This is a genomic window from Lentzea indica, from assembly GCF_012184385.1.
Classification (GTDB): Bacteria; Actinomycetota; Actinomycetes; order Mycobacteriales; family Pseudonocardiaceae; genus Lentzea; species Lentzea indica.
Map to the genome: position 1 here is coordinate 1 of NZ_VSRL01000052.1, position 44,143 is coordinate 44,143.

General features: G+C 67.6%; 29 protein-coding genes. 17 read left to right on the plus strand and 12 right to left on the minus strand.

What is annotated here, in order from left to right:
- The 4 genes from FXN61_RS16780 to FXN61_RS16795 form a co-directional block, all read left to right on the plus strand.
- The coding region (locus tag FXN61_RS16780) for an iron chelate uptake ABC transporter family permease subunit (protein ID WP_167974978.1) at window positions 1-220 on the plus strand (220 nt) is incomplete at its 5' end.
- Window positions 217-1,266: a FecCD family ABC transporter permease gene (locus FXN61_RS16785; protein WP_223165471.1), complete on the plus strand. Its 1,050-nt coding sequence runs from the start codon at window positions 217-219 to the stop codon at window positions 1,264-1,266. The genes FXN61_RS16780 and FXN61_RS16785, both read left to right, overlap by 4 nt.
- Window positions 1,267-1,277: 11 nt before the next feature.
- Entirely contained in the window at window positions 1,278-2,132 is an 855-nt protein-coding gene (gene sigJ, locus FXN61_RS16790; protein ID WP_312877792.1) for an RNA polymerase sigma factor SigJ, read from the plus strand.
- 83 nt (window positions 2,133-2,215) lie between these two features.
- Window positions 2,216-2,572: a DoxX family protein gene (locus FXN61_RS16795; protein WP_167974980.1), complete on the plus strand. Its 357-nt coding sequence runs from the start codon at window positions 2,216-2,218 to the stop codon at window positions 2,570-2,572.
- Between the two features lie 82 nt (window positions 2,573-2,654).
- Here FXN61_RS16795 and FXN61_RS16800 read toward each other — a convergent pair whose 3' ends face one another.
- From FXN61_RS16800 to FXN61_RS16835, 8 genes are all read right to left on the minus strand, one after another.
- Window positions 2,655-3,146 carry an NUDIX hydrolase gene (locus FXN61_RS16800; RefSeq protein WP_167974982.1) on the minus strand — a complete coding sequence of 164 codons (492 nt, stop codon included), beginning with the start codon at window positions 3,144-3,146 and terminating at the stop codon, window positions 2,655-2,657.
- A 331-nt stretch (window positions 3,147-3,477) separates the two neighbouring features.
- Window positions 3,478-3,741 carry a hypothetical protein gene (locus FXN61_RS16805; protein WP_167974984.1) on the minus strand — a complete coding sequence of 88 codons (264 nt, stop codon included), beginning with the start codon at window positions 3,739-3,741 and terminating at the stop codon, window positions 3,478-3,480.
- A 219-nt stretch (window positions 3,742-3,960) separates the two neighbouring features.
- Window positions 3,961-4,368 (minus strand): hypothetical protein, encoded by a 408-nt coding sequence (locus FXN61_RS16810; protein ID WP_167974988.1) that lies wholly within the window; start codon window positions 4,366-4,368, stop codon window positions 3,961-3,963.
- A 776-nt stretch (window positions 4,369-5,144) separates the two neighbouring features.
- Window positions 5,145-5,933: a polymorphic toxin-type HINT domain-containing protein gene (locus FXN61_RS16815; RefSeq protein ID WP_281360494.1), complete on the minus strand. Its 789-nt coding sequence runs from the start codon at window positions 5,931-5,933 to the stop codon at window positions 5,145-5,147.
- The gene (locus FXN61_RS16820) at window positions 5,896-6,078 is read right to left on the minus strand and encodes a hypothetical protein (protein WP_167974991.1); all 183 of its coding nucleotides are present in this window, start codon (window positions 6,076-6,078) and stop codon (window positions 5,896-5,898) included. Before FXN61_RS16820 ends, FXN61_RS16815 begins: the two co-directional genes overlap by 38 nt.
- Before the next feature lie 249 nt (window positions 6,079-6,327).
- Window positions 6,328-6,618, minus strand: a complete 291-nt coding sequence (locus FXN61_RS16825) for a DUF6881 domain-containing protein (RefSeq protein WP_167974994.1) — start codon at window positions 6,616-6,618, stop codon at window positions 6,328-6,330.
- Between the two features lies 1 nt (window position 6,619).
- Window positions 6,620-13,300 carry an HYD1 signature containing ADP-ribosyltransferase family protein gene (locus FXN61_RS16830; RefSeq protein ID WP_167974996.1) on the minus strand — a complete coding sequence of 2,227 codons (6,681 nt, stop codon included), beginning with the start codon at window positions 13,298-13,300 and terminating at the stop codon, window positions 6,620-6,622.
- A 34-nt stretch (window positions 13,301-13,334) separates the two neighbouring features.
- Complete coding sequence (locus FXN61_RS16835; protein ID WP_167974998.1) at window positions 13,335-18,254, minus strand: LamG-like jellyroll fold domain-containing protein; 4,920 nt, start codon at window positions 18,252-18,254, stop codon at window positions 13,335-13,337.
- A 328-nt stretch (window positions 18,255-18,582) separates the two neighbouring features.
- On the opposite strand from FXN61_RS16835, the gene FXN61_RS16840 reads away from it, so the two are divergent.
- The 9 genes from FXN61_RS16840 (at window position 18,583) to FXN61_RS16875 (ending at window position 36,447) form a co-directional block, all read left to right on the plus strand.
- Window positions 18,583-19,416 carry an ABC transporter ATP-binding protein gene (locus FXN61_RS16840; protein ID WP_167975000.1) on the plus strand — a complete coding sequence of 278 codons (834 nt, stop codon included), beginning with the start codon at window positions 18,583-18,585 and terminating at the stop codon, window positions 19,414-19,416.
- A gap of 94 nt (window positions 19,417-19,510) precedes the next feature.
- A complete protein-coding gene (locus FXN61_RS16845; protein ID WP_223165473.1) occupies window positions 19,511-20,539 on the plus strand; it encodes an iron-siderophore ABC transporter substrate-binding protein in 1,029 nt (342 codons plus the stop codon).
- 37 nt (window positions 20,540-20,576) lie between these two features.
- Window positions 20,577-22,373, plus strand: a complete 1,797-nt coding sequence (locus FXN61_RS16850; RefSeq protein ID WP_167975004.1) for an ABC transporter ATP-binding protein — start codon at window positions 20,577-20,579, stop codon at window positions 22,371-22,373.
- A 29-nt stretch (window positions 22,374-22,402) separates the two neighbouring features.
- Window positions 22,403-28,390, plus strand: a complete 5,988-nt coding sequence (locus tag FXN61_RS16855) for a non-ribosomal peptide synthetase (RefSeq protein WP_223165474.1) — start codon at window positions 22,403-22,405, stop codon at window positions 28,388-28,390.
- Window positions 28,293-29,138 carry a non-ribosomal peptide synthetase gene (locus FXN61_RS50740; RefSeq protein ID WP_223165475.1) on the plus strand — a complete coding sequence of 282 codons (846 nt, stop codon included), beginning with the start codon at window positions 28,293-28,295 and terminating at the stop codon, window positions 29,136-29,138. Before FXN61_RS16855 ends, FXN61_RS50740 begins: the two co-directional genes overlap by 98 nt.
- Before the next feature lie 296 nt (window positions 29,139-29,434).
- The gene (locus FXN61_RS16860; RefSeq protein ID WP_167975006.1) at window positions 29,435-33,358 is read left to right on the plus strand and encodes a non-ribosomal peptide synthetase; all 3,924 of its coding nucleotides are present in this window, start codon (window positions 29,435-29,437) and stop codon (window positions 33,356-33,358) included.
- Window positions 33,345-35,036, plus strand: coding sequence for an ABC transporter ATP-binding protein (locus FXN61_RS16865; protein ID WP_223165476.1), 1,692 nt, complete (start codon window positions 33,345-33,347; stop codon window positions 35,034-35,036). The genes FXN61_RS16860 and FXN61_RS16865 overlap by 14 nt, the downstream gene beginning before the upstream one ends.
- On the plus strand, window positions 35,033-36,031 hold the full coding sequence (locus FXN61_RS16870) for an alpha/beta hydrolase-fold protein (protein ID WP_167975008.1): 999 nt from the start codon (window positions 35,033-35,035) through the stop codon (window positions 36,029-36,031). Before FXN61_RS16865 ends, FXN61_RS16870 begins: the two co-directional genes overlap by 4 nt.
- A gap of 23 nt (window positions 36,032-36,054) precedes the next feature.
- Window positions 36,055-36,447, plus strand: coding sequence for a VOC family protein (locus tag FXN61_RS16875; protein ID WP_167975010.1), 393 nt, complete (start codon window positions 36,055-36,057; stop codon window positions 36,445-36,447).
- Here the strand turns inward: FXN61_RS16875 and FXN61_RS16880 are convergent.
- The 3 genes from FXN61_RS16880 to FXN61_RS16890 form a co-directional block, all read right to left on the minus strand.
- Window positions 36,386-38,080, minus strand: coding sequence for an IS200/IS605 family accessory protein TnpB-related protein (locus FXN61_RS16880; protein WP_223165477.1), 1,695 nt, complete (start codon window positions 38,078-38,080; stop codon window positions 36,386-36,388). The two genes, FXN61_RS16875 and FXN61_RS16880, sit on opposite strands and share 62 nt — an antisense overlap.
- On the minus strand, window positions 38,073-38,648 hold the full coding sequence (locus tag FXN61_RS16885; RefSeq protein WP_167975012.1) for an IS607 family transposase: 576 nt from the start codon (window positions 38,646-38,648) through the stop codon (window positions 38,073-38,075). The genes FXN61_RS16880 and FXN61_RS16885 overlap by 8 nt, the downstream gene beginning before the upstream one ends.
- 67 nt (window positions 38,649-38,715) lie before the next feature.
- Entirely contained in the window at window positions 38,716-39,048 is a 333-nt protein-coding gene (locus FXN61_RS16890) for a YciI family protein (protein ID WP_167975014.1), read from the minus strand.
- 169 nt (window positions 39,049-39,217) lie between these two features.
- On the opposite strand from FXN61_RS16890, the gene FXN61_RS16895 reads away from it, so the two are divergent.
- The 4 genes from FXN61_RS16895 to FXN61_RS16910 are packed head-to-tail and all read left to right on the plus strand — an operon-like array spanning window position 39,218 to window position 43,616.
- Window positions 39,218-40,291: a hypothetical protein gene (locus FXN61_RS16895; RefSeq protein ID WP_167975016.1), complete on the plus strand. Its 1,074-nt coding sequence runs from the start codon at window positions 39,218-39,220 to the stop codon at window positions 40,289-40,291.
- A gap of 1 nt (window position 40,292) precedes the next feature.
- The gene (locus tag FXN61_RS16900) at window positions 40,293-41,435 is read left to right on the plus strand and encodes a toxic anion resistance protein (RefSeq protein ID WP_167975018.1); all 1,143 of its coding nucleotides are present in this window, start codon (window positions 40,293-40,295) and stop codon (window positions 41,433-41,435) included.
- Window positions 41,432-43,045, plus strand: coding sequence for a VWA domain-containing protein (locus tag FXN61_RS16905; RefSeq protein ID WP_167975020.1), 1,614 nt, complete (start codon window positions 41,432-41,434; stop codon window positions 43,043-43,045). The genes FXN61_RS16900 and FXN61_RS16905 overlap by 4 nt, the downstream gene beginning before the upstream one ends.
- On the plus strand, window positions 43,032-43,616 hold the full coding sequence (locus FXN61_RS16910; protein WP_312877793.1) for a hypothetical protein: 585 nt from the start codon (window positions 43,032-43,034) through the stop codon (window positions 43,614-43,616). Before FXN61_RS16905 ends, FXN61_RS16910 begins: the two co-directional genes overlap by 14 nt.
- A 31-nt stretch (window positions 43,617-43,647) precedes the next feature.
- On the opposite strand, the gene FXN61_RS16915 is transcribed toward FXN61_RS16910, so the two are convergent.
- Window positions 43,648-44,143 (minus strand): universal stress protein (locus FXN61_RS16915; RefSeq protein ID WP_167975022.1); only part of this gene is annotated, 496 nt, incomplete at its 5' end.

A 44,143-nucleotide genomic window follows, 5' to 3' on the forward strand; every position in this document is an offset into this window, starting at 1 on the left:
TCTGATGGTCGCGCACGTCGCGCGCTGGCTGACCGGCCCGGACTTCCGCTGGCTGGTGCCGTACGCCGGACTCCTCGGCGCGGCCGTGCTGCTCCTCTGCGACATCGCGGGACGGCTCGTCGTGCGGCCGGCCGAGCTGCAGGCGGGCATCGTCATCGCACTCATCGGCGCACCGTTCTTCGCGGTGCTGGTCTGGCTCGGGAAGTTCAGGCAGGCATGACCACACAGATGCATCCCGGTGTCCGCGTCGGCGGCTGGTCCTGGGTCTGGCGGCCGTGGATCGTGCTCGTGACCGTGGTTCTGACCGCGATCACGTTCCTGGTGTTCTGCGTGTCGATCTCGGTCGGCGACTTCACGATCGAGCTGCCCGCCGTGATCAGGACGCTCTTCGGGCAGGGCGAGCGGGTCGACGAGTTCGTGATCATGGACCTGCGGATGCCGCGAGCACTCGTCGGCCTGATCGTGGGCTCCGCGCTGGGAATCTCCGGCGCACTCACCCAGTCGATCGCGCGCAACCCGTTGGCCAGCCCGGACGTTCTCGGCATCACCGGCGGTGCCAGCGCCACCGCCGTCTTCCTCGTCACGGCCAGCGGTGGCGCGGCGGTCACCAGCTCGATCGGACTTCCCGCCGCCGCGCTCACCGGTGGGCTCCTGACCGGTCTCCTCGTCTACTTCCTGGCGTGGCGAAGGGGCATCGACGGCTTCCGGCTGATCCTCATCGGCGTCTCGGTCAACGCGGTCATGCAGGCGCTCACGACGTGGCTGCTGGTGCTGGCGGACATCCGTGACGTCGCCCGAGCGCAGTCCTGGCTCGTCGGGTCGCTCGACGCGCGGTCGTGGACCGAGGTGTGGAACTCGTTGTGGATCACCCTCGCGCTGGTCGTGGTCGTGCTGGTGACCGCCTTCCAACTGCGCCCGATGCACTTCGGTGACGACGTCGCCGCCGGTCTCGGTGTCCGGTACACGGCCGTGCGAGCCGTACTGCTGTTGTGCGCTGTCCTGCTCGCCGGCGTGGCGGTCTCCGCTGCCGGTCCGGTGCCGTTCGTCGCCCTGGTCGCACCGCAGATCACCATGCGGCTGCTGCGTTCTCCCGTTCCGCCGCTGATCGCGTCAGGGCTGTTCGGCGCGCTGCTGCTGATCGGCTCGGACCTCATCGCACGGATCGTGCTGCCCAACGACATGCCCGTCGGCATCGTCACGGCGATCATCGGCGGGCCGTTCCTCGTCTACCTCCTGGTGCGCGCGAACGTGAAGCGCGCGGCCTGAGGCTGGTTCAGGTGACCGTGTCAGGCGACCAGCACGAGCCGCCCTTCGCACAGCACCGCGGGTTGTTGCACGCCGTCGCGTATCGGGTGCTCGGCAGCGTCACGGAAGCCGAAGACGTGGTGCAGGAGGCCTGGCTGCGGTGGAGTCGCGTCGACCCGGCCACCGTCGTGGACGCCGAAGCCTTCCTGGTCCGAGTGACCATCCGGCTGGCGATCGACCAGCTGCGCAGCGCCCGTGTGCGGCGTGAGTCCTACATCGGACCGTGGCTGCCTGAGCCCGTCCTCACCGGACCGGACCTCGCCGACGCCGATTCTGTCTCCACAGCGCTGCTGCTCGTCCTGGAGACGTTGTCTCCGTTGCAACGCGCGGTGTTCGTGCTGAACGAGGCGTTCGGGTACACGTACGCCGAGATCGCGCGGCTCGTAGAGCGTGAGGAGCCGGCGGTGCGCCAGCTTGCACACCGGGCGAGAAAGGCGGTGGAGAGCCGCCGACGTCGATATGACAGCGACCTCGTGACCCGTCAGCAGGTGACCGAGCGGTTCCTGGCCGCCTGTTCCGGCGGTGACATCGCCGCGCTGATCGACGTTCTGGCACCTGACGTGACGATGGTCAGCGACGGCGGCGGCCTCACCGGCGCGCCGCGCAAGCCCATCCACGGTTCGGACCTCGTGGCCCGGGCCATCGTCGTCCTCTCCCGGCAACAGCCGGTGGGCTCGACGGCCCAGGTGCTCCACCTCAACGGCGGCCCCGGTGTCGCGGTCCGCTTCGGCAGAACACCGGTGCTGGCAATGACATTGCACATGGTGGACGGTCTGGTTCAGACCATCCACGTCGTCAGCAACCCGCAGAAGCTGACTGCGCTGTGACCCAGAACACTCCATGTCACACATCGGAGTCACCGTCTCGTCCGTGAGAGCGACCGGTCGCTTTCACGGATACGGAGACTTCGATGTTCGCCCTCTATCTCACGGTGACGCTGCTCGCCTCAGCCCTCAACGGTTCGGCCGCCGTGGCAAACCTGATCGGCCACGAGTACCCGAAGACGGAGGCGGACCGCAATCGGATCCCCCGATCATGGGTGCGGCCGTTGGGAATGCTCCTGGGTGCAGGAGCGCTCGGCCTGCTGGCCGGGTTCGTCGTGCCGGTCGTGGGAACGCTCGCGGCAGCCGGTCTGGTCCTGTACTTCCTCTGCGCGCTGGGCGCGCATGTTCGGGCGGGCAATTTCCGGCTCGGCGCCTGGGCACTCTTCTTCGGACTCGCTCTGGCCGCGCTCGCCGTCAACCTCGCGTACCACCGGGGCGCATGACAGCCCTGGCGGAGGAGGTCAGCACTGGAGTCACGTCGGCGTCGGCCTACAACGTGTCTGGCAGCACGTGCGTGAATCGCGGTCAGTCGACCAATCTCAGCGGCGTAGTGCTCAGGACGCCCGCAAGGAGATCGTCGAGCAGGTTCGGGAGCTGAGCGGGCAGGAGCTTGTCCGTGCACTGGTGGAGTTCGGCTACCGACCACCAACGACGTTCGATCAGCCCGGCCTTCTCGTTCTCGGTGGGCTTGAGCGCGACTTTCGGTGCCGTATCTGTGGTGCGGCCGAGGAACACATGGTCCTCGCGGTGGTGGTCAAGCCCCTTGTAGTGAAAGCGAGATTCGCGGATCCACAGCCTGCGTCCCAGCGACGAAAGGACGAGCCCGGTCTCCTCCGCGACCTCGCGACGAGCAGCGTCTTCCAGCTGTTCGCCCTGGTCGAGGCCGCCGCCGGGCAGCTCCCACCAGTGATGGCCGCGGTCGAGCGGGTCGCAGGCGTGGATGAGCAGCACGCGGTCGTGGGCGTTGAGCAGCAGCACCCGAGCGCCGATGCGCGGGGTGGTGACGGTGGTGGACATCCGGCGGGCGTCCCTCGCGGTCGGCTGACTCGGCAGCAGCCGGCACGTGTGGTGCCGGAGTTCAGAACAGGGTCGGCTCCGGCTCATTGTGCGCGTCGACCGCCGTGGCAGGGCCCGACGTTAGCAGCGTCCTGTGCGCGGTCAGCGCCAACCTGACGGCGAGTCCTGAGTGATCAGCTCGTCGATCTGGATATCCGCCGACGGCAACGGTTGGGCGATGTCCTCAACGAGGACTACCACGCCGACTCACCTGCACGGAGGACATTCTCGACAAGCACAACGTCCGGGACGGGCGACCGCAGCTGGTCCACCGCAGTCGCCACGCCCCCGATCACTTGGTCTTGCTGGAGCTTCTGAGGTCCTTGAGAATCTGGTGCACAGCATCCTTCGCCTCGTCGTTCACCGGAATCTCGTAGACCGCGATCCGCACTTCCCACCGCCCGGCCACGCCGTGCACCGCGAACTTTCCGCTGTCCGCCGTGCTGGCCGTGCACGACTTGTCCGCCTCGTCCAAAACCCCGCTGGGGCACAGCCCGGCTGTCAGCTTCTCCGCGACTTCCTGGCTGGGGTGGGCGATGAGGGAAACAAGGAGCACATCACGACCATCCCGCACAGAGACCTTGCAGCTGTCAGCAGTTCCACCGTCGACTTGGGACACCTCAAGCCCCTGAGTGATGACCGCGACCGGCTCAGGCTTGACAAGATCGGGACAACCCGAGTTGACCTTGTCCGCAAAGTCCCGCGGGCACATCGACGCCGCATGCGGCGATGACCATGAGCGCGTGCACCGCGGCGGCACTTGCCAATGTGTTTTTCATTTGCCGTGACACTCCCGCAGCAGTTTCCCCGCCCCTTCACCCTTCAACACCGGCAGGATCTTGCGGACCGCCGCTGCCTGAGAATCCAAGGCTTTCACCATCGCGTGCAAAGTTCCCGCCGACCACACCACGTCTTGCACCGGACCAAGACCTGCACCAATGTACAGGCACGACAGCTCGGCCCTCGCGGTGAATCCGTCAACTTCTCCGTTGACCAACGTCAGCACGTATCGATCTCGCTGATCCAGCGCCACCCTGATGACAAGATTCGGCGCGTGGTAAGCGATTTCGCCATCGTGTTCTTCCGGCCCGAGAAATCCTTCCTGATCGACCAGAAAGCGAAACCGCTGCTTGACCTCGCTCCCAAATGCCCGAGCGACGGTTGCCGATCGCTTAGCGCCCACGTGTCACCACCCAGTACCCATCCCGCGCTTCGAAGGTATAGCCCCGATCCCGCAGATACTTCAGCTCACGCTGGTAAACGTTGCCGCCGCGATACAGCGGCGCAGAAGGGTCGGTGACCAGCCGGATCTCGCCGCCACTCTCGACTCAGAAAGGGACACCCTCCGAGTCAGAGGGCGTCCCCCTTCCGCACTTGCAAGTGGCCCCTAACCCCACGATGAGGTCGTACTCGCAGGAATCACGAACGAAGTCGCCAGCACCTGGTCGAAGATTACAACCAAGGCATCTGGCTGATACTTCAAACCTCCACCATCGGCTTCTCCAAGCGCAAATTACCACACTGCCAGCCCTGTCAGACTTGAGCCGATAAGACCAAGGCATTTCTGGACGCCCCTCGCAAGGAACGTGCCAGACAGGAACGACATCCACGAACGAACTGCCGATGAACTTCTGCCACCCCTCGTGACGGCTGACAACCACTCGACTTCCAACCAGGTCGGAACCACTCTCACCGAGCGGCCGGAACTCGATGGCCAAGCCCTCGTCCACCCCGTCCATGGCCCACGACAGGATCAGTCGTGCGCCACTGGACATCGCCAGCTCAACGGCAGTGTCGACCTCGTGAACGCGGTCATGCCTGTGCCCGTCAGGCCAGCTCTCCCCCTCTAGGGCCACGTACCGCACTTCCTGCACGGTTTCACGCGCGACGCTGTTCGCAAGCTCTGCCAACGCGCGCCCACCATCATGACGCGCAACCCACGGAAGAACAACCGACGTGTCAATACCGTCCAAAGTACTGGAAGTCACCGTTGGCATCGAACGTGGCACCATATCCTCGCCCGCCAGCAGAATCAGGCATTATATACCGAGTGCCGCCAGCGAAGTTCCCCGAGGTTACGGAGGAGGAAACAGTTCCCGGATTGGTAAAAATATCGTCCAGAAGGTTCTGCCCGGCTGAGTCCAGCTTCTTCCCCGGAACCACATCGAGGTCCCCGCGATCCATGTGCTTCTGGCACTCCCGACCCGCCCGAGTCTTCTTTCCCTTGTCGGGACGCATTCCGCTCTTGGACATTGCGTCCAGATCCACTCCACACGGCCCTGTGTTGTGGACGAGGACCGATGTGCTGCCTGCCACGACGTAGTAGGTGTGGATGTCGTCGACGGCGAGGTTGTGCACGCGTTTGATTGCGGTGCGCTTCTTGATCGCGGTGATCTGGACCGATGTGCCGGCCGAGGTCCGCAACACTGAACCGGTGCGCAAGTCCTTAGCGTCCGCCCAGCGGTTCTCGTCGGGCAGCCAGAACGGGTGCCGATCCGTCGCGACGATCTTGCCCGCGCCGTCGACCTCGATCTCGACGAGGAACTTGACATCCTCGCCGATGATCGTCGCGGTCACCTCGCGTACACCCGACTCGCCCGTTTCCGGGTCTGTCGCAAGCACCTGATCGCCGAGCCTGACCTCGTCGATGCGCTTGGTCGAGCCGTCCGCCATCAACACCCGTGTGTCACCGGTGAAGCTGTTGCCGGGTTCACAACCGCGCCCAACAACATTGGCGGCCTTCCCCAGCCAGCCAGCACGCGACGACGCGGCAGCAGATCGGCCCCCGCTTCATCTCCTCCGCGGTGGGCAGCCGATGGCCGTAGATGATCGGCTGGTTCGAGCCGTCACCGGTGCCGGACTGCCACTGCCACTGGAAATAACCGGATCCCACCGGCCCGCACAGACCGTTGGGCCCTCAACGGCGCCCTCAGCCCGACCGACGACGACACCGACGACTCACCTGCCACAGCAGCCGTCCGCTGACGTTGCCGTCAGACACCCAAGAAGCCCCGCCGGAATCAGAATCCGGCGGGGCCCCAGAATTTACCTGATTTCGGGATGAGTTCTAATCCAGGAAATCAAGGACGCCGGGCTCCGCACGATCAAGACTGCAGGCGACGAAGGTCACTCGCACCCGCGATCACGAGTCGCCGGAGTCACCTACAACTTGACGCCAGACTCTTTCAAAGTCCGCTCCTTCAATGAGCGACGGAGAAAACTCTTCCTGCTCGGCAATCTCCTCCAGACTCGGAAGCGGACTTTCCCCGAGCATAGTCGTTCCCGAAGATGACTCACCGTCCGCGAAATCCCGACGTCCGTCCCGATAGATCTCCACCTTGCGGGTCTCGTACCCCGCATCGTCGAGCTCGCTGTACAGCTCGATCGGCTCATCAGGCAGGTCGTGGCTCCACAACACCTTAAGGTATCGCATCTCAGTTCGCTCCGTAACCAATTATTCGCCCGTTCAGATCCAACGGCCCTTGATTGGGGATCACATAGACGTTGCCTCTTCCCTTGACGACATTCAATCCCCTGACGTCAATCTCGACATAGTTAGTGAACCGTCGCCCAGAGAATGGATGCCCAAGGAAACATCGCGACAACTGGCCGCATGTCTTGGTTCCGGGAGCGATATCAGAGAGATACTGCCCGTCGCCGTAGCGCGCATCCTTCGGACTCGCCTCCTTGGTTGAGGCATTCAATTTCCTGCTTCCCACGATCCCATTCATACCCGCTTCATCGGTGTAATGAATGAGAGTTGCGGGAGGGCAGCCGCCAGAATTGTGAACGAGAACCGGCTTCTGCCCAGCAAGTACATAGTACGTATGGATGTCGTCTACGGTCAGGTTGTGCACGCGCTTGATCTCGACCCGCTTCGCGATCGCGGTGACCTGCACGCGTGTGCCGGTGGAGGTTTGCAACGTCGAACCAGCACGCAGATCTTTGGCGTCCGACCAGCGGTTCTGGTCCGGCAGCCAGAACGGGTGCTTGTCCGTCGTGACGATCTTGCCCGCGCCGTCGACCTCGATCTCGACGAGGAACTTGACATCCTCGCCGATGATCGTCGCGGTCACCTCGCGTACACCCGACTCGCCCGTTTCCGGGTCTGTCGCAAGCACCTGATCGCCGAGCCTGACCTCGTCGATGCGCTTGGTCGAACCATCCGCCATCAACACCCGTGTGTCACCGGTGAAGCTGTTGCCGGGTTCACAACCGCGCCCAACAACATTGGCGGCCTTCCCCAACCACCCAGCACGCGACGACGCGGCTGCTCCCCGCAACGCCGACCCACCCGCGGCACCGGCGGCGAGCCCGACCGCGTCGATCACCGTGAACACGGCATCCCAGCCGTTCGCCGGCTGGTTGCCCACCGTGTAGGACCACTCGCAGAACCCCGCACCGGGGTTGCTGCTGCGGCAGACGTACGTTGCCCAGTTCGCCACAGCCTGCGCGTACGACTCGCCCGGCCTCATCATGACCGGCGCCCCGAAGATCGGCCCCCGCTTCATCTCCTCGGCGGTGGGGAGCCGATGGCCGTAGATGATCGGCTGGTTCGAGCCGTCACCGGTGCCGGACTGCCACTGCCACTGCTGCTGAAAATCCTGCTGGGAGTAACCGGATCCCTCCGGCCCGCACAGACCGTTGGGCGAGTAACCACACCCGACGTACTTGCCCGCCTCTGTGCTCTCGCGTTTTCCCGTCTTGGAATAGAAGTCGCAGGAGTCGCAGTACAGGCCGGTCGGGTCGCTGAACGTGACCGGGCTGTTGTTCGCGTAGACATACGCGTTCCACTGCCGCGGATCCGCAAGGTCCATCACCGGGTCCACCGATATGAACCGACCCAGCTTCGGGTCGTACTCACGAGCACCGACGTGCGTGAGCCCTGTGTTGTCGAGCGTGCCGCCGACGAAGCCCTTGTCCAGGCGAGCCGGCCACGTTCCGGTGTTGCCGCGGACCTCGCCGAACGGAAGGGTGCGGCGGGTGCTTACGGTCTGGCTCAGGGCGTTGATCGTGTTCTGCGCGGTGCCGTGCTGATCGGACGACATCCACGTCAGACCCGTCGACGTCCGCATCGCGATGGACTGGCCGGCGTGGGTGTAGTACCGGGTGCCGACCTTCGTCCCGGATGACGCCGTGTAGCGCAGCTCCTGACCGGGCAGGTACAACGTCCGACCGTCCGGGTCACGCCGGACCAGCCGGTTGCCGTCCGCGTCGTAGACGTACGACGACTGCCCCGTCTCATCAGCGGTGGTAGCAACGCGTCCTTCGCGATCCCACGTCATCGTCTGTGTGGTACCGCCCTGTGAGGGGCGGGTGAGCGTGTTGCCGGTCTCGTCGTAGGTGTAGAGCGCCTGGCGGCTGCCTGCGTTGTCCGTCGTCACCGTCTTGGCGATGGAGTGCTTGCCCGGCGTGGGGAAGTACTCAGTCGTGCGGTCGCCGGCACTGGTGCCGTGTTCCACCAGCTTCGTGCGGTCGCCGGCGACGTTGTGGCTGTAGGACTGCCAGTACTTCGACGGTCCACCGAGCCCCGCGACGGTCGGGTCTGCCGCACAGTCGCCCGAGCCCGGGGTCCACGCCTCGGTCAGGCGGCGCAGATGATCGGTGCGGAAGCACTGCGCGTCGGAGCTGACCGAGTCCGAGACGCGGGTGACGTTGCCCGCCCAGTCATGGCTGTACGACACGTTCGCGACGTCGGACGGACCGGTCAGCTTTGTCGTCCAGATTTGGGTGAGGCGGCGGGTGAAGTCGTCGTAGTCACGCAGGATGTTGACCGGGTTGGCGCTGACGCCGTTGCGCAGTTCGTACGTCGCCAGCTCACCGAACGGCGTGTAGGTGGTCGAGGTGACGAGACCAGTCAGCGGCGAGGCTCCGTAGCCGGAGAGCTGGTGCTTGGGCAGGCCCAGCGCGTCGTACTCGTACTGCAGCGTTTCGACCTTGAGATCGCCCACCGCCGGGATGCGTGTGGTCAAGAGCTGACCGTCGCCGTTGTAGCTGTACACGTAGTTGTAGGTGCCGCCCAGGCCTGTTTCCCCTGCCGGGATCGTGATGTCCGTTGACGTGGGTAGCAGGTCCTGCGGCCGCATGCGCTTGTGTTCGGTGACGTAGTCGCCGAGTTCGCCGTGACGCACCGACTTCACCTGTGCGCCCTTGATCGAGATGCCGCTGGAGAGCAGGTCGTAGAACCACTCCAGGCGCGCCGCACCGGTCGGGGAGTCGTCGCGAGTGCTCGTCTTTCGACCCAGCGCGTCGTAGGTGTACGCGATGACCTTGCCGCGTGCATCCTTTGTGGACACAAGCTGGTCCGCGTCGTCGTAGGACGACTCGGTCCTGCCCTTGTCCGGGTCGACCGCGACGATCTGACGACCACGAGTGTCGTAGGAGTACTGCCACTTCTTGCCGGACGGGTGCGTGACCTCGGTCAGCTGCCCTTTGCGGTCGTAGGTGTACTTGGTCGCGTCGAAGCCGGTCGCGGCACCCGCGACCACGCCCGAGTGGTACTGGCGCAACTCCGACTTGCGGCCCTGAGCGTCGACCAGCGTCGACGACACGACACCACCGGCAGGCGGCGTGCTGTCCGTGCGGTCGCCCGCGTGATAGGTGGTGGTGCGGAACAGCTCGTCACCGCCGGGGCTGGCGACGGGCACGTTCTTCTTGAGCACCTGGGCGATCTCACGACCCGCACCGTCGTACGTCGTCACCATCGCCGTCGGAATCGTGTCACTCGGCACGAACAGGTCGTTGCCGGAAATGACGTTCGCGCTGTAGGCGTTGTTCGTCCGCTTGGCGCGGCCTGCCGAGTCGTAGTGGGTGTCCGTGATGACTGTGCTCGACGTACTGCCTGTCCCGTCCGGTTGCTGCGTCTGACGCGGCCGCAACAATCCGTCGAACAGCACTCGTGAGGTGACGTACTGGCCGCTGGTCATCACGCTCGTCGCGACGACCGCGGGTCCGTCGGTCCGCTCCAGGTAGGAGAACTTCTTGTAGGCGAGCCGGTTCGTCTTTTCCTGACCGGGCTTCCAGACCGCCGTCGTGCGGCCCAGTCCGTCGTACTCGATGAACGCCTTCTGCTGGTTGGGGTCCGTGGTGGACACCGGTGAGCCCCATGCGGGTTCCACTGTGGTCGTGGTGGCCCAGCCCAGCGTGTTGGTCGTGGTGATCTGGGTGACCGGTCCGCCTGCGGCAGGCGTGTACGCCGTGGACGTGGTTCCCTTGAGATCGGTCAGCTTCGTGACCCTGCCGTAAGCGTCGCGCTCGGTCGACGACTCGGTCAGGTAGGCCGCGGTGCCGTTGACGTAGGACTTGAGGGTCTCGGACTTGGTCGGGTCGCCCTTGGTCGGCGCGACGCCGTGCGCTTGACCGTCGTAGTAGGTCTTGAGGTCTCCGGCGAAGTCGGCATCCTGCAGGCCTGTTCCCGCGTTGGCCTCCGCACAACCGACAACGAAGTCGCGCTTGCGCGACACCTTGCCGATCACCCAATCCGACGTGTTGTGCGCGTAGTCGATCAGGATGCACTTCTCGTCACCGGTGACCGCATCGTCGCCGCGGTCCTCGGTCTGCCTTGCCAGACCGTAGGTCTGGTCGAACTCCGTGACCTGACTGGTCGTGCGGAAACCTCGGCCGCTGTCCAGCGCGATGCGCGTGTGCTTACTGGCGGACTGGACGTACCGGGCGTGGACCGTGACGCCGTTGATCGTGCGGCTGGCTGTCGGCTCCGACTGCCACGGCCCGTTGACGGTCGCAGACACTTCGGCGCCGCCAGGACCGTTGTAGATGATCTCCTCGCGCATCATGCCCGCGAACGCATCCTCGTCGTTCACCGCCGCAACGTCACCCACTGCGATCGCCGACATCTGTACGTTCCGCGTGCCCGAAGGCAGCTTGTCGCCGTGCATGCCTCGGAAGTAGCGCCGCTCGGTCAGCGTCTGCTCATCGGGATCGCCCAGACGCGTCTTGACCGCGCCGTAGCCGCGCCACACCGACCACGTCTTGTCCTCGGCTTTGACGAAGCCGTCGTCATCGGAGTAGTGCCACGCCGGATCTCCGACGTACTCGTACTGGGTGAGCACGCGCACCGAGCCCCCGGTCAGGTCCGACTCGGTCATGCTCTTCACGACGTACTTGTGGAAGTAGTCCCAGATCGGGGCCGTGTTGCCCGGAGGCGTCCAGCGCACCGGGTAGCAACGCAGATTGTTGTCCTGCAACGCGTTCGGGTTCGGCATCCGCGAACCCGGCACGCAGTCCAGGTCGGAGTAGGTGACGTCGATCTGGCCACCGCTCTCGGTGAAGATCGTCTTGAGACGCCACCACTTCATCGCCGCCAGCTGGTCGGAGTGCGTGTCGACGCGGTTGCTGAGCTGGATGCCCAGGAAACGTACGTCCGGCACGGTGGTCTGCTGTCCCACCAGTCCGGCACGCGAGATCTTGTCCAGCCACAGGCCGGCACGGGTGCCATCGCCCGGATCCGGGAACGAGTGGGTCAGCGTCCACTTCTCCACGGCGTTCCCGCCGACCTTGGTCGTCACCGAGGCCAGGCGCTTGGTTCCCCAGAACGTCGGAGAGCTGTAGAGGCATGTGCTCCCCGCACATTCCTGGTCCCACGGCACATCCGGCCAGTGCTGGGCGTCCTTCGTGCCACAGTCGGCGAGGCAGCGGTCCGCCGGCTCGAGGACCACCTGCATCGGCGCGGCCTCAGTGCGATCGGTGCGAGTGCCGTAGTCGATCTGCTTGAGCACCGACGCCCGGTCGTACTCCGCCAGATCGGTCCTGGAGTTGTTGCGCCCGTACTTGTTGGTTTCCTTGTCATAGCTGTACGTCATGGTGTTGCCATGGGTGTCCACGACGTACTCGAGGTTCCATCGCCACGGCTGTGAACAGAACGAGTCCTTGAACAACGCCGCAGCACACGGCTCACCCGCGTGGTTACCCGCGACCGGCACGTTCAGCACCGACTGCGCGCCACGACCGAACCAGTGCTGTGTGCCGTCAGGCGCCGTCACGACCCAGTGCTCACCGTTGCGCGCACCATTGTCCGCACCAGTGCGGAACTCCACGCGCGTGCCGTCGTCATTGCGCAGCCGCCAGCGGTTCGACGGCGCTGCTTCCTTGATCAGCTCACCGCCGTGCCCCGTCATCGACAGCGTCGCGTTCTCGTTGCGCCAGCACAGATCACCGGTCTCGACGGTGTTGCGGGCGCCATCGGCCATGTCACCGGAGCAGCCGACGTACTTGCGCTCGATGAAGTTCACACCGAGGTCGAAACCTTCACCGATCCACGACGGCTGGTTGTTCGACGCCGCCATCCGCCCGTCCACGCTTGCCGACGAGTACCCCAGCGTGAGCGACGGCGCAGGACCGTTCAGCGACGGCGGCATCCGCAACGGGTAGTTCCAGCTGAACCCACCCGTGTTCGACCCTGCCGACCACGTCGCCGACGGCGACAGGCTCGTCGCCTTGAAGCTCCCCGAACCACTGGACGTACCCGCTGTCAGCGCCATGAACGTCGCCGCGGCGGGACTCGCCTGCGTCGCCGTCACCTTGCTCTTGGCTGTGTCGTTGCGCGACCCGACCGGTTTCGCCGCGCACTCCGGCTTGTCCGGTGTGGTCAACGCGCACTCGGGCAGCTCGACGAGCCGCAAGCGGGAAGCCCAGTCAGCACCGTAGGCCCAGCGGAACGACGAGTAGTCGACCTCGACCTTCGCTGAACCACCGGAAACCTTGAACAGCAGGCCTTCCACACCCGCCTTGCGGGTCTTCTCCCGGTCGAACGTCTCAATCTTGATCTTGGGTTTGGTGGCACGCCCCGTGGCAGCGGCGTCGGCCGCCGCCACGGTCAGCGGGGTGTCGGCGACCTTCGCCGCCGACGCTCCGAGATCGACCTCGGCAACCCACGCCTTGGGCCACACCGGTGCGCTGCCGGTGAACGCCTTGCCGGTGCGGACATCCTCGTTCTTCGAGGCACCCGTCATCTTTCCGGCGACCACACGCTCTTTCGCCGGTGCAGGCGGTTTGTAGGGCGCCGCAACCACCGACGGAGGCGTCGCAGTGAGAACAGTGGTCACCAGCGACGCCACCAGCGCGACGACCAGGCCACGTCTAGGAAGGGCTGTGGGCATGACACAACTCCAGAAGTGAGGTGGAAGGCCGTGACTAACTGAAGATGACGCGGGTGGGATCGGCCCAACCGGATCCGATCATCCTGCTTTCCGCGTAGGGGTAGGAGTTCAGGCCGTTGTAGTTGGTGAATGACCAGACCGAGCTGTCCGGGCGGACCGAGATGATCTCCGCCTTGCCGTCGCCGGTGATGTCGGCGAAGAAGGTCCGGTCAGGCGTCCAGCCGGAACCGATCTCCTGCGGCGTGTCGTAGGTGCCGTAGTCAAGGCCGCTGAGATTGCGATATGCCCACACGGTCGTGCGTTCATCAGCGTTCACCGTGATGAACTCGGCTTTGCCATCACCGTCGATGTCGGCGAACCGGATGGCCTCCGGGGCCGCGGTCGTGACCTTTACGATCACCGGCGAGGTCGAGAACGCCGTGGACTGGCCACGCTCGTTCATGCCGAACAGGTTGCGGTACACGCGAACTCGGCCGTCGGTGTCGATCGACACGCGGTCGTCCCTGCCGTCGCCGTCGATGTCCGCGAACTTGATCCGCCTCATCTCACCAGGTGCCGATCCAATGAAGATCGGATCGATGTACGGGAACCCGTTCATGCCGTTGACGTTCTTGAACGCCTTGATCCGGCCGTCGGGCTCGACGCCGATGATCTCGGACTTGCCGTCGCCGTCGATGTCGGCGAACCAGGTCCGGTCGTTCGACCAGCCAGAGCCGATGTGCTGCGAGGCCTGCGGATAGTCGCCACCGACGTTGAGATATGCGCTGACGTTGCCGTCGCTCTGTACCTGGACGATCTCGTCGTAACGGTCGCCGGAGATCGACGAACCCTTGAGTGACGTCCCGGGAAGCGCCTCAGGCGCAAGCACGCCCTGCCACACCTTCAGGTCGTCGATGTTGCCGTTGAAGAACTCCCCCACGCTGCTGCGGCCGACCGACAGCACACCCGTCGAGTTCCAGCCGACCACTCCTGTGACGGTGCTCTTCAGCGCAACCGGGGTGCCCTCGACGCCGGCGCTGAGCTTCAGCGTGCGCGCGTTGGCGTCGTAGGCGGCAATGAGGTGCGTCCACGTGCCCGCGGCCGCGGCGGCCTTGGCCCGCCACCACGTCGTCGGATTGGTCGGGGAATTCGGCATCTCGGCGCTCCACTGGGCACCGTCGTACTTCAGCACGAACGGATCCATAGTGGACGGACCATGCTGCACGACGACCGTGCGGGGTGTTCCCGTGCCGATGACCATGGCCCACACGTCCACCGAGAACGACTGGTCGGTGTTCAAGACGGCCTCGCTCGTGCTCGCGGAACTGCTGGTGCCGTTGAGCTCCAGGCCGTTGCCGTCGGCGGTCTCTGGGCGGGCCGGTCCCCACTTGGCTCCGCCGGCGAGGTTCAGCGTCAGGTCACGGCCGTACGGCGAGGAGTCGATCGCGGTGTCACCGCTGCCATCGTCGAACATCCACCAGCCCACATCGCTGTGGTTCAACCCGGCGTCGCCCAGCTCCAGCGACTCCTTCGGGGTGACCGTGCGGGTCCACGCACGTACCTCGGCCAGCTCGCCCTGCCACGGCTCGACAGCCACGGAGTTGCGCAGCGCCTTGCCGATCCACAGCTGACCGCCGGCGTTGAACCCTCGGCCGGCCGCGAGCAACTCGGTCTGCCGCTGCAACGCGCCGTCGACGTACAGCCGGACCTCCCGGCTGAGATCGTCGAACGTACCGGTCAGATGCGTCCACACACCCTGCACAGCTGGAGCGTCGGAGGTCGCGGTCTTCTGCGCGGCGTTCGCGGCATCGGTCTCCGCCAGCGAGAAGGTCCACTTGCGCGAACCCGAGTCGTAGCCGAGCCGGAACGCCGAGGTCGTGGAACCCTGCTGGCTCACCACCGTGCGGCTCGCCATGTCGTTGGTCAGGCGGACCCACGCCGAAACGGAGAAGCCTCTGCTCGTGTCGACGACGTTGGCGGTCGTCGCACCGTTCGCAGTGGTGCCGTTGAAACCGACGGACAGCTGCCCACCTGCCATGCGGCCGGCGCGAGCGGGATCGAGCCCAGTCAGCGTCAGATCGTGGCCGTTACCGGTGCCGTCAATCGACGGATCATCACCCGCGAACCACTCCGCCTCATTGCGCTTGGCACCCGCCACGGTGAACTGGAACTTCTTGCGGGTCGCGAGACCTGCCTTGTCAACCGCATCGACAACCAGCGTCTTCGGGCCTCCCGACGGAGGCGTCCAGCGCACCGACGTGCCCGCGGCGATCTCCGTCGAGGGTTGATCCGTGAAGCCCCAGCGGTACTTCACGACATCGGTCGACGTGCTGGAGAACGTGAAGGTGTCCGCGATGCCCAGCGAACCACAGCCCTCGGGCGCGCAACCCGTTGTCTTGTAGACGGACGAGCTGAAGGTCGGCGCGTCCGGGGCGGTGACGTCGACGCTGAACTCGCACCAGCCCGACGCCGGCCCCCACCGCTGCCAGTCGCCTGCGGTCATGCGGTAGGAGTAGTTGCCGGTGGTGAGGCCGTGCTCCGCGACCGCCCACGGACTACCGCCGTAGCCGGTGCCCACCACGCCGGGATAGAGGAGCCAGTCGTTCGACGAGGGCAGCTTGGCGACGATGTCGTTCGCGCCGTCAGCGTTGAAATCGGTGATGGTCCGCGCCATCGCACCCGACCAGCCGGCGCCGATGTCATGGCGAAACGAGCTGCCGCTGTACATCTCACGCTTCCCGCTGCCCAGGTACAGCCACATCGTGCCGTCGAACTCGGCGACGATGTCCGGAGCGCCGTCACCGGTCCGGTCGATCACGCCGAAGAAGCTGAACCCCTGCCAGCCGTAGCCCAGCACCACCCGCGGCTGACTCGACGGTGCGCGCGTTCCCTCGCCGGGATGGAGGTGGAGCACGCCATCGGCGTCCCTGGCGATCAGGTCCTGCTTGCCGTCGCGGTCGTAGTCCGCGAGCCCGGCGAAGGTGTAGCTGTTCCAGGTCGAGCCGAGCTGTACCCGCCCCTGGCTCGACACACCCCGCTTCGCCTCACCGGGATACAGCCAGAGCACGCCGGTCGTGTTCTCCCGCGCGACGATGTCCTGCTTGCCATCCTTGTCCCAGTCGGCGACACCCGCGATCGTGAACTCGCCCCAGCCGCTGCCGATCTCCACGCGATCGCCGGACCGCCACCCGGCGGGCGTTTCCACCGTGGGCAACAGGTACAGGTAGCCGTCAAGGTCACGGACCAGCAGATCGGTGCGACCGTCGTTGTCCCAGTCACCAGTGCCGATCAGGTTGTCCGACCACTCGACCACACCCGTGGGCAGCGTGCTCGGCTTGGGAAGCGAGTACTCGGCGGTGGTGCCGTTGCCCCACGGGTAACGATCGACCTGCGAGCTCGGGCCCTGCGTACCGTTGGGACGGATGCGCCGCCACTCGAAGCGGGTGTTCATGGTGTCCCCAGGATCGGGGTCGCTGACTCTGCCGCGGATCGTCGGCGTCGCGGTCGGCACGAAAGGCCTCGCGTCACCGGTCGCGCAGCCCTTGCGGTCGACGGTGAGCTGATCCGGTGTGTTCGGGATCGAGTTGTAGTCGATGGCGAGCACCGCGGAACCGGGGTTGAAACGCTTCCAGTAGTTGACGTTGCTCTCGTCGACGTGCATCACGACTGAGGCGTAGCCCCAGTTGCCCTCGGCCGCGCGCTTGATGACATCGGTGAAGTTGAACTCGACCTCACCCGGCCCCGCACACCCGTGCGTCGACCCGTACTTGCGGTTGGCCGCGCTCGACGCCGCCCAGTCATCACCCCACCAACCGGGCTGGTTGTTCCAGGTAGTGCCACCACCGAACTCGGATGTCACCCGGACAGTGGCGTTGGACCCGGTGTTGCACGTCCATGCCCACCGCTGCTCGACGCGGAACGACGCACCGGTGACGATCTTGCCCTTCACCCCGGAGGTGTCCATCCGGAAGTACGAACGGACCTTGTACGTCGAGCTCAGGCACTTGTTGTCCGACGAGACGTTGTCACAGGTGAGTCCCGTGCCCGCGCTGCCCCGCTCGCCCGAGTTCGCCAGATAGTCCTGGCCCTGGTTGTTGCGGCCCTGCCAGTACGTCGTGCCTGGGTCCTTGCTGGACACCAACGTCCACGCGTTGTCCGCCACCCTGCCCGCCCACGGCGGATCGATCATGACCGGATACCGCGTCCCGGCGTCGCTGAGCATCGCGGCATCCGGAACCACGGTGATCTCACCGTTCTCCACCGCGATCGGCATCGTCGCCGTGCGCTTCGTCCCCGGCTCCGCGGCCGCCGACCTCGCCGACACCTCAGCCGCGCCCTCGCCACCGGAGTCCCACATCAGCGGCGTCGGCGACATGAACACCACCCGCCCGGACGCGTCCTTGGCCTCCAGCCCACCGCCGGCGGGGTGCGTCGTTACCCCTGTCGTCGCGAACCCGAACCTGACCTTGGCGATGTTCGGGTTCTTCGCCGCTTCCCGGTTCTTCACCACCAGGATCTGTGAGAAGCCCTGCACCGACGCCGTGAGCTTCAAGTCCACACCCGGCAGCACCTCGGCATAGGTCGCGTCCGACCCGGACAACACCGGCGCCGGCAGCGGCCCGAACGGCCACGTGATCGAGAGTTCGCGGTCGCCATCACGCAACCGCGCCGCTGGACCCGTGCCACCCGCCGAGAACTCCACCGGCAGCACGGCAGCGACCGGCACCACCTTCGTACCCGTGACGCGCAACGTCGTGTCGATCCGCGACCACGACCCATCAGCCTTGCGCGCCCACCGCGGCTCCACCGACTGCTCCGTGGTGTAACCGCCCCCAGGCTTCGCGAACGTCTGCGAGTTCTCCGAACGCTGCGCAACGATCTCGACCCGGCGATCACAACGCGCCGCCACCTCCACGGCTGCCTGCGCCGTCGGCTGCGTATCAACGCATTCCGGCTCGGCCGCGCTGGCCGGCACCGCCACAAACGTCGCTGCGACTGTGACCGACAAGAACGCGCGCAGGACAAAGCCCTGCGCCACCCCGACGCGTGTCAACTGAAGCCCCCATATGAGCGCATATCGCGTCGTCAAGCGACACGACATCTGGCGATCCCCCGAACCCCTCTGGCGAGAGCCAGCTTCAGCCAACGGCAGACCGCCAACAAGGAGCCATTCGGTCTAGAAGGGCTCTCTGTGACCGAAGTGTGAGCAGCTTTCAGCGCGCGGAAGATCGCTCCTAGTTGCGCGAGCAGGCGAGCGTGAAGCGGACGGCCTGAGGCAAACCTCAGTTAAGTAAGGTTGCCCTATGACCGCGCTGCGCAACGATGCCGCCCGATTGGGGGCCGAGGGCGTCACGGTCGGGTACGCCGACCGGGTCGTGCTCGACAACCTGGACGTCTCCATCCCGACCGGTGTCATCACCACGGTCATCGGGCCCAACGGCTGCGGCAAGTCGACGCTGCTGCGCACGCTGTCCAGGCTGCTCAAACCGCGCCAGGGCACCGTGCTGCTCGACGGTCACGACATCGCGCGGCTCAGGACCAAGGACGTCGCGAAGAAGATGGGGCTGCTCCCGCAGACCCCGATCGCGCCAGACGGACTGACGGTCGCCGACCTGGTCGCCCGCGGCCGGCACCCGCACCAGAGCTGGGTGCGCCAGTGGTCGAGCGATGACGCGGACGTGGTCGCCAAGGCCCTGCGCATGACCGGTGTCGCCGATCTCGCCCATCGTCCGGTCGACTCGCTCTCCGGCGGGCAGCGGCAGCGGGTGTGGATCTCCATGACGCTCGCCCAGGGCACCGACCTGCTGTTGCTGGACGAGCCGACGACCTATCTCGATCTCGCGCACGCGATCGACGTGATCGACCTCGTCGACGACCTGCACGAGGGCGGCTGCACGATCGTGATGGTTCTCCACGACCTGAACCTCGCCGTTCGCTACAGCGACAACCTGATCGTGATGAAGTCGGGGGCCATCGTCGCGCAGGGACATCCGAGCGATGTGATCACGAGCGACCTGTTGCTGGACACGTTCGGCCTGCAGGCGAAGGTCATCGACGACCCCGTCAGCGAACGCCCGTTGATCGTGCCCATCGGCCGGACTCACGTGGTATCGAAGAGTGACCAAGGACTAGGTTAGCCTGCCCTAACCAGATGATAAGGTTCGCCTGTCCTAATTTCCCCCGCCGCGTGGGCAGCGAAGAACGAGGTGCCGAATGGGCCAGCGAACGACCATGACATGGAAGCGTCTGACCGCCGTGGCAGCAGCCGTGGTGGTCGGTGCCGGTGTCCTCGCCGGGTGCGGGTCCTCCACGCCGGCGTCGACCCCTGACGCGAACAACGCCTCCGGTGGCACGTTCCCGACCAAGGTCGAGCACTTCTTCGGCACGACGGAGATCAAGGAAGCGCCCAAGCGCGTCGTCTCCCTCGGCTACACCGACGACCAGACGATGCTCGCGCTGGGCACCGTGCCGGTCGGCATGGTCGACCAGTACCCGAACCCCGAGGGCAAGAAGCCCGACATCAACACCCAGTGGGCCTGGGTGAAGGACAAGTGGGGCTCGACCACGCCCGAGGTCGTCATGAAGAACGGCGACACCGAGCCGAACTACGAGAAGATCGCCCAGCTGCGCCCCGACCTGATCGTGGCCGTGTACTCCGAGGCCGACCAGGCCTGGTACGACAAGCTGAGCAAGATCGCTCCGACGGTCGGCAGGACCAAGGAGGAGAAGGAGCCGTTCAGCGCGAAGTGGCAGGACAACGCGCTGCAGGTCGCCAAGGCGCTCGGCAAGGGTGACGAGGGCGCCAAGATGATCAAGGCTGTCGACGACAAGATGGCAGAGGCGAAGAAGGCGAACCCGGCGTGGGCGAACGAGACCGCGGTCGTCACGTCCTGGTACAAGGACGCCGTCGCGCCGTTCACCACCACTGACGTGCGTGGCCAGCTGACGACGGGCATCGGCTTCAAGGGCAACACGAAGATCGACGAGATCGCGGGTGGCAAGTTCTACACGACGCTGTCCCCAGAGCGCATCGACCTGATGAACGTCGACCGCATCTTCGTCATCGCCGACGAGGCGGACCAGAAGTCGCTGAAGAACTTCCAGCTCTTCGCGAACCTGCCCGCCGTCAAGGCCGGCAAGGTCCACTGGATCCTCGACAGCGAGGGTCCCGCCGTTGGTGCCGCGATGTCGCAGGCCACCCTGGCGTCGCTGCCGTACGCGATCGACGAGCTGGTGAAGTCGGCCAAGTCGGTCGCCTGATCTGACGCAGCACAACCCCGGCGAAAGGTCTCTTCTCGTGACCACGAGTGTCTCTGGCGCGCCCGTGAACATCTTGCGCACGGCGACCGGACGGGAGGCCCTTCGCTGGGTGCGGGACCACTGCCGCAACGCTCCCGGCCTGCCGATCGCCACCGTGGTGGCGACGGTGGCCGGGGCGGTGCTGCAGATCATCCCGGTGTTCCTGCTGGGCACCGTGGTGGACGGAGTCGTCCAGGGACGCGACGCGTCGATCCTCTGGACGATCGGCATCGCCACGGTCGTTGCCGCGCTGGCCGGTGCGGCCATGACCGCGTTGTCGACCTACCTCATCGGCCGGGTCGGCGCGGAAATGCTGGCACGGCTGAGGGAAGGCGCGGTCCGCGCGGTGCTCGGGATGCCGAGCGCGCGGATCGAGCAGGTCGGCCGTGGTGACGTGCTGTCCCGCGTCGGCGACGACGTAGCTGTTATCTCCAAAGGTTTCCGCACGGCGATCCCGACGATCTTCTCGGCGGTCGTGCTGGTCGTCATCGCCACCGCCGGCATGTTCGGGCTCGACTGGAGGCTGGGCCTCGCCGGTGCCTGCGCGCTGCCCGCCTACGCGCTGGCGTTGCGCTGGTACCTGCCCCGTTCGCAACCGCTCTACCGCGCCCGCTCCGAGGCACAGGCCGACCGCGCGCAGGCGTTGATCAGCGGCCTGGACGGCATCGCCACAGTCCGCGCCTACCGTCTCGAGAACGCGTTCCGGGACAGGGTGACCGCCGAGTCGTGGCGGGTGCGCGACATCGGCATCGACGTTTTCCGGTTCTTCGGCCGGTTCATCGGCAGGGAGAACCGCGCCGAGTTCATCGGTCTCGGGCTGATCATCGTGGTCGGCTACGTCCTGGTGACCAACGGGCAGTCCTCGTTGGGCCAGGTTTCCGTTGCGGCGCTGTTGTTCCACAAGTTGTTCGTGCCGCTCGGCCTGATCATGGCCTTTTTCGACGAGGCGCAGAAGTCCGGCGCCGGGCTCACGCGACTCGTCGGTGTGCTCACGGAGTCCGACGGCGACGAGCTCGTCCGCAGCGCGGTCGCGGTCGACCAGAACGCCGAGCCGCTTCCGGTGTCGGTGCGCGGGCTTTCCTTCCGCTATCCCGAATCCGAGCACGACGTGCTGCGGGACATCGACCTGGAGATCCCCGCCGGCACCTCGCTCGCTCTCGTCGGCGCCACCGGTGCGGGCAAGACGACGCTGGCGGCTTTGGTCGCCGGCACTGGCACTCCGCTGACCGGTTCCGTGCACATCGGGTCCGCGGACCTCGCCGAACTCGACGAGGCGGGTGCCCGCGCGTTGGTCAGCATCCTGACCCAGGAGGCGCACGTCTTCGCCGGTCCGCTCGCCGAGGACCTCCGGCTCGCCGCACCCGATGCCACCGACGACGAGCTGATGGACGCGTTGCGCACGGTCGGCGCGGACACGTGGGTCGAGGCGTTGCCTCAGGGCCTCCAGACGGACGTCGGCGAGGGTGGCGAACGCCTCGACGTGACCAAGATCGCCCAGATCGCACTGGCCAGGCTCGTGCTCGGCCGCTCCCCCGTCGTGGTGCTCGACGAGTCGACGGCCGAAGCGGGCAGCCAGGGTGCCGCCGCGCTCGAACGGGCCGCCCTGGCCGCATGCCGTGGCCGCACAACGCTTCTGGTCGCGCACAGGCTGACCCAGGCCATCGCGGCGGATCGGATCGCCCTACTCGACGAGGGCCGTGTCCTGGAGCACGGCACGCACGAAGAACTTGTCGCGCGTGACGGGCGTTACGCGGCACTTTGGGCCGCTTGGCGATTCGGAACCGCAAATACTTAGGTTAGGCTACCTTCACCGATCGTGAAGGGATGGCTGAGTCGTCGATGGAACAGATGGCCGACCGTGACGTACTTCTTTCGACCGCCCGGATCGCCTCCATTCGGCGCCGCGCCGGTGAGTACCCGCAGCGGACCATCGCCGTCGCGAGTGCCGTCGCGCTGACCCACTGGGCCGACCCTGGTCTTGACGTCGACGGACTCGAGCTCACGCCTGCAACGCTTTTCGGCGATCTGCTCGTCTGGGCCGACAAGGGCCAGCGGTGGGACGTCACCGAACGGCCGGACGGCTGGCTGATCCCGTTGCCGGCCGGTGTCGATCCGGTCGAGGCACAACGGGCGCTGGACGACCTCGCCGAGTTCCCGAACCGCGCCGTCGGCACGCTGACCTCCCAGACCATCGAGGAGCGGCTGGCGGATCTGGCCCGGTGGAACGACAACGAGTTCCCGCGCGAACGGCCCTGCATCGTCGAGCTGTTCCGCGAACAGGCCCGGCAGCGCCCGGACGCCATCGCGATCAACGACGGTGACCGCGCTTTCACCTACGGCGAGGCGCTCGCCCGTTCCAACCAGTTGGCCCACCACCTGATCGAACGCGGGCTGCGGACCGAACAGGTCGTCGGCATCTCGCTGGACCGCTCGGCCGAGATGGTGATCAGCCTGCTCGCCGTGCTGCAGGCCGGAGGCGCGTTCGTGCCGCTGGACCCGCAGTGGCCGGCCTCCCGCCGCGAGTCCGTGATCACCGACGCCCAGGTCGTCTTGCTCCTCGGCACCGGCCAGCAGGGCGAGCCCGAGGCCATCGCCGTCGACCTCGACGACTGGGGATTCGCCGGCCACCCCGCTGAGCCGACGGACATCTCGATCCTCGGCGCCCAGCTGGCTTACGTGATGTTCACGTCCGGCTCGACCGGCCGCCCCAAGGGCGCGATGATCCGGCACGAGGCGATCAGCGAACGCCTGCTGTGGCAGGTGAACCAGATCCTCCACTTCGGACACGACGACGCGTCGCTGTTCAAGGCGCCGCTGTCGTTCGACATCTCCATCAACGAGATCTTCCTGCCGTTGGTGTGCGGCGGACGGACCGTCGTCGTGCGGTCCGGCGGCGAGCGCGACCCGCACCACCTGCTGCACACGATCGCCCGTCACCGCGTGACGTTCGTGTACCTGGTGTCGTCGATGCTGGACGTGTTGCTGAACATCGCCGGCGACGGTGAGCTGGCCAGCCTGCGGCACGTGTGGTGCGGCGGCGAGGTGCTGACTCCCGAGCTGTACGACCGGTTCCGCACCCAGCTCGACATCCCGATGTACCACGGCTACGGCCCGGCCGAGGCCACGATCGGTGTCTCGCACGTGATCTACCGCGGTGAGGCGGAACGGCTGTCGACGTCGATCGGCAAGGCCAACCCGAACACGGACCTCTACGTGCTCGACGACCAGCTGCGGCCGTGCCCGCACGGTGTCGGAGGCGAGCTGTACATCGGCGGCTTCCTGCTGGGCCGCGGCTACGTGAACGCGCCGGGCCTGACCGCGTCCCGGTTCGTGGCGAACCCGTTCGCCACCGACGGTTCGCGCCTCTACCGGACCGGTGACCTGGCGCGGTTCGCGCCGGACGGGTCACTCGACTTCCTCGGCCGCGTCGACAACCAGGTCAAGATCCGCGGCATGCGGCTGGAACTGGAGGACGTCGAGGTCGCGCTGGCCGAGCACCCGCGGGTCCGCCACACCTGTGTCGTGGTCAGGAAGAACTCCGCCGGCGGCAACTACCTCGTCGGGTACGTCGTTCCGTCCGACGAGAACCTGACCGCGGACGCCGTGAAGCAGTGGGCGACCGAGCACCTGGTCGAGTACATGGTGCCGGCGCACATCGTGGTGATGAGCGAGTTCCCGTTGACCCCCAACGGAAAGCTGGACCGCCGCGCCCTGCCGGAACCGACGGTCGAGACCGGGCCGGTCACCGCGGCGGCCAACGACGACGAGGCGGCGATCTGCGCCGCCGTCGCGTCGGTGCTGCGGGTCGAGCAGGTCGGTGCCGACCAGGACTTCTTCGAACTGGGCGGCGACAGCATCCTCGCGATCTCACTGCTGAGCGCGTTGCGGGCCGAGGGCGTCTTCGTCACGGCCACCCAGATCTTCGTCAACCGCACTCCCCGCGCGCTGGCCGCCGTCGCGTCTCGTGACGGCGCCTCGGCGGTCGACCACGACGACGTCGCGACCGGGCCGGTGGCGGGCCTGCCGATCGTGCAGTGGCTCGGTGAGACCACGGACGCCATCGACGGGTTCGTGCAGTCGGTCGTGCTCAACACCCCCGCGGAGCTCACCGCCGAGCAGCTCATCCAGATCCTCGACGCCGTGGTCGAGCGGCACGACATGTTGCGCGCCAAGCTCGTCAGGGGCGAGCGCTGGTCGTTCGACATCCCCGAGGACGGCCATGCGTTGTGGGACGCGAGCAACGCTCCGATCGAGGAATGCGTTGCAGCGGCGACCGAGGGGCTGAACCCGGACGCGGGCATCATGCTGCGAGCGGTGTGGCGGTCGGAGGCGCGGCAGCTGGTCATCGTGATCCACCACGTGGTGATCGACGGTGTGTCGTGGCGCATCCTGTTCGACGACCTCGCCCAGGCGTGGCAGCAGGTCTCTTCCGGTGCGGCGGTGGAACTCCGCCCGGCTGGCACGTCGTTGCGCCGCTGGACCCAGCTGCTGGAGAAGGCGGACTTCGAGTCGGACCGCGAGTACTACCAGCGCCCGCTGCCGGGTGTGGACCAGCTGCTCGGCCGGCGTGAGCTGACCGACGAGGACGTCGTCGCGGGCGAACAGGTCCGCACGGTCACCGTGGGAGCGCAGGCGACCGCGGCACTGCTGGGCGACGTGCCCGCGTTGTTCCACGCCAAGGTCAACGACGTGCTGCTGACCGGTCTCGCCGTCGCGCTGGCCAAATGGCGCCGCGACAACGGCCAGGACCAGACGTTCGCGCACGTCGAGCTGGAGGGCCACGGCCGCGAGGGCCGGTTCGTGCCGCTCGACCCGGACCTGTCGCGCACGGTCGGCTGGTTCACGACGCTGTTCCCGGTGACCGTCGATCCTGGCCAGATCGACGACCTGGCGGCCGCGCTCAAGCGGGTCAAGGAAGATCTCGCGCAGGTACCGAGCAACGGCGTTTCGTACGGCGCGCTGAAGTACCTGGGACGCAACGAGTTCGACGTCCCGCGGCCGCAGGTGCTGTTCAACTACCTGGGCCGGTTCAGCGGTGGCACCACCGGCGACTGGCAGCTCGCGGAGAACGCGGGTCAGCTCGGCGAGAAGCGCGACCCGGCGATGCGGCTGCCGCGGGCGCTGGAGTTCAACGCCTCCGCCGAGCCGGGCGCTGACGGCGAACTGGAGCTGGTCACGGTCATCTCGTGGCCGTCGGGTGTCTTCACCGACGACGACACGGCCAAGATCGGCGAGTACTTCGTTACAGCGCTGGAGGGTCTGGCGGCGCTGACGCAGGGCGGGCACTCCCCCAGCGACTTCGACCTGCTGCCGCTCACCCAGGCCGACGTCGACTCGCTCGACAGCCCGGCGTTGCGGGACGTCCTCCCGCTGACTCCGTTGCAGGAAGGCCTGTACTTCCACTCGGTCTTCGACGACGAGTCCGCGCACCGGTACGTCGAGCAGCAGCTGCTGACGCTGACCGGATCCGTCGACGCCCGCAAGCTCGAAGCAGCAGCGACCCGAGTGCTCGAGCTGTTCCCGAACCTCGCCGCGCGGTTCCTCGGCCTGCCGGACGGACGGGTCGTCTCGGTGCTGGAGTCCGGGGTCCGCCCCGAATTCTCCACTGTGGACGGTCAAGGCATGACCGACGAGGAGATCCAGGCCTACGCCGAGCAGGACCGCGTCGCCGGGTTCGACCTCGCTCGCGGCCCTCTCATGCGCTACACGCTGATCCGCACGGCTCCTCAGCGGTACGTCCTGGTCCAGACCGTGCACCACATCATCGCCGACGGCTGGTCGGTGCCGCCGATGCTGCGCGCGTTGCTGGCCGAGTACGACGCTCCGGGCTCGGTGCACACGCGCGGCAGCTACGCCGACTACGTGCGCTGGCTCGTGCACGCCGACGCGGCGGAGAGCGACCGCGTCTGGGCGGAGGAACTCGCAGGGCTGCCAGGCCCGTCGCTGGTCGTGGAGGGGCACGAGCCGTCGGAACGATTCGCCGACACGGCGATCGACGCACCCGCGGGCTTCGACGAGACGCTGCGGGCGGCCGGGGTTTCGCTCAGCGTCGCCGTGCACAGCGCGTGGGGCGTGACGCTCGGCGGCATCCTCGAAAGCCAGGACGTCGTGTTCGGCTCCACGGTGTCCGGCCGGGACGCGGACGTGGCCGGTATCGACGAGATGGTCGGTCTGTTCATCAACACGATTCCGGTGCGCGCCAAGTGGTCCGGCGACACGAGCGCTTCTGATCTGCTTGCTTCGATGCAGCGGCACCAGACCGCCGTGCTGCCGCACCAGCACGTCTCGCTCACCCGGATCGGACGGCAGGCACCGCACGGCTCGTCGTTCGACACGCTGGTCGTCTTCGACATCGCGCTGGACGTGGCCGCGCTCGGCTCGGCAAGCGGGTTCGAGATCACCGACGTGGTGAACGAAGGCGCGCCGCACTACCCGTTGACCATCGAGGTCCAGCGGCACCACGACGGCACGCTGCGGTTCAACCTGATCTACGACACCCTCGTGGTGCGGGAGGCCGGTGCGCAACGGATCGTGCGCGCGTTCGCCGACACGCTCACGGCTTTGCTCACCGGGGACTCGATTCCCGCTCCCGTTCTCACGGACACCCGCGCCGGCGCGGACATCGTTCCGGTGACGCTGGCGCAGCTCTTCGACCGGGCGGCCGAGCGCGACCCTGCCGCCACCGCCGTCACGTTCTGCTGCCTCGACGGCACGTCCGAGTCGATGACCTACGGCGAGCTGGTCGAGGCCAAGAACCGGCTGGCGACGACGTTGCAGGCTTGTGGTGTCGGCCCGCACACGCGGGTCGCCGTCGCCGTCCCGCGGTCGCTGGAGCAGGTCACCGCGCTGATCGCGGTCGTGTCGGCTGGTGCCGCGTACGTGCCGCTGGACCTGGCCTACCCGGACGACCGGCTGGAGTTCGTGCTCGCGGACGCCGCACCCCAGGTGGCGTTGGTGGAGCCGGGTCAGCAGGAACGTTTCGAGGCCATGCTCGCCCGCGCCGGTGTCTCGGCGACCGTGCTGTGCATCGACGACGTGGTGCCTGGTTCGTTCGTGGAGCCCGTGGTCGACTGGCGGCACCCGGCGTACATGATCTACACGTCCGGCTCGACCGGGCGGCCCAAGGGCGTCGTGGTGTCGCACGAGAACGTGGTCTCGCTGCTGGTCAACACCGCGCCGGAGATGCAGTTCGGACCTGCCGACGTGTGGACGCAGTTCCACACCTACTCGTTCGACGTCGCGGTGTGGGAGTTGTGGGGCGCGCTGACCCACGGCGGTCAGCTGGTCGTGCCCGAGCACAGCCTGACCCGCTCGCCGGTGGACTTCCGCAAGCTCGTCCTCGACCGCGACGTGACGATCCTGTGCCAGACACCGTCGGCGTTCTACCAGTTCATCGACGCCGACCTGCACGCTCCGGAGCCGCTCACCGCGCTACGGCGGGTGATCTTCGCCGGTGAGGCGCTCGACCTGGGTCGTTTGCGCGGCTGGGTCGCGCGGTACGGCACGGGCAGGCCCGAGCTGGTCAACATGTACGGCATCACCGAGACCACCGTCCACACCACCTACCGGCTGCTCGACGACATCGATTTTGGTCTTGGCAAGGAGGTCAGCCCGATCGGTGGCCCGATCGCCGGTCTTCAGACCTACCTGCTCGACGATCAGCTCCGGCCGGTGCCACCGGGTCAGGTCGGCACGATCTACGTCGCGGCCGCAGGTGACGCTCGGGTACAACGGACGGCCGGGCCTGGCCGCGAGCCGTTTCGTCGCGGACCCGTTCGCGGGCGACGGCTCAAGGATGTACCACTCCGGTGACCTCGCTCGGCGAAACCTCGACGGCGAGCTCGAGTTCCTCGGCCGCGCCGACCTCCAGGTGCAGCTCAAGGGTTTCCGCATCGAGCTCGGCGAGGTCGAGTCCGCGATCCTCGAGATCGGCGGGGTCGTCGACGTGGCGGTGACGGTGGCAGACAGCGCCGACCACCTCGTCGCGCACGTCGTCGGCACGCCGTCGGCGGACATCGCGGCCGCGCTCGGGGCCAAGCTGCCGGTGCACATGGTGCCGCAGCGGGTGATCCTGCTGGACGCGTTGCCGCTGACCATCAACGGCAAGCTCGACCGCAGGGCGTTGCAGGAACGCGCCCGCCAGGAGGACGACGCTCTAGCAGCGGTCGTCGTTGCTCCGGCGCTGGCGTCGCTGGTGGAGGTCTTCGCGGCCGCGCTGCCGGGGTCCACTGTGGACGCCGACACCGACTTCTTCGCCGCCGGTGGCGACAGCATCATCGCGATCGTGTCGTCAACCGGGCTCGGGCGCTCGGCGTGCGGTTCGCGCCGCGCGATCTGTTCCTGCACAAGACACCGCGGGCTCTCGCGGAGAAGTTCGGCGGTCGGGTGGCCCCGGTCGCCGTCGCGGCACCGGTGGAGCGGCAGGACGGACCGATCGCGCCGACGCCGATCGTGCTGCGGCAGCGGGAACTGGGCGGCGAGCTCAAGCTGTTCGCTCAGGCGCGGCAGCTGGACTGTGCCAGCCTGGCTGACGCACAACGCGCTGCGAACGCCGTGGTGAAGGCGCACGCGGCCCTGCGGATGCGGTTGACGGTCACGCACGGGGTCTGGTCGCTCGGAATCGATCCCGATTGGCAGGCCCCCTGGGGGGATCGGGTCCCCACTCCGTATCGTCTCAGGCAGGTCTGACAATTCTGGCGATCCGCGGCTCGGCGCGAACGAGGCCGCTCGCCGACTCGGCCCCGAAGCCGACGCCTTGCCGGCCGGTGAGGTTCCCCGTCGTCCTCGCGACCGCCGACGACCCCCGAGGTCGCCGCCAACGAGGCCGCCGCACGGCTGGACCCCGAGGCCGGCGTCATGGCGGCGTTCGCCTGGCTGGAGTCCACGAAGACGCTCATCGTCGTCGTGCACCACCTCGCGGTCGACTCGGTCTCGTGGCTGATCCTCCTCGACGACCTCGCCGCCGCCATGCGCGGCGAAGAACTCGCGCCGACCACCACCCCGTTCTCTGCCTACGCCGACGCCCTCACCCTGGATGCCCAGTCGGGCGGCGACCTGCGCCGGTGGATCGAGGTGCTCGACACCCCGGTCCTCACCCCGCAGATCCGCGAACTCCGCGAGGTCACGGTCAACCTGTCGGCCGACATCACCGATCGCGTCGTGCACACCGCGCCGACCGCGCTCGGCGTCGGCCTCACCGAGCTGCTGTGCGGTGCGCTGCGGACGGCGTTGACCGAGATCCAAGGCACGCCAACGGATCTGGTGATCGAGCTCGAACGCCACGGCCGCGTCCCGGTGCTCGATCACCACGACTACACCCGCACGGTCGGCTGGTTCACCTCCATCGCGCCGATGAAGCTCAGCCCGCACACCGACCCGGTCGAGGCCGCCCGCGAACTCGTGCAGCGCCAGCCGGACGAGGTCGCGCACGTCGGCTACGGCCAGCTGCGGTACCTGAACCCGCAGACCGCTCCGGTGCTGGCAGCGCTGCCCCGGCCGCAGGTCCTGTTCAACTACCTGGGCCAGGGCAGCGAGTCCCAGGCACTCCACATCGACACCGGCGCGCAGCCCAGCCCGTACGCGGTCGAGGTCAACGCGTGGCTGGACACCGCGACCGGCAGTCTGCGGGCGACGTTCGCGTTGACCGAGGACGTGTCCGACGAGATCGCCGCCCGCTGGCTGCTCGCGCTGGAACGGATCGCGGACGCCTCGGTGACCGCGCGCCGGACCGCGCCGGTCTCGCCGCTGCAGCGGGGTCTGTACTTCCAGGCCGAGCTCGCGGGCGACGCCGGGCACTACGTGGCGCAAAGCTGCTTCACGTTCGACCGGCGCCTCGACCCTCAGGCGCTGGAGAAGGCGATGGCGCACGTCATCGCCAAGCATCCGGTCGTCGGTGCGGGCTTCGAGTCGGACGACGACGGCTCTCCGGTCCAGGTGCTCACGCCGGGCGGCCGGGTTCCGGTCAGCGTCGTCGACGTCCTCAACCGCGAAGCCGTTGACGCGCTGCGGAACGAGGACCGCGCGACGGGCTTCGACCTGAGCGCGCCGCCGTTGGTGCGGATGGTGGTCCTGCGCCTGCCGGACGACCGGGACGCGTTGCTCTTCAGCCACCACCTGCTGCTGTGGGACGGCTGGTCGCGCGAGATCGTGCTGCGCGACTTCTTCGACGCCTACCGGGCGATCCTGGCCGGCTCACCGCTCGACTCCACACCGGCCACGCCGAGCTTCGAGGAGTACGCCCGCGCGCTGGCCGCCAAGAACTCCGCAACAGCAGAACGGTTCTGGGCCGAGTACCTCGCGGACCTGCCGGGGCCGACACTGCTGGCTGAACAGTCCACTTCGGACACACTGCCGGTGAAGATCGTGCGGACGCTGTCCGTTGGGCAGTCCGACCGGGTGCGTGACGCGGCACGCGCACACGGCGTCACGCTCAACTCCGTGGTCACCGGCGCGCTCGGGTTGCTGCTGGGCAGCGAGACCGGCCGCGGTGACGCGGTGTTCGGCGTGACCGTCTCCGGCCGTGAGGAAGAAGGCACGGATGGAATCGTCGGTGTACTGCTGAACACCGTGCCGATGCGGGTGTCCGCGCGGCCGCACGACAGCGTCGCGGCGTTCCTCGCCTCGGTGCAGGCGTCCAGGGTCGACGCGATGGAGCACGAGCACATCGGGCTCGGCGAGATCCAGCGCGCCAGCGGCCAGGACCAGCTGTTCGACAGCCTGTTCGTGCTGCAGAACTTCCTCGACGACGACACCTTCACCGAGTTCAACGCGGTCAACGGGATCACGGCGCACGAGTTCGAGGACTCCACGCACTACCCGTTCACCTGGGTGGTGACGCCGGGCAAGCAGCTCACGGTCAAGCTGGAGTACCGGCCCGAGGTCACCGAACCCGTTGTCGCAGAACGGTTGTTCGGCGAGTACCTGCGGATTCTCGACGACCTCGCCGTGTCCGACGGCCAGGTGGGTGCTGTCGGTGCCACCGGCCCGACGCCGGAGCTCAACGCGCCCAACGACTTCGGCACCAAGACGATCGTCGACCTGTTCGACGAGGCGGCCGACCGCAACCCGGACCGGATCGCGTTGGTCGCACACGGCCGGTCGATGACGTTCGCGGAGTTGCGTGACCGCAGCCGTCATCTGGCCGGTGTGCTCTCCGACCGTGGGATCGGTGTGGAGACGTCGGTCGCCATCGCGGTGCCGCGCTCGTTGGACTGGGTCGTCGCGCTGTTCGGAGTTCTGCGGTGTGGTGCGGCGTACGTGCCGTTGGAGCTGGACCACCCGGACGAGCGGATCGCCGCGATCGTCGACGACGCGCAGCCGTCGTTGATCATCACGACCAGCGCCGTGGCACCCCGGATCCGAGGCGAGGTGTTCAAGCTCGACGAGCCGTGGCCGGACGCCGAACCCGTGATCACGTTCGCACCGGACGACCCGCATCGGCTCAAGCACGCGGCCTACACGATCTACACGTCGGGCTCGACCGGTAAGCCCAAGGGTGTGGTGACCGAGTACGCCGGCCTGACCAACATGCTGGTCAACCACCAGCGGCGGATCTTCGAGCCCGTGCTGGCCGAGCACGGGCACCGGACGTTCCGGATCGCGCACACCGTGTCGTTCGCCTTCGACATGTCGTGGGAGGAGCTGCTCTGGCTCGCCGACGGCCACGAGGTGCACATCTGCGACGAGGAGCTGCGCAGGGACGCGACCGGGCTGGTCGAGTACTGCCTCAAGCACGAGATCGACGTCATCAACGTAACGCCGACCTACGCGCAGCAGCTGGTGGCAGAGGGACTGCTGGGCGCTGAGCACAAGCCGGCGCTCGTGCTGCTGGGTGGCGAAGCCGTGACGCCGACGCTGTGGCAGCTGCTCGCGGACACCCCGGGCACGATCGGCTACAACCTTTACGGGCCAACGGAGTACACGATCAACACGCTGGGCGTCGGCACGTTCGACTGCGTCGACCCGGTGGTCGGCGTGGCGATCGACAACACCGACGTGTACGTGCTCGACCCGTGGCTGCGGCCCGTGCCGGACGGTGTCGCGGGCGAGCTTTACGTGTCGGGCGTGGGGATCGCGCGGGGTTACCTCGGGCAGCCGGCGCAGTCCGCCGAGCGGTTCGTGGCGTGCCCGTGGGTGCCGGGTGAGCGGATGTACCGGACCGGCGACCTCGTGATCCGGCGGCCCGACGGGAACCTGCTGTACCTGGGCCGCACGGACAAGCAGGTCAAGATCCGCGGTCACCGCGTGGAGCTGGGCGAGGTCGAGGCACGGTTCGCCGCGCATCCGGGCGTCCGGTTCGTCGCCGCTGTCGCGCAGGCCGACCCCCAGGTCGACGGCGCCTACCGGCTCGCGGCGTACCTCGTTCTGGAGGACGGCGCGGACATCCCGTCGATCGCGGCCGAGGTCGGTGCCGGGATGCCGGACTACCTGCGGCCGTCGCACTACGCGCAGGTGGACGCGATCCCGTTGACGGTCAACGGAAAGGCCGACACCTCCGCCTTGCCCGAGGCCCGTCCGCTCGGCACCCTGATGACCAAGAGGGACGACCGGGAGCTGACCGAGACCGAGCTCGTGGTCAGGGAGATGTTCGCCGAGGCGCTCGACCTCGACGAGGACGAGGTGGGGATGACGAGCGGCTTCACCGACCTGGGCGGGCACTCGATGCTCGCGGTGCGGCTCATCGGCCTGCTCCGCCGCGAGTTCGGTCCTGTCGTCACGATCCGCGACCTTCTGGCTCTGTCCACCCCCGAAGCGATTGCGCGCCACGTTGACGAACACTGAAGTCCGCACCGGCCGGGAGATCCTCCGGATCGCGTTGCGCCGCAACGTCGGCGCCATGGCGTCCGGCACCGTGCTGATGGGCTCGTACCAGGCGGCCGAGACCGCTGTGCCGATCCTGCTCGGCGTGATCGTCGAGTTCGCGCTGCGCGGCGGTCAGCTCAGCTCCCTGGGGCTGGCGCTGCTGGCGCTCGGGCTCGTCATGGCCACGGTGTCGTACTCGTGGCGGTTCGGCATGCGCATCCTGCAGAAGGCGAACACGACGGAGGCGCACCGGTGGCGGGTCGCGGTCGCGGACCACGGCCTGCAGCCGGTCGCGCGTGACGTCGACCTGAAGTCCGGCGAGGTGCTCACCATCGCCACCGAGGACGCCGACCAGACCGCGGACATCATCGAGGTGGTGCCGCTGCTGGTCAGCTCCCTGGTGTCGGTGGTGATCACGGGTGTCGTGCTGGCGGTGATCAGCGTGCCGCTCGGCGTGCTGGTCTTCGTCGGCACCGTGGCGATCCTGAGCGTGCTGAGCGTGATGTCGCGGCGGATCGGGGCGAACACGCAGGTGCAGCAGGCGAAGGTGGCGCGGGCCGGTGCGAAGGTGTCGGACCTGATCGCAGGTCTGCGGCCGTTGCACGGGTTCGGCGGCAGCTACGCGGCGTTCCAGGCGTATCGCCGGGTGAGCACCGAGGCGAAGAAGCAGTCGATCATCGTGGCGCGGGTCAACGGTGTCTACGCGGGTGCCGCGCTGGCGTTGAACTCGTTGCTGGCCGCAGCGGTGACGTTGTGGGCGGGGTTCTTGACGTTCCAGGGCCAGATCTCGGTCGGTGAGCTCGTCATGGCCGTGGGTCTGGCGCAGTTCCTGATCGAGCCGCTGAAGATGTTCTCGGAGATGCCGAAGTACGTCATGATGGCGCGGGCCTCCGCCGAACGGATGGCGTTGATCCTGGCGGCACCGGCGCGGATGACGCCCGGTGTCGAGGAGCCGGGACCGGAGAGCGGCCTTGAGGTCTCGACGGTCACGCACGGAACGTTGCGGGACCTGACGTTCTCGGTGCGGCCGGGTGAGTTCGTGGCGATCGCGGCCTACCAGCCGCAGGCGGCGGCCGAGCTGGCGTCGGTACTGTCCGTTGACGTGCCACCGGCTTCGTACTCGGGCATCGTGCGAGTGGGCAAGCGGGAGATCGCGTCGCTGACGATCGAGAGCGTGCGGGCCTGTCTGCTGGTGAACCCGTCGCACCACGAGGTGTTCGCCGGAACGTTGCGCGAGAACGTCGATCCACGCGGTTCCAGCGAACTGGTGGAAGAGGCTGTTTCCGCCGCGATGCTGACCGACGTGGTGGCACTGCACTCAGAAGGCCTCGACTACGCCGTACGCGATCGTGGCGCGAACCTTTCCGGCGGGCAACGTCAACGGTTGTCGCTTGCCCGCGCTTTGGCCGCGAACCCGGAAATCCTGGTGCTGCACGACCCGACGACGGCCGTCGACGCGGTGACCGAACAGCTCATCGCCCGTAACGTCACGGCGTTGCGCCGCGGCCGCACCACGATCGTGATCACCAGCAGCCCGGCGCTGCTCGACGTGGCCGACCGGGTGATCGTGCTCGACGGCGGCACCGTGACCGGCGAGGGCACGCACCGCGAGCTGCTCGGCCGTGACTCCTCCTACCAGCTGGCGGTGGCCCGATGACCGGTCCTGTGGCGACTCCTTCCGGCGACGGCTTCCTGACGACGTTCCTGTGGCGTGGGCCGGGGTCCGTCCGGTTCGAGCACTGGTCGCAGCCCGTCGAGCTGCAACGCCGCCAGGACAGCGACCTCTGGTACGCCGAGGTCGTCATGCCGGCGCGGTTTCGCGTGACGTATCACTTCTTTGACGGCGACGAGCACGCCGATCCGTTCAACCCGGCGAGTGCCGGTCCGAACCGGTCGATCTTCGCCACCCCGGACCTGGAACCGCAGCCGCACTGGCCGGTCGTCGGGCCGGACGAGGTGCTGGACGTGCCGTCGCTGCGCATCCGCTGGAACGGCACGTTGGGGCGCAAGACGGTGCGCGTCCACCAGGGCGGCGAGCCCGTTGTCCTGCTGCTCGACGGTGACGACTGGATGTACGTGCACCCGGCCGTGGCCGCGTTCGAGTCGGCGGTGAAGAACGGCGAGATGCCCGCCGCCACCCTGGTTTTCCTGCCGACGCCCCGTGATCGGGACGCCGAGTACAGCGATCCCGCACTGTGGCAGGCGATCCGGGACGAGCTGCTGCCGTTGCTCGCGTCGAACGGCGTGACCGTGGACCCCTCCCGGTTCGTGGTCGCAGGCCAGAGCCTCGGCGGGCTCAGCGCGTTCCAGGCCGCACTGGACTTCCCCTCGCTGGTGTCGCGGGTGGCGTGCCAGTCAGGATCGTTCTGGTGGACTCGTGATCTGCCGGATCACGGGCTCACGCTCGACGGCCCTGCCGGTGGTGACACCGCCGCACGCCTGCGTGACCGACCGGATCTGTCCGGTCTGCGCGTCGCGTTCGACGTCGGCGAGCACGAGCCGGCGATGCACCGGCATTGCGCGGCTGTGGAGGAGCTGACCTCGGCTGCGGGTGCGACCGTGCGCGTGAACCGCTCCCCCGCCGGGCACGACCGGGTCGGCTGGCGGCACGCGCTGGTCCGTGACGTCGCCTGGTTGCTCAGCGACCTGTGACCTGATCCGGCAGGCTGTGCGGCATGACCGAACCTCCGGTGATCTCAGTGATGCTGATCGTTCCGGACGCCGACGCCGCGGTCTCCTGGTACAAGGCGGCGTTGGGCGCCTCTGAGCTGTGGAACCTCGGCGGCGTGGCCGGCCTGCAGATCGGAGGCGCGCCCTTCTTCCTCCACGAGGTCAATCCCGACAATCCCGCGGAGACCAGTCCCGGCGGCGTCACGAACGTGCGCATCGAGGTCTTCACCGACGACCCCGACGGCTTCATCGCCCGTGCCGTTGCCGCCGGAGCCGTTCAGGGTTCGGCGGTCGTGGGCCATCAGATGCCGTGGGGAACGCACCGGCAAGGTGGCTTCACAGACCCGTTCGGGCACAAATGGTCCGTCGGCGACAGGTCACCGTTCCTAAATCAGTGAGCAGGAGTGAGTCTTGGACCCAAACCTGGTCAACTGGCGCAGCCCGAACGGTTTTGGATGCGCTGGTCGCCTGTGTTCCTGCCGTGTCCGGCTGCACGGATCGTGTCCGTGGTCCGGATACGCGGGGACGGGTTCCCTCACGCCCCTGGTTACACGGTCCGGCCTGGGCGGTCCGATGCCCACGGCGATCGCTCTGGTCGTCGTGGGGCGGTGCCGTCCGTCGCCGGATCGGATACCCGAGGGCGCGTCGCCCGATCGCCACCGAGGCGGCGGCGTGTCGGGAAGTCTGCCGTTTCTTGCTGGTCAGCGGCTTTTGCCAGTGCTGTGCGCCCCACATCGACGTGTAGGCGGGGTCGACGGCGATCACGCTGATACCGGCCTCCGCACACATCGACAGCAGGCGGGCGCGGAGTTTGCCGGTGGGCATGCCCGAGATGAGCTGCCGGAACGGCTTGCGGCGGCCGTGCTTCTCACGGGTCTTGCTGTCGGTGAAGTCGAGGTCTTCGATCGCGATGGCCTGCACACCGGTCGCCCTGGCCCAGTGCAGGAGGCGGGTGAGGGCGTGGCGGAGCTGGGCGTCACGATGGTTCGCGGCTCCGGTCAGGTCGTAGCCGAAGCGGCGGGGCGCACCCATCGGGTTGCCGTGAGAGTCGAGCAGCCAGGCGGCCAGGTGGTCGGCGTTGGTGTCCACGCCGATCACGCCTGCGGCCCGCAGCGCGTCCAGAGGGACCACGGGGAGGTCTTTGCGGGTCCAGGAGGCGTCGAGGTACCAGCGGCCACGGGCCACGTCGAGGTGGATGCGGTAGGCCACCGCCCGGTTGGCTTCGATCCGATCGCGCCACTCATCGCCCCGGTGCGGGAACGCGACCTTCGCAGCGAGGACGTACCGGCTGTGCTTGCTGTTGGCCAGGTGGGCGAGCGGGGCGGGCAGCTTGATCACGACTTCGCCGTCGGGGGTGACGCGGATCGTCTCGTTCCCGTGGCGTTTGCCGGACTCGCCGTCAGCGGTCAGGAACCAGCGGGACGCTTCCCACTCCGCACACCATCGGGCCTCGGTCTTCTGGGCCGCGGTGAGGTTGTGCCGCTGGTGCAGCAGGCGACGGCCGCCGCGCACGACGGAGACCTTTCCGGTTTCCCGCTCGGCGCGTACCTGCTCGTAACGGTCTTCGAGGATCGCCAGGCGGCGGGACTTCTGGAACCACTCGCCCTTGCCGCGGTAGCCACCGGGCTTGCCCCGGCTTCCCTTCTCGCCGATCGGCAAGGACAGGCGGTGCCGCAGAGTGCGGATACCGGCGTCCAGAGACCGCAGGTGCGCGTGCTGGGCACGGCGGGACAGCCCCCACTGATCGTGGGTGTTGGAGGTGACCGAACCGGCCCACCGCGACGACGAGGCGGCCGTCAGATCCCGCTTACGGGCGGCCCACGTGTCGGTGCAGTGGTCCAAGCCGTCGCGGCAACGCCGGGCCAGATCAGCGGAGGCGAGGCGCCCCATGTGCTCGCCGACCAGACGCAAGACCTTCTCGTCCTGCGCGGTCAGGCCCTTGAGACGGCCGCGTACCGACACGCCCGAAGGGCCGTCGGCGACGAACGGGCGGGAGACCTCCCGCAGCGGCTTCGTGGCCAGCTCAACCACGCTCTGCGGCCTCCAGCGCCTTCTTGGCGCGGTTCTTCGCCGAACGACGCCCATACAGGCGAGCGCACAACGACGTCAGCACCTCGACCATGTCCCGCACCAGATCGTCCTCGACCTCGCCCTCGTCGAGGATCAGCAGCCGCCGACCGGACGCCGACAAGGCGGCCTCGACCAACTCGACGTTCATCCGCCCCAGCCGATCCGAGCGCTCAACCACCACAGTGGTCACCCGCGGATCCGCCAACAGGCGCCGAGCCTTCGTCCGTGATCCGTTCATGCCCGAGCCGACCTCGGCCTCGACCCGCACAACAGGATCGCCGAGACCGGCCGCCCACGACGACAAGCGTGCCACCTGCCGATCCAGATCGGCTTTCTGATCATGCGAGGACACGCGGGCATACAAACCCAACCCGCCCAGCGACACAGTCGACGCATTGCCTTCGGCATTCACCAGGATCATCCGCGGGCCGACCCGCTCCGCCGGCACCGGCAACGTTCCCTCACGGAACCAGCGATACGCGGTCTGCGGATGCACACCCTGCGCCCTCGCCCACTCCGTCAAGTTCACGACACGATCATAACACTCACTCAATCGCTCTTACACTCACTCATACGACCTTGGAACGAGCAGTTGATCACCCCTGCGCTGATTGCAGCGGCCACACCTCCACCACTCCGTGAGCGACCGCGCACGGAGTGTTCGACACGAGCTCGATGGCCTCGTCCAACGTCGCGGCCTCGATGATCGCGAAGCCCGCGATCGGGAGAGCTGCTTGCAGGAACGCGCCGTTCTCCACAGTGGTCCCGGCGTTGTCATGGTTGCGCACCTGCACTGGTGAGCCGGCAATTCCCATCTCCACTCCCGCTGCGCGCAACCGTTCGTCGTGCGCGTGCGCCTTGTCGCGAACGGACGCGTCCGTTTGGTCGTAGCCCTCGCGGTCGCCGTAGCCGATGGTCACGAACTTCATCGCTCTACCTCCTCGATCCGGACTCTTCAGCGATGCCGACTCGGGTGGCGCTTCAAACTCATCGACCCGTTCACCCAGTGTTCATCTCACGATTGCGACGACCGCCCCTGAAACACCGTCGAAGTGACGAAAGATCTGTTCTCCGAACGGGTTTCAGCAGGGGTGGACAGTGAAGAGAACGCTCGGCATCGGTCTCGCGGTCGTGCTGCTGGTGGGTGTGGTGACCGCCATCGTCCTGGGGCAGGGCGGCGACGCACCGGCCCGGCTCGAGACGGTGCGCGGCGTGATCGGTTCGGAGAAGCTCGCCTTCTTCGCGGACCAGCGGGTCAAGGACGTGTTCGCGAAGCACGGGCTCAAGGTCGAGGTGGATCCGGCCGGATCGCGGCAGATCGCGACGGCCACCGACCTGAACTCGTACGACTTCGCGTTCCCCTCTTCCGCGCCGGCGGCCGAGAAGATCCAGCGCGACCGCAAGGCGGCGCGGACGTACGCGCCGTTCTCGTCGCCGATGGTGATCGCCACGTTCGACCCGATCATCGAGCTGCTGACCAAGGCGGGGGTGGTCAAGCCGGGGCCGGGCTACCAGACGTTCGACGTGCAGGCGTACCTGGACCTCGCGGGCAAGGCCACGCGGTGGGACCAGCTGCCGGGCAACACCTCCTACCCGGCGCGCAAGAACCTGCTGGTCACCACGACCGATCCCCGTGACTCGAACTCGGCGGCGATGTACCTGGCGATCACGTCGTTCGTCGCGAACGGCGGGGTGGTGTCGTCGCAGGAGGCCGAGGTCAAGGTCCTCCCGGCGGTGTCGAAGCTGTTCCTGGACCAGGGCTACACGCAGAGCAGCACCGAGGGGCCGTTCGAGGACTACCTGTCCGCGGGCATGGGCAAAACGCCGCTGGTGCTGGCTTACGAGGCGCAGTTCGTCGACCGGGTGGTGCGGGGCGACTCGACGATCCGGCCGGACATGAAGCTGCTCTACCCGGCGCCGACGGTGCTGTCCAAGCACACGCTGGTGCCGTTGCGCGAGGCAGGAGACCGCGTCGGGCAGCTTCTCTCGACCGATGCCGAACTGGGCAAGCTCGCCGCGACGTTCGGGTTCCGCACGGCCGATCCCAAGCACTTCAACGACATCGTCAAGGAGAAGAACCTGACCGTGCCGCAGACGATCGTGGACGTCGTCGAACCGCCCGCGCACGAGACGCTGGAGCGGATGCTCGAAGCGATCGCGAAGCAGTACTGACATGTCCGATTTCGTTCTGACGCCACCGGATCCCGTAGAGCCCGTGCCGGTCGACCGCGCGGCCGGGCTGATCCCTGTCTCCGACGAGGGCAAGGTCGAGCTTTCCGAGAAGGCTGTCGCCTTCATCGACTCGTTGAACGCGGTCGACCCGCAGTCGCCGGACTTCAGCCGGATCGTCGACGAGGCGCTCGTGCTCGGCGAGGCGGAGATGCGGGTGGCGGCCCAGATCGCGGGCCGGTTGCTGGACCGCACGCTCGCGTCCGTGTCGTCGCCTCATTCCGCTCAGATGTCCGTCAGTTTGACCGAGCTCCGCCGGTCCGTGCGCGAGCTGGATCCGCAGGACCTGTCCAAGCTGACCGGCCGCAAGATCCTCGGGTTCCTCCCCGGCGGCAACGCGGCTCGTGGCCTGCTGGCACGGCTTCGAGCGGCCGACGAACCGGTCAACCGGATCGTGTTGAAGCTCCGGTCCGGCCAGGACTCGCTGAAGCGCGACAACGCGGCCATCAAGGGCGAGCGGCAGCGGTTGTGGGACCTGATGACCAAGCTGTCGCAGGACGCGGCGCTCGCCGCCGAGATGGACGAGGCGGTCGGACGACAGGTCGCGATCCTCGACCTGTCCGATCCGGGACGTGCCAACGCGTTGCGCGCCGACGTGCTGTTCGGTCTGCGGCAACGGCACCAGGACCTGCTGACCCAGCTCGCGGTGTGCGCGCAGGGGTACATGGCGCTGGACGTGGTGCGCCGCAACAACGACGAGCTGATCAAGGGCATCGAACGCGCGGTCAGCACGACCGTCACGGCGTTGCGGATCGGCGTGGCGGTCGCGGCGGCACTGGCCGGACAGCGCGAGGTGATCGACCAGGTCGACGCCGTGCGCGGGCTCACCGACTCGATCCTGCGCTCGAACGCGACGCTGATGTCGGTGCAGGGAGAGGACATCCAGCGCATCGCGTCGACACCGGCGGTCGGCATCGAGGCGGTGCGGACCTCGTTCGACCAGATCTACGCGGCGATCGACGCGATCGACACGTTCAAGGCCCGCGCGGCCGACTCGATGTCCAGCACCGTGACCGCGCTGGACGCCGAGATCCGGCGCGCCCACGACCACCTGAGCCGCGTCCGCGGCGCCGAGGAGCAAGCATGATCCGCCGCCTCATCCCCGCAGTGGCCGCCCTGGTGCTGCTGGCGGGATGTTCCGACGAAGCCGATCCGTCCAGACCGGTCGGCGACCCGGCACCGGGCGTCCTGCGAGTGCTGGCCGGCAGCGAGCTGGCCGACCTGCAGCCCGTCCTCGACGAGGCCGCTCGCGCGACGGGCATCTCCGTGAAGTTCAGCTTCACCGGCACCATCGAGGGCGCGGAGAAGGTCGCGAGCGGCGCCGCCGAACAGGGCTTCGACGCCGTCTGGTTCTCCTCCAACCGCTACCTCGAACTCGTGCCGGAGGCCCAGAAACGGCTCGGCACCCCCTCCAAGGTGATGTCCTCCCCCGTCGTGCTGGGCCTGCCCGCCGCGAAGGTCAAAGACCTCGGCTGGGACACCAAACGCGTCGGCTGGACGGAGATCGCCGAAGCCGCCGGGGCCCAGAAGTTCACCTACGGCATGACCGACCCGTCCGCCTCCAACTCGGGCTTCTCCGCGCTGGTCGGAGTCGCGGCGGCGCTGTCAGGTTCTGGCTCTGCACTCGACGCTGCCAAGATCAACGCGGTCGCGCCGCAGCTCAAGCAGTTCTTCTCGGCGCAGAAGCTGTCGGCGGGCTCGTCCGGCTGGCTGTCCGAGGCCTACGCGAGGCGCGCCAAGGGCGAGGACCCCGGCGCCAAAGTGGACGGTCTGATCAACTACGAGTCGGTGTTGTTGTCGCTCAACGCCACGCTGCCCGAGCCGTTGACGCTGGTCTACCCGAGCGACGGTGTGGTGACCGCGGACTACCCGCTGACCCTGCTCACGTCCGCGACCTCGGAAGCCCGTGAGGCGCACCAGAAGCTGTCGGACCACCTGCGCGGCGCCGACGTCCAGCGGAAGATCATGGACACCACACACCGCCGGCCTGCCGTGCCGCAGGTGCAGCCGGACGCGAAGTTCGCCGTGAAGGACCTCGTCGAACTGCCGTTCCCCGGCAGCCAGTCCGCTGTGGACGGTCTGATCACCACGTACTTCGACCAGCTTCGGCGTCCGTCCCGCACGCTCTACGTGCTCGACACGTCCGGCTCCATGCAGGGCGACCGCATCGACGGTCTCAGGCAGGCACTGGTGGGCCTGACGGGCGCGGACGAGTCGCTCGCCGGCAAGTTCAACAGGTTCCACGGCCGCGAGCAGGTGACGTTGCTGCCGTTCAGCAGCACCGCGCACCCGGCGTTGAAGTACGAGGTGCCGGCGAACGACCCGCGCCCGATCCTCGACCAGATCCGCACCACCGCCACCTCGCTGGACGCGTCCGGCGGCACGGCGATCTACAGCAGCCTGCGCGGCGGCTACGACGTGCTGCGCGAGCAGATCAACGCCGACCCCGACCGGTTCACGTCGATCGTGCTGATGACCGACGGCGAGAACACCGGCTCCGAGGACGTCAACGACTTCACCGCGTTCCACGCCGGTCTGCCGCAGAACCTCAAGGGCATCCCGATCTTCCCGGTGCTGTTCGGCGAGAGCGCGACGGCCGAGATGGAACAGGTGGCGAAGATGAGCGGCGGCAAGGTGTTCGACGCCCGCAGCCGGTCGCTTTCCGCGGCCTTCAAGGAGATCCGTGGCTACCAGTAACCCGGTGCTGCGCTATCTGGCGTCCTGGAAGAACCTCGCCGGCTGCACGGGTGGGTTGATCGGCCTCGTCCTGCACTTCGCCGGGCTCGCCGGCTCCTACTGGCCGCTGGTGGTCATCGGCCTCTACGGCGTGGGCGCGCTCGCCGCACCTCCCGAGCGGATCACCCTGGTGACCGATCCGGAGGAGGAGGCCAGTGCGCTGCGGTCAGAGCTGGACGCGCTGGTGCAACGGGTGCGCGGCTTCGGCGGCCGCGTCCCCGGTGACGTGGCGCCGAAGCTCGCGGAGATCGCCGAGGTGCTGCGCGGCATGCTGGACCGCCCGCGCGAACTGCGCGGCGACCCGGACGCCCTGCACGCAGTCACCCGGCTCGTCGGCACGGACATGCCGCTGTCCGTGCAGACCTACCTGAACCTGCCGTGGTGGTTCGCCGCCGCGCGTGGTTCCGGCACGGAACTGTTGCGGCAGCTGGACTTGCTGCACGCCGACGCCATCAGGGTCGCGGAGCGGTTCCACGCGGCGGACGCGCAACGACAGGCCGACCACACCCGCTACCTGGAGGATCGCGAGTGATCAGCGCGTGACGACACTCTCGTTCCGCGCCTCAGGACGGCCGGACGATCGCGAGCGGGCACGGCGAGTGGTACACGAGTGTCCGGCTCGTCGACCCGAGCAGCATCCCGGCGAAACCGCCGCGCCCGTGGCTGCCGACCACCAGAAGCTGTGCCCGCGCCGCCAGACCGAGCAACGCCGGCGCGGCCCGGTCCCACAGCACGACTCGCTCCACCTTCACTTCCGGGTGCTTCTCCTCCCGGCCGGCCAGCCGTTCCGCGAGCAGGCGTCGCTCGTCCGCTTCGACCTCGGCCCAGTCGAACACGATCCGCGACGACTGATAGCCGCCCTCGACCACGAAGTCCTGGTAGGCCATCGCGGCGATGAGCGGCACGCCCCGGCGCGACGCCGCCTCGAACGCGAATGCGATCGCGGCCTCGCTCGTCGGTGATCCGTCCACGCCGACCACGATCGGACCGTCAGGAACGGCCGTGCCGCGCACCACCACCAGCGGGCACTTCCCGTGCGCCGCCAGCGCGAGCGCGGTG

Coding starts and splice junctions, on each gene's coding strand:
- FXN61_RS16785 (WP_223165471.1), top strand. CDS start 217: ATGACCACACAGATGCATCCCGGTGTCCGCGTCGGCGGCTGGTCCTGG.
- FXN61_RS16795 (WP_167974980.1), top strand. CDS start 2,216: ATGTTCGCCCTCTATCTCACGGTGACGCTGCTCGCCTCAGCCCTCAAC.
- FXN61_RS16800 (WP_167974982.1), bottom strand. CDS start 3,146: ATGTCCACCACCGTCACCACCCCGCGCATCGGCGCTCGGGTGCTGCTG.
- FXN61_RS16825 (WP_167974994.1), bottom strand. CDS start 6,618: ATGCGATACCTTAAGGTGTTGTGGAGCCACGACCTGCCTGATGAGCCG.
- FXN61_RS16830 (WP_167974996.1), bottom strand. CDS start 13,300: ATGCCCACAGCCCTTCCTAGACGTGGCCTGGTCGTCGCGCTGGTGGCG.
- FXN61_RS16840 (WP_167975000.1), top strand. CDS start 18,583: ATGACCGCGCTGCGCAACGATGCCGCCCGATTGGGGGCCGAGGGCGTC.
- FXN61_RS16845 (WP_223165473.1), top strand. CDS start 19,511: ATGACATGGAAGCGTCTGACCGCCGTGGCAGCAGCCGTGGTGGTCGGT.
- FXN61_RS16855 (WP_223165474.1), top strand. CDS start 22,403: ATGGCTGAGTCGTCGATGGAACAGATGGCCGACCGTGACGTACTTCTT.
- FXN61_RS16860 (WP_167975006.1), top strand. CDS start 29,435: ATGGCGGCGTTCGCCTGGCTGGAGTCCACGAAGACGCTCATCGTCGTC.
- FXN61_RS16870 (WP_167975008.1), top strand. CDS start 35,033: ATGACCGGTCCTGTGGCGACTCCTTCCGGCGACGGCTTCCTGACGACG.
- FXN61_RS16875 (WP_167975010.1), top strand. CDS start 36,055: ATGACCGAACCTCCGGTGATCTCAGTGATGCTGATCGTTCCGGACGCC.
- FXN61_RS16890 (WP_167975014.1), bottom strand. CDS start 39,048: ATGAAGTTCGTGACCATCGGCTACGGCGACCGCGAGGGCTACGACCAA.
- FXN61_RS16900 (WP_167975018.1), top strand. CDS start 40,293: ATGTCCGATTTCGTTCTGACGCCACCGGATCCCGTAGAGCCCGTGCCG.
- FXN61_RS16905 (WP_167975020.1), top strand. CDS start 41,432: ATGATCCGCCGCCTCATCCCCGCAGTGGCCGCCCTGGTGCTGCTGGCG.